Source organism: Photorhabdus sp. RM323S (assembly GCF_042879375.1).
Taxonomy (GTDB): domain Bacteria; phylum Pseudomonadota; class Gammaproteobacteria; order Enterobacterales; family Enterobacteriaceae; genus Photorhabdus; species Photorhabdus tasmaniensis.
The window spans coordinates 1-57,671 of the sequence record NZ_JBHFKZ010000016.1; the positions used below are offsets into that span (position 1 = coordinate 1).

A 57,671-nucleotide genomic window follows, 5' to 3' on the forward strand; every position below is an offset into this window, starting at 1 on the left:
CTAAGATTATCCATCTGCTATCGGTTTGGTTAATACCCTACGAATGGGAGAATAGAAAAGGGAAGAAAGAAAGCACTTATTTTCTTTGAATAACGAAATTTTATTCTGGTCAAAATGAGGATTTTTTGTGGGATATAACAAATAACGATAAGAAATTTAATGGATTAGAATTAACCACATAACACCATTTACTTCTACAAAGCTGTAATTATCAATCTCAGTAAAAACCAATAAGCAACAGCTCAAGCTTATCAGTATAAAAATGAACATTTATATAATAATTAATTATCTGGGATACGTAATGGAAAAGAATCGCTGGCCTAACCCAGCGATTAATTAGCAGAAAAATAGAATTAACGAAATATCTCAAACAACGACATGCCTTTCATATCTGTAAATGTCTTATATGATGCCTGAAGTGTAGCTTGTTGCTGATAATAATTAGAAATCGTCGAGTTCCATTCCACATCGAGCAGCTCACTCAAACGGCTTTTATTTGCCAGGCTACGTTCTGCGCCCAAGCTGTCTAGTTCTCCAATTTCTCTCAGTTGTAAACCCAATACTGATTCCACAGAAGAGATATTATTCAACGCATTACGGGCACCACGGCTTGCCTTATTCAGCAATTCTAATGCATCATCACGGGTTTCTTGATCTGTCCCCTGAAGTGGCGTTCTCAATGACTGAATCGCCAGGTTTATGGTTTTGAATATATCAGATTCACTAGGGCTACCATCCGGCTCTTTTACCGGGTTACTGGTAGAAGAAAGAAATACTTGTTCCCCAGTATGCCCGATAATCATAGAACGGTTGCTATCCACTTTTTGAGTCACTTCCTCATAGCCACCGTTGTAACTGACGACACCACTTTTACTCTCATCAAAAGGTTTCACATCCGTTTTATAGCCGGAAAAAATATAGCGGCCATTACCATCAGTCGAATTACCCAGATTAACCAGCTGTTCTTTAAAACCTTCCAATTGAATAGCCAGTGAGTTGCGGTCTTCATCACTCAAGATACCGTTTACTGTGGCGACAAGGCTTTCATGCACATTTTGTACGACACCAACGGCTTTGGATACGACGCTTAATTGCATAGAAATCGCGTTCTTGGCAAATGAACGGGCGGTCATATATTGCTGATTCTGAGATTCGGCCTGAGCAACCATGATCCCTTGAGATGCCGCCATAGGATCATCAGATGGATTTATCACTCTTTGACCACTGGATAATTGCGCTCCCTGCTGCATCCATTTTGACTGGGCCAAAGTGATACCAATCATTTTCTGTTCATACAATATATTGGTACTTACACGCATGATATCTTTCCTTTCAAGTATTCAGCTAAACGCCCAGGAGGATATCCGGGTATCCTCAGACTATTTTTAATCCACGTTTATCAGCGACGGAGATCTAAAATGGCATTAAACAGTGTTGTAGCTGTCTGGATCACTTGTGCGTTAGCCAGATAATATTGCTGCAAACTCTGCAACGCACCGTACTCTTCATCTATGTTGACACCAGAAACAGATTGCTGTTCTTCATAAAGCTGCTTAGTAATATTGTTCTGAGTTTCTAAATCAACATTGGCAGTGCTGGTCTGGTTACCAATAGTACTGACCATAGAAGCATAAGCACCGGAAAATGAGGCTTTACCATCGACCAATTTTTTGCTTTGCAATTCAGCGAGTTTTTTTACATTGACGTTATCACTTGGCCCGGAGTCTTTAGTGCCGGCGGCAGCAAATTGAGACGCATCAACATTAACTTCCATGCCGCCAATAGCACCGCTGACAGCTCTTAAGGTATATTGGTCATTCTCTATTGCGTTCGTTGAATTAATCTCAACTTTTAGTCCATCAAATTCCAGTGTATTACCCGTCACTTTGGCAGAAATATCCACCTTATCAGAGGCTCGTTGGATTTTCCAATTAGCGCCATCATAGCTAATGTGATAATCACTGGCTTTTACCTCTGAAGTATTTGAATATTCCACTTTGAAATCGGCAGAACCTTTATTTTTGCTGTTGGAAATAACATCCGGGTTATTAAAGGTGAAGAAATCTTTACCCGGTTCACCTTTCAAATCAAAACCAGAACGATGAACCTGATTAAATTGATCGCCTAATACCAATGCTAATTGGTTTAGTTGATTACGGGAATTATCCAGGACTTCACTACGTGCCCGGAATATGCCACCCAATTTACCTTGATTAATGAATTTTTCATTAATTTCAACAACGTCACCAAAACCACGCTCATAACCCAACGTGATACGGCTACTATTTGTATTAGATGAAACAGCATCTACCTTATATGCTGTTGTTCCCTGAACCAGTGTCAACCCACCCGCAAAAGTCACATTATAAGAATCACCATCTTGCTGAGTAACACTCACGCCGACCAGCTTATTCAGATCATTGACCAATTCATCCCGCTGATCCAGTAATGCATTTGGTTCAGCACTACTACCTCCCTTCATTCGGGTAATTTCACCATTCAGTTTGGCAATTTGCTGGGCAACGTCATTGATGGAATCAACAGTGCTAGTGATCCCCTTATTGATATTATTTTCCATATTACGCAGGAAGGTATCTGCACTTTTCAACTGGTTTACCAGCCCCTTCGCCGTACCAATGGTTGTCGTTCTAGCTGCATCGTCTTCAGCATTACTGATAACATTGCGTAAACTGGTAAAAAAGTCATCAATGGTGTTTGAAAGATTATTCGCCTTATCTGCCAGCAAATTATCAATCTTGGAAATTTGCTGAGAATAAGCGATCAATCCACTTTGTTTTTCCTGAGCAGCAGAAAGCTGATTATTAATGAATTCATTATATTGACGGTTAATACTGGTAACAGTAACACCATTTCCCATAAAGCCAATGGATGTCATCGTACCACCATTTTGATTTATCACTGTTGATTGCCGGTTATAACCGGAAACACGGGATTTTGTGAGGTTATTACTCACTGTTCCCAGAGCAATCTGAGCCGCCTGAAGGCCACTCATCGCGGTGTTAATAAGACTGTTGGACATAAATAGATCCTTTTGCGTTTTCGTTATATCTCCGCTGGTGGCGGCAAACAACCCTTCAGATAGGTAAAAACAGCGTCTGAACTGTTATAATTTATCGGCTAACCGCAATAAAACTTGAGCAAAATGTGGATCAGAACAGTTCACTCAAATCGTGGGTATACGCTTTTACCGCCTGCTCTCCAGCGCCTTTCAGCTGTTGAATAACAGAGACCAGTTTTTTCGCATAGCCGGGATCGGTTGCATAACCCGCCTGTTGCAGAGAATAAGCCCCCTGCTCCGGCGTAACCGAACTGGCAACGCTGGCGTAACGGGGGCTTTCTGTCAGTAACTTGACGTAATCTGTAATCGCTTCCACGTAAGAACCATAAACACGGAAGTTATCCTTCATTTTTTGTGGTTCGCCGTTAATATATTCGGTGGTCAGGATATTGGTTACCGGCCCTTTCCAGCTTTTACCCGCTTTAATACCAAACAGATTATGGCTTGGCTTACCATCGGCAGTCATGATTTCTCTTTGCCCCCAACCAGACTCCAGCGCGGCCTGAGCGATAATCAGCAAATGAGGAATACCACTGCGTTGGCTAGCGATTTGCGCGGGAACAGAGAGCGTAGAAACAAAGTTGGTACTGTTCAGGGGGAGTGGCTTAGGTGCAGCCGCAGGTTTCGGCACCGTCCGGCGGATAAATTGCTCAAGCGCCTGTCTTGGCAATGTTTGCAAAATTTCGTTATCCAGTGTCATGGGCACTTTCCCAGCCATTTCACTCGGCGCGATATTGGCGTTAGAAAGCTGCTTTAGCATCATATCAGCAAAACCCAGCCCCTTCTGCGACATATTCTGAGCAATTTGCTGATCGTACATCGAAGTATAAAGGCGTGTCTGTTCACTGTTTAGCATGCCATCTTTAGGCAGAGCCGAACGCATACTTTTCAGCATCATCTCAACAAAGATACCTTCCACTTGTTGGGCTACTTGTCGTAGCCCTTGTTGTGGATCTTTTGCCAGACTGGATTTCAGCGCATTAACCGACTGTACGTCATAAGCAGCACCGGACAGAATTGAAAAATCACTCATCAGATGATCTCCAGTTTCGCCCGCAGACAACCCGCACTTTCCATAGCCTGTAAGATTGACATCAAATCATTAGGTGTAGCCCCCAATGCATTCAGCGCTTGAACAACACTATTCAAACTCGCGCTAGCGTTAACCTTCTGCAACGCACCACCCTGTTCACGGACAGCCACACTGGGATTACGGGTGACAACGGTCGCTCCACCTGCAAATGGGGTATTTGGCTGATTAACAACAACCTGATTATCAACAGTGACAGAAAGATTTCCCTGAGCAACGGCACAACTATCCAGCATAACGTTACGATTCATCACCACCGAGCCGGTGCGGGAGTTAATAATCACTTTGGCGTCACCCACATCAACACGGATAGTCAGGTTCTGCACATGAGAAAGGAATTTAACCTGCTCGCTCTTATCCTTCGGCATACTTAATTGCACGGTGCGGGCATCCAATGGCGTTGCTGTCCCCGCTCCGCGCATACGATTGATCACGTCGCTGATTTGCTGTGCCAGGGAAAAATCTTCGTTATTTAACTGAAGATTAAGTATGCCACTCTCACCAAACTGTGTCGGCAATTCACGCTCAATAACTGCTCCGTTACTAATCCGTCCCCCCGCCAGCTGATTCACTTTAACACTGCTGCCACCAGAACTGGCACCCGCGCCACCAACCAGAATATTGCCCTGAGCCAGAGCGTATATCTGATTATCAATGCCTTTTAGTGGTGTCATCAGCAAAGTACCGCCACGTAAGCTTTTGGCATTGCCCAGAGAAGAAACCACCACATCAATATTCTGTCCGGTACGGCCAAATGGCGGCAATTTTGCCGTTACCATCACAGCCGCTACGTTTTTCAACTGCATATTGGTTCCCGGAGGAACCGTAATCCCCAACTGGGATAACATATTGCTTAAACTCTGGGTGGTAAATGGCGTCTGGGTGGTCTGGTCACCGGTCCCATCCAATCCAACGACCAATCCATAACCAATCAACGCATTTTCACGCACCCCTTGAACCGTCGTCAGATCACGGATACGTTCCGCCGATGCTGGAGTTGTCATCAGCGTCAGCAATACAAGAAGAAGGCTGACAGCAAATTGTTTTATCATAACCATCCCCTTTTAAAACGGTGAGACATTCAAGAAGAAACGCTGTAACCAGCCCATGTTCTGCGCTTCATTGATATAACCATTCCCCACATATTCAATGCGGGCATCAGCGACCTGGTTAGAGCTGACGGTATTATTGGCATTGATAGTCCGGGGGTTAATCACCCCGGAGAAACGGATAAACTCCGTTCCCTGATTGATGGCAATCTGCTTTTCACCAACAACATGTAAGTTGCCGTTTGCCAGTAACTGATCAACCGTCACGGTAATCGTCCCTCTGAATGTGTTGTTGGCATTAGCGCCCCCTTTTCCGCCGAAAGTATTCTCACCTTCCATATCCAGATCGGTTTTATCTCCACCCATTAACCCTTTCAGGAAACGGGGAGTCAATGCGGCGGAAAAAGTCGTTTTCCCGTTACGGCTGGCATTGGCAGAAGAGCTTTTACTGGCGCTGACATTTTCCTGCAAGGTAATCGTCAGGGTATCGCCAATATTTCGTGGGCGGCGATCTTCAAATAACGGCTGATAACCATAATAAACAGGCTGCACTACCTGAAAAATGGCACCATTCGGTACTGGCGCGGTTGCCGCGGAAGGTGCCGCGGTTGTGGCTCCCGCAATCAGAGGTTTTTGCGGGATATAGGCACAGCCCGTGAGTGACAATACCGCCAGTGCTATACTGCAACGCCATTTGTTTGCCGCATTTTTCCGTAAATTGCGGGACTGACAAACAGTGCTGATCTCGGCAACAGCCATTGTATCCATCTTCGATACTCTTAATTTATCTCTGAATAACGGGGAAACAGCGTTCCCCCGTAATTTTGATTGATGATTAGGTTATAACTGAGTCAGTTTTTGCAGCATCTGATCAGAAGTCGACACAGCCTTACTGTTTATGTCATAAGCCCGCTGCGTCTGGATCATGTTGACCAATTCTTCAGCTACATTGACGTTAGATGTTTCCACATATCCCTGATAGAGCAACCCGGCGCCATTGATTCCCGGCGTGTTTTCAGCCGGCACCCCAGAGCTATTTGTCTCCAGATAAAGGTTTTCACCGATACTTTCCAACCCGCTGTCATTGATAAAGGTTGTCAGGGTAAGTTGCCCAACCTGCTGAGGAGCAGATTGGCCCTGCACTTTTACACTGACCAAACCATCACGGCTAATGCCCATTTCTGTGGCGTTATCAGGGATTACGATTGCCGGAGAAATTTGAAAACCACCAACAGTTGTCAGTTGTCCATTCTGATCTATCTGAAATGAGCCATCACGAGTGTAAGCCGTGGTGCCATCGGGTAACTGAACCTGAAAGAATCCCTGCCCTTTAATCGCAACATGTCTGCTGTTATTGGTCTGGGATAAATTCCCCTGGCTGTGCAGACGTTCTGTCGATACTGGACGAACCCCAGTACCTATCTGTAAACCAGAAGGTAAACGGGTTTGTTCCGATGACATAGCCCCCGGTTGGCGAATGTTCTGATAAAGCAGATCTTCAAAAACAGCGCGCTGACGTTTAAAACCATTAGTGCTGACGTTCGCCAGGTTATTGGCAATCACATCCATATTAGTTTGCTGGGCATCCAGCCCAGTTTTAGCAATCCACAATGATCGGATCATCAGTTTTATCCCTCTGTATCTAAATCAACTCATTGATAAGAGCTGATTGGCACGTTGTGCATTTTCATCTGAGCTATGGATAACTTTCATCTGCATTTCAAAGCGACGAGCATTGGTAATCATACTTACCATGCTTTCCACTGGGTTGACGTTACTTCCTTCAAGCACACCAGGCATTAATTTCACCTCATCGCTGGCAGGCAAGACATCACCCTGTAACTCTTGTGCCTGTTCAGTCATGTGGAAAAGGCCATCGTCGCCACGGATCAGCTGACGCTCTTCAGGTTTCACCATTTTCACTCTGCCAAGCAGCCCTAGCTGAGTGGGAGGATCACCGGCAACCAACCCAGAGATAGAACCATCAGCCGCCAGTGTTAATTCAGTCTGTGGTGGAACCTCTATCGGGCCGTTATCACCCACCAGCAGGTTACCCTGAATGGTTAACTGACCTTCCGATGAAATTTGAATATTGCCGTTACGGGTATAAGCCTCAGAGCCATCTTCAAGCTGAACAGCCAGATAGCCCCCCTGCCCAATAGCCACATCAAGCGGACGGGCAGTATAGTTCATCGGCCCCTGACGATGGTCAGAGCCCGGTGTTGAAGCCACAACCAAAGTACGGGTGTTATAGGCAGCCCCTTCAACAGGAACCGCTCGCAATGCAGCCAGTTGTGCCTTAAAACCCGGCGTTGATGCATTTGCCAGATTATTTGCCGTCACCGCCTGATGTTCCAGGGTCTGACGAGCTCCGCCCATTGCGGTATAGATGACATGATCCATAATGCTATCCTGAAACTATCAGCGCAGGCTGACCAGCGTTTGCAGGATCTGATCCTGAGTTTTAATGGTCTGAGCATTGGATTGATAGTTGCGCTGAGTCACAATCATATTGACCAGTTCCTGACTCATATCAACGTTGGATGATTCCAATGTACCACTGTACAATTTACCAAAATTACCTGAGTCAGCAGTCCCCACCACCGGGCTGCCTGAAGTACCGGTTTCTGACCACACATTATTACCCTGCGCAGCCAGCCCTTCCGGGTTAGCAAAGTTAGTCAGTACAATCTGACCAAGCAACTGAGATTGCAGATTGGAATAGGTACCGATAACACGACCATCGTTCTCAATACGGTAGCCAGTAAACTGACCGGCTGTATAACCGTCCTGGGTTGGTTTGATTACGCTGTCAGCATTAATTTTTTGTTGCCGGCTATTGTTAAAATTAATCGTAATATCCGAAGCCAAAGAACCATTCAGTGAAGGAACGTTAAACGTGAACTGGTTATTATCACCAATGATTTTACCGTTACCATCAAATTTCAAAGTTCCGAGTGAAGCTTCTTTAGCACCGGCAACATCCCCATCCCGCGCATAGACTTGCCATTCGTTATCATTGGTTTTTACAAAGAAAACGCTGACACCATGCGGGTTGCCCAGACTGTCGAAAACAGTGATCGTGTTAGGGTAGTTATAAGAGTCTGGCTTGTCTGGGGAGAAAGCTTCCGTTGGTACTTTATGCATCGAATTGAGGTTCACTTGCATCGTCACCGCAGTAGTCGCTTTAGCCACCAACATATCCTGAGATACAGTAATCGCTACCGGGTTAGCGCCCTTTTGAACCTGTGGCGTCCCCCCATTGATACTCACTGCCGGATAGCCAGTCAGTTTCATACCTTGCATATTAACAATGTTACGGTTCTCGTCCATTTTGAACTGGCCGTTACGGGAATAGTAGATCCCGCCATTACTGTCTTGCATACGGAAGAAACCATTTTCCGTGATCGCGAGGTCAAGGGGCCGATTGGTGGTAGTCGTCGTACCATCTTTAAAGTTCTGATTAATACCCGACATTTTTACCCCTAGCCCCACCTGAGAACCGGCAAAGATGTCAGCAAAGGCAGCAGTGCTGGATTTAAAACCATATGTCGCTGCATTAGCGATATTGTTACCTATAACATCCAGATTAGCTGACGCTGCATTCAAACCACTCACTGCTTGTGAAAAAGACATATTACTTCTCCGTTAAAACTCTCGTTTGTTAAAGAATCTGACGCACCTTATCCATCGTGACGGTACCGGCCAGTCCTAAATCTAATTTAGCGCCGTCCTCTCCATGGGTAACGCCATTCACAACAGCGAACGCCAGTGGCTGAAACACTCTCTGCTCGCCTTTATAGCTGGCTGCAATAGTGATTTTATAAGCGCCATCCGCAGCCGTAGTGCTATCTTCTTTTGTGCCATTCCAGGTGAAGTTATGGACCCCCGCTTCCAGCGCACCAATATCAATTTGGCGTACAACAACCCCTTGTTTATCCGTAATGGTCACTTTCACATCATCCGCAGGCCTCTGCAACTCAATACCAAATGGTGTGGTACTGACGCCCTCTTCCTCACTGGAACCCACCAGAATGGTATCCCCAGGGATCATAACGCCCCGTCCAATCAGAGCCGATGCCTGCAAAGACTGGCTGCTATTAATCTGACCAACAATAGAGCCCAGTGTGGTATTGAGCTTTTCAATCCCTTGAACCGTGTTTATCTGCGCCAAATGGGCGGTCAGCTCATTGTTTTTCATCGGGTTGGTTGGGTCCTGATTTTTCATTTGCGTGATCAACAAGTTCATGAAGTTATCACTCAGCTCTTCGCTGTTCTTCTTCTTTGTCTTGCTGTTCGGTGCCATTTCCCCAACGATGGTGTTATCCATTGGTTCATTCATTGCACTGGCAATTCCCATGAGCCGCTCCTGTTACTGACCTAACGTTAATGTTTTTAGCATCATCGACTTAGTTGTATTCAGTACCTCAACGTTGGCCTGATAGCTGCGGGAAGCCGAAATGGTGTTGATCATTTCTCCGACTACATCAACGTTTGGCATACGCACATAGCCTTTTTCATCTGCCAATGGGTGACCTGGCTGATACTCAAGGCGGAAAGGGGTGGGATCATCAACAATTTCACTGACCCGGACACCGCCTGTTTCCTGCCCTACCGGAGCCGCGACACGAAAAACCACCTGTTTCGCCCGATATGGCTGGCCATCAGGCCCCGAAACGCTATCGGCATTCGCCATATTGCTGGCACTGACATTTAACCGTTGGGATTGCGCTGATAATGCCGAACCGGCAATATCAAAAACACTGAGTAAAGACATGGCCTTTATCCTTGCTGTAAAACTGACATCATGCTTTTGACCTGAGCACTGGTCGCCGTCAGTTCAGTCTGATATTTCAGGCTGTTATCCATAAAATTGCCGCGCTCTATATCCATATCCACCGTGTTGCCATCCAGTGCCGCCTGATAAGGCACCCGATACAGCAAATCCATCTCCATTCTCTTTTGAGGCTGAATAGGAATATGCCGATCCGATGTTAGCGTCAGCCCAATCCCGTTTCCGGTGACCCGACCGTGCGCAATGGTTTTTTTCAGTTGTGTGGCGAAATCAATATCCCGCGCCTGATATCCTGGAGTATCCGCATTGGCGATATTCGCGGACAATATTCCCTGCCGCCGTGATCGCAATGACAAAGCTTCCTGCTGAAAATGAAAGGCTGCATCTAATTTATCGAGCATATTCCTCCCTCTGATGTGACTTGGCTGTGTTGTGAACTTTAAATAGCACCGTTCGCGATCGCGAAGTTCGCAGTAAATAGAATAAACGCAGAAAGAAAAGCCTATCGAATGAATAGACGCTAATTGAATTGCTATTTATCCCATTAACCGACATTCAATGCAGGTACACTGTGCGCCACCCAACAGCCGCGGATTTATCTACTTTTTATTGACAGAATAATGAGAGCGAGAATGATGCAAGCTATAAAGATTATCGGGCTATTCACGTTTTTCTTTATGAATTCGATGGCATGGGGAAATAATCTGCCTCAGGCCATAACACATTATTTTCAGCAGATACACCGGGATAATCATCAAAAAGTTTCGGTTGAAATCAGAACGCCAGAACAACAATGGCCTCAGTGTAAATCACCGGAAATTCATCCCTCTGTTGGTGGTCAAAACTGGGGAAATATCTCTTTACCTATCGTATGCCATCAACAACGTAAATTTATTCAGGTCGCTGTCAGCGTTACAGGACATTATTGGGTTACCCGCCGCGCCCTTTCCCGTAATGATGTTTTATCCGAGAAAGATTTTCAGGTTAGAAGCGGATTACTGGAAAAACTACCGAACGATCTGATTGTTAACAAAAATGAAATAAAAAACAGTGTTGCTGTACGCAACATTCCGGCTGGGCAGGCCATCACCCGCAACATGTTGCGTCGCCCATGGGCTGTACGGGCAGGTCAGAATGTGGGGGTCATTGTACAGGGAAAGGGTTTTCAGATACGCAATGAAGGGAAAGCTATTAATAACGCTGCAACTTCTGATAAAGTCAGGGTTCGAATGAATTCAGGACACGTTATAACCGGCCAGGCATTAGAAAACGGCAGTGTAAAAATCATGTTATAAGTTGCTAAAGTTTTCTTTTACTGTGCCGATATAACCAGCAGAGCATGATTTGCAGGTATGCAAATGGCATGTAACCTGCTCCGATCCATAGGTGAACCTATGCCTGGCCATAAAGGATAATGATTATGAGTATCGAACGCACTCAACCCTTATTAGCTATCGCGGCTGTTCAACAGCGACCTACTAATGAAAGCGCCCAAGGCACCCGAAAAACCTCCGGCGTTACGTTAAAAAGCAGTGATGCACAAGTAAAACTAAGCGAAGCACAAACAAAACTGGTTCAGCCGAGCAGCCAGGATATCAACATCCAAAAGGTACAAAAGCTGAAAGAAGCGGTCGCTCAGGGAACCTTAAAAATGAACAGCGGTAAAATCGCAGATGCTCTGCTCAGAGAAGCTGCCGAAAACTTTCCGTATTATAAAAAGTAATTACACCCATTATGGAAGAACTTCAGAAATTACTCGAACAACAAGTTACCTATTTAACCTCGCTGACCCAAACAATAGCGGAAGAACAGCGTATTCTGTGCGAGGGTTTTATTGAAGCACGAGATTTACACCGGGTAACAGAACGAAAAAACTTTCTGTTATCCGCGCTTGGTCATTCAGAACAGCATCGTCTTAATTTAAGCAAAGAATTAAAGACCATCGCGCCTTACGATAAGCAGCCTATGCTCACCACATTGTGGCAACAGATCGGCAAAGCAGCTATCCAGGTTCGTGATTTAAATGCCCATAATGGTCTATTGTTAGCCCAGCATCTTGAGTTAAATAGTAAAGCTATCGCTTTTCTAAAAAGCCACCACAGCCCCTCTCTTTATGGTTCAGACGGCCAAGCTACCCGTCACTCCATGTTTTCCGGCCATAAAGTCCAAGTTTGATTCAGCGCATTACCGCCCATCGCGGTAGTGCCGTTTTTTATTGATTAGCAAAAATCACCATTTTTAAGTCAATGTAACAATTGCAAAACGATAATGTTTTGCGTGTTACGAAAATATATTGCAGAATAGGAATAAACAACAACGGGTATTGACAATACAATTTTTAATTACGCAACGTACGAGTTTCAACTTCAGGAACAATATTGATGCACAAGCAACTAAAAAAAAGAAAATCGAGCGGACAACAGATACCAAAAACGCCTCAGCAACAATTCAAAGCTTACTGGAAGTCCATCGAAAAATACCAATTGAAGATAGCCAAGCTACAACAGCAACAAGATGCGTTGTTCATGCGCTTTCAACAGGAGGTCTTACCGGTAGAGCATCAATATATACAGTCTAGATATGATAAAGCGGCACGGTTGCTTTCATTTGCCGATAAAAAATCGCTGGGGAAAAACCAACGGAGAGAATTATTTTTCTGGATAGAAGAAGAGCTTGCTGAGTTATGTACTTACCCCTTTAACGAAAACCTTGATCTCAATAAGTTGACCGATCACTTTTCCAATCTTCATGCGTTGAAAGAAGAGGAAACTCCAACACCAGAACAGATGGCTGATATCCGGCAGACTCTGGATGAATATTTTGATTTTAATGAAGAAATATCTGATGAAGAATTACTTGATATGATGAAAAATCCTGAAAAAATGCGGGCCACCATAGAACAGCATTTTCAACGGGAATCAGAACATTTCTACGATGAATATGATGCAGAAGATACCGATGATTTCAACCCTGCGGAAGAAGACCAGAGAAAACTGGATGATTTATTTAAATCGCAGGAAGTAAGCCAAATGTATAGAAAAATAGCCAAGGTATTACATCCGGATCGTGAACAGGATTTGGATGAGAAAAAGAAAAAAAACCAGTTGATGGTACAGTTATCAAAAGCCAAGAAAGATAATGATGTCTGGACAATAATAAACATGTACCACAAGTACATTGATCCAACTTTCAGTTTTAACAGCCGGGATATATCCGACATCAATAAGTTGCTAAAAGCACGTATAGATATACTAGCCGATGAGCTTAATCAGCTAAAAAAATCTGATTCGTTACCGGGCATGATTTGGCACACATTGGGAGGTAATACCTCGAAGATAATAGAGGATAACCTCCGTGAACACTGCAAAAAATTGCGGCAAAATATAGCAAACGAAACCCAACTACGCGAAAGCCTGCGTTCACTCACTGTACTAAAAAGCTACCTTGCGGAACGACGTGATACCTTTGAATTTGATCAGGATATTATCGACTATCTTTTCAAGCAACATTGAATCTACTGAGTCTGACGGAAATTTCAGTGGCTTACTCTTCTACCCCCATAAAGTTAATTTTGGGAGTCGTCCACAGGGTACAGGCCGCTGTCCCCATGGTGGCTCAGTAATTTTATAGATATTTTTACATGTCATTTCATCGGTGTTTTTATGAATTATCGTCTACGCTTTGAAAACAGATACTATTATAGTAGTTCAGTGATAATGATTCGTTAGAAACTATATAGTGTCATCTTAATTATATTATTAAAGCAGGTATATTCACATAAAAAGTGGATATCATGAATGACCTATTAAATCAGAGCACGCTATTAACATCATGAATTTGCCTGACAGGCATAAATATCCATTTGATAAAATGCTAGTTTCACAGCTGCAACAGCCTACGTCCGGGCGTAGGTGAAGTGCCGAGGATAATATTCAGTTTAGTCACTATGGTATTATTTAACATTTTCAAAAACATAAACTGCACCGGCTTTGGACGTAGAGTCGACGCTCTCTACCCATGCACCAACGGCCAAACTCGTCCCCGCCTTATTCAGGCCGACACCCCCCCCAAAACCATTTGGATTGCCTGAAGGATTCAAAATCTCAAGAGGTGTTTCCATATTCCACTCATCATTCAGACAGGTATACACATACATCCTGGAAGACGCCCCCACTACCAGACGATCTCCCGCATCATTCAGTTCCAGAGAGCGGCCAAAATATGTTACGCCACTTGCAGGAGCCGAAAACTTAATAGGATTTTCTTTATCCCATATCCCATTCCTGCGCGTATACAGATAAACCTTCCAATCAGCGGGTTTATCATACTTCTCCTCCATCTCCACCGCCAAGCGATCTCCCTCTGCATTCAGGCTAAAAGCATTGCCCACGGATAGATTATCTTCATGGGCATCGAACTTAATGGGGTTTTCTCCATCCCAGATCCCATTTGTGCGTGTATACACATAAAGCGAGGAACCGTTATCACGCGCCGCCAGGCAGTTTCCCGCGGCACTCAGGCGGACAATCCTACCAAACTGATAAGAATCCGAAGGGAGCGGAATCTGAATGGGGTTTTCTCTATCCCAGATCCCATTCTTGCGCATAAATATACGGAACGGAGAGAAGTATTGGCCCCCCGCCACCAGACAGTCTCCTACTGCGCTCAAGCTGACATTCATACCAAAGTATTCACTTGCGCTCGGAAACACAATGGGATTCTTTGTATCCCAGACGCCATTCGTGCGCATATACACACAAACCCTCCCTCGGTTAGCAGTCATCCACGGTACCGGACTTCCCAACGCCAGGCAATCTCCCGCCGCATCCAGGCTGACACTCCATGAAGCTCTATGATCTTCATCTTCATTAACCTCAAGCACAATAGGCTTACTTGTATTCCACTCACCACTCTTCCGGCGCGTATATACATAGACTCTATTAATCATCCCAACCGCTAAACAGTCTCCCACTGCGTTCAGGCTAACAGAAATGCCAAAGCTCTCATCCTTTTTGGGGAAGGGAGAAACAATACGCGTTATCATGGGACGTTTCAAACCCAACACCTGCGTGATTTCCATCCGCTCCCGCCGCGATAAACTGAAAAAATCTGCAAACTGAACCTGCCGATCGACATCAAATTTCAGATGCCCTCCCCCATCAAAAGAGAGTCCGCCTTCTGGCTTAAGTGACAGGGCCAAAGCCCCCTGTTCTGGATTTAACCCGCCAGAATGGTGAGTGTTGAGAGCCAATTTTCCTTTGCCATCTCGTTTCAACCCTGCGGTCTGGCCATCACCTTGAGCGCCATCAATGATTTCATATGCCTTATATGCCTCATCAATTAAGTGGGAAAATGCTTCCGGCATGAGTCGAACACCAAACTTAAAACTCGCTTTCAATGAGTCAACGGTATTAATTTCTTTATCAGTCATCATATTTCCTCAAAAGCCGTATTAGACAGTCACTGTCCTCTGTATGAGCATCATTTGACATTTTCAAAGATGTAGACTGCACCGGCTTCGGACGCAGAACCAACCTTGGCTGAAACTGCACCAACTGCCAAACTCGTCTCCCACCTATTCAAACTGACAGCTTTACCAAAACCATTTAAATTGTCTGAATTGCCTGAGGGGTCCAAAATCTCGATAGGTGTATCCATATTCCACTTATTATTTAGACAGGTATACACATACACTCTGGAAGCCGCCCCCACTACCAGACGGTTTCCCACATCATTCAGTTTGATAGCGCTGCCAAAATACGTTACATCACTTGCAGGAGCCGAAAACTTAATGGGACTTTCTGTATCCCAGATCCCATTCTTGCGCGTATATAGATAAACCTTCCCCGCAGTGGGGACATCATAATCTACCCCCACCGCCAGACGATCTCCCTCTGCATTTAGGCTAAAAATCCGATTAAAACTGGATGAACGATCTTTAGCAGCCATGAACTTAATGGGGTTTTCTGTATCCCAAATCCCATTCGTGCGTGTATACACATAAACCACGTTTATTGGATCATGAGAATAATCAACACCATATCCCGCCAGGCAATTTCCCGAGGCACTCAGACAAACCTTTATAAACGATTTAATCAACTTAAAGGGGTTTTCTGTATCCCAAATCCCATTCGTGCGTGTATATATGTAGGACCAAGAGTCGCCCGCCACCGCCAGACAGTCTCCTGTGGCGCTCAAGCTGACATTGTGACCACCAGCGTATCCACGTTGATCTTCCAGCGGAAACACAATGGGATTTTTGGTATCCCAGACGCCATTTGTGCGCGTATACACACAAGCCTTCACTTTTTTAACACCAATGTAGTATTCCTCCAAGTATCCCACCGCCAGGCAATCTCCTACCGCATTCAAACTGACATCCCAAGAACTACGAGATTGATCTTTATCATCCTCAAACACAGCCGGAGCGCTTATATTCCACTCACCCTTCCGGCCCGTATACACACAGACTTTATTATCCATCCCAACCGCTAAGCAGTCTCCCGCCGCGTTCAGGCTTACAGAAGTGCCAAAATGTTCATTCGCTTTAGGGGAAGGAGAAACCATACGCGCCATCATGGCACGTTTAAAACCCAACAACTGCGTGATCTCCATCCGCTCCCGCCGCGATAAACTGAAGAAATCCGCAAACTGAACCTGACGCTCGGCAGCCAATTTCAGACGCTTTCCTCCATCAAAAGAGAACCCACCTTCTGGATTCAGTGATAGTGCCAAAGCTCCCTGATCAAGGTTCAACCCGCCAGAATGGTGAGCGTTGAGGGCCAGTTTTCCTTTGTCATCTCGTTCCAGCCCTGCGGTCGGACCATCCCCCTTACCGCCATCAATGATTTCATATGCCTTATATGCCTCATCAATCAAATGGGAAAATGCTTCAGGCGCAGGCGGAACACCGGACTTAAAACTCGCTTTTAATGAGTCAGCAGTACTAATTTCTTTATCAGTCATAATATGTCCTCAAAAGCCGTATTAGACAGTCACTGTCATCGGTTTCTGTTCAGGGAAATTTAACCCCTCCACCCAATTATTGAGAATGCGTACTGCCAGCATTCAATAACAACCCGGCAATTTGTTTCCTCGTCTCCTCAGGAAGCAATTTAAAAGCTTGTGCCGAAACCGCTACAGTACCATCCACCGACAGCACCCCGGATTTATCCAACATCAATCCCCCGCCGAGCTGTAGCTTTAACGCAAGCCCCTCCGGTGCCAACGCAATGCCATCACCAGTCTTAACCACCAAACGGTTGTCGATAACCTGCAACCCAACTCCCGGATGATAAGCCTGATCACCCTCCTGCCAACCAAAAAGCTGTCGCCACAACGTGGCCCAATCAATTAGTGAATAAAATGCCGCCTCAGTCGGGATCTTGCCAGGGGCGAAGTGGGCACTAAGCCGGCTGACCGTTTCATCTGTTATCTCTTTCGCCATCGTTTTTTCCTCATTTAGCTAGTCGTAAAGGTAAACTTTCCCTTCTCCACTCTTCCAGCCACTGGCACCAATCGCCAACGTATTGCCATCACCACTAAAGCAAACACTGGCACCAAATTTATGGTTTGATTCTCCATCCACTGCCAGTAATTTGCCCTGCATAATCCATTGTTCATCCTGATAACTAAACCACCATCCTGCACCGGTTTGCACACCTGTGTTATCTTTACCAACAGGTGTTGACACCACCAGCACCTGACCGTCGCCACTCAAAGACAGCTCGCTGCCAAACCTTTCCCCGACAGTCACCGCTTCTCTCAGTATCCCCATTTCTTGCCATGCATTACTGTAACGCTGGTACAAATAGACCGCACCAACATTGCTTTTCTCTCCCGGGCACCCCACCGCCAAAATATCTCCGCTATCGTTCAGGCTGAGACTGGCGCCAAAGCTATCACTGCTGTTGAGTGAAGGAAAATTCAGCGAACTGAGTGGCGGTCGCGGCTGCCAATATTCCCCGTGACGATGAAATAGCGTCACTTCACCGTTATTACCATTACGCCCGGTTGCCGCCACTGCCAAGGTTGAACCATCCGCACTCAAACTAAGTTTGCCGCCAAACATATCGCCCTGTGACGGAGAAGATAAGGTCAGACGCTCACCAAGCTGTGACCATTTCTTCCCGTCATACTGATAAAGATACACTGCGCCGCAGTTAGTCAATGAACCCGATCTCCAGCCATAAGAACCTACCGCTAATAGTGTGCCATCAGCGCTCAAGCCCACAGCGCAACCGAAATGCTGCTGAACATTCGCCTCACTAAGCCAAAGTTTGGCAGATTTCTCCCACGCGCCATTTGCCAATCTGCGATAAACGAACACTGAACCATGCCCACCATCACTGTTTCGGTTATCAATACCCACCGCGAGAACATTACCATTTCGATTCAGACTTAACGCTCTGCCGCTATAACCACTAACGTAATCAGCGAATTGCTGCCGCCAACCGTTATCGGTATAAGAAAATAGATATACAGGTTCCTTTCCTTCCGCCCCACTAAGCGCGATAGTTTTCCCATCACCGCTAACACTGACAACAGCGCCAAGGTTTTTATTGTTACCGTTGACCGGCAAGTCAAACGCGGGCAACTGCACCTTACTAGCTGCCATCTCCCCAGCATGAATCAGCCAGCGGTAAAGTTCTCTTTGTTGTTCCTGCGTAAAACTCTCAAACAATTCCAGAGACAATTTAAACTCGGGGCGTAATCCCAATTCGCCATTAATAAACTGTAAGCCGCTGCTCTTATCAATATTGACAGCAATTTCACGGTTTTCCCCGATATGTACCCCTTCACCGGGATTCACTAAAAGTAAATTCACTTCATCCAGATCTCGGTTCAATCCTGCCCCTGGATTATTGTCGGGCTGATCAGCGTCCAGCCCGGCTAAACGCCGACCTTCCGCCGCTATTTGCACCAATTGAGTATAATTTTCACTTTTCGGCAGGGAATATAATTTAAACCAGGATTTAACCTCCTCTTTATTCAACAGATTATTCTTGCTGGATGTCGATGTCTTGTTGTGAGCCATTTAATACCTCCAATGCAGAATGACAGATAAGTTAACGTTGTCACACGCCGTTCTATTCTTTTACTTTCGGGATAAACAATATTCTGGCTTTATCCCTCTCTTGATATTTCTCTTCATTCTAATTGGCCGCTTTATCGTTAAATTTTGCCGAATCGTCCGGCATGGCGATATGTTTAACCCCCGAACCGGGCATTCCTTCTCTGGGTACAAACAGCACCTCTGCGGCTTTTAGCTGCTCGTAGTCTTTCTTACTCCAGAAGAGTTCTCCATCGGCAAACTTCGCCAAATCATCGGGTGTGGCAACATGTTTAATTCCCACACCACGTATTTTTTCTGCGGGTATAAACAACACCCTCACAGCGTCCATCTGTTCGTAGGTCTTCTCATTCCAGTAGTATTCTTCATCGACAAACTTCGCCAAATTATCGGGAGTAGCGATATGTTTAATACTCAGACCAGGTAGCGCTTCTCCTGCTGGCGTAAACAATACCTCTGCAATTTTCATCTGCTCATAGGTTTCTTTATTCCAGAAGAGGGCTTGATCGGCAAACTTCACCAAATCATCGGGTGTGGCAACATGTATCACGACAATATCTTCTTCCTGATGTAGCGGCGATTCAATGGACATAATGTTTTCCTCATCAGAAACCCATTCTTAGTTACCCTGCGATTTGAAACGATTTAACTTCGCTTATTACCTCAGGTACGCTACCGCCCTCGAAAAATATGTTCCCGATAACACTTATTTAATATTTAACTTGACTCTGTCACTGGTTTTTCGTAAGGCACAACCTGATATAATTAAGCATTGTGGAAAAGTGAATTTTTGCCAGTTATTTGATAAAAAATTAATTACTTTTTTTTCAAAAAATTTCACATGAAAAAATATCGATTAAATAATATTTTTCTCATCATTATTATCGCAACAACCATAAATTTAATTAATTTTAAATCAAATTATTAAAAATTTATTGAAAAGACACCAAAGAATTGAAAACACACTAAAATAGCATTCATTTAACATAATCATTTTATTTTTATAAAATAAAAATATTTCATTTTAATCATTAAGGAAAACCGCGCATATATTTAAATAATATCAAAATAATAATTACCCACATTAAATAATTAAGAATTTGAAAATGATAAAACAACAGATAATAAAAACTGTTTTTTGTCTGTCAGCACGGTTTTAAAATCTGGGAAAAAGGACATACGCATCAGGTAAAAACTTTAATCAATAAAAATAACGGGCGGATTCGACTAATAAAAAACAAATGTTAAAAGCGATAAAAACAATCGTTAAAACTTTATACCGATTAAATCCAGAAGTCAGGGCAGGTCTAAAAATGTGAGATCTCTCCCTGCCCTCCATCAAGGTCAATAAGGCCTTAATTACCTTAAAAAAACCGTAAATGAGTCAAATAAAATTAACATTCGACTCATTTAGTGAGTAGAATAGAAGTCTTATTTGACTCACAGGTGAAATCAATGTGGATATGGGAACAACATAATTGGCCTGAATTCCATTGGAATGCCGACGTTACTGCACCATTACTACGAAACGTGCATTTCAACCAAGGATTGTTGTTAGGCAAATCTGAGTATGAAGACACCAAACAAGCAACGCTTGATAGCCTGCTATCCAGCATAATCTATTCCAGCGAAATTGAAGGTGAGAGATTAAACGCGGCTTCTGTACGCTCATCATTGGCGAACAGGTTGGGCATCACAGAAGAAAAACCTTATCCAACAACAGAAAGAACTGACGGCATTACCGAGGTCGCCCTTGATGTGATAGAAAACAGTGAATCCGATCTGACCCTTGAGCGTATCCTCAGGTGGCATCAGTTGATGTTCCCCGCAGGATATACCCTGTTCAATCCGATACAGGGAGGTCAGTTACGCGAAGGGGGGATAGAAGTGGTATCCGGTCGTCTGGATAAACCGACTGTTCACCTTGAAGCGCCACCACCGGAAAGAGTTGTCGCCGAAGTACTTCAATTTATAAAATGGTTCAATCAATCCCGAACAGATGCCAGTCTCGATCCCATCATTAGGGCGGCAATTGCTCATTTATGGTTTGTGACAATCCACCCCTTAGAAGACGGAAACGGCCGCGTTACCCGATTTTTAACAGACCTTGCACTTGCTCAAGCCGAAAACCGCTCAATCCGTTTCTACGCAATGTCAGTCAGTATTTGTGAGTATCGTAAGATGTATTACGAAACCCTTGAAAGCACTCAGAGAGGCAGTTTGGATATTACCGCCTGGATAGTTTGGTTTTTGAAAATACTGAATGAAACCTTAGCAAACAAACTGAAAGAAATTAATCGGGTTGTATTAAAAGCTAAGTTTTGGCAGCAGATAGATCAGCCCCAATTGACTAAAGAACAGGCAAAAGTATTAAACCGTATGCTGGACGGTGATTTTGAGCAGGGTATTAACAACAGCCAATATCAAAAAGTGGCGAAGGTAAGTCGCCCCACGGCAACAAGACATTTAGCACATTTGGTTGAGCTAGGCTGTTTAAAAAGCACCGGCGCTGGCGGTCGTAGCACCCGTTACATTCTCAATTACATTTGAATTTATCCGGGATGATGGGATTAATAATATGGAGCATGAGAGTTACCGCACGTTTTGTTTAAGATTTCGACATCTATATCAAAACCGGTAACTCTCAATCTTTCAAATTCCTGTATCAGATCAAGTCGCGCCGAATACATATTAAACTAACTTAATCGATTATTTTCCAAATATCTTGGTCTTGGCCGGTATTGCATTTGAGAATTTTGTACCACTCCAGTCTATCTGATTAGGGGGTATACCGAACTTTTTCCATGTCAAATTAACGGGTACTCCAAGTATGCATGCAGCAATAAATCGATGCTGACCATCCAATATGTGGGTAAGCCCTGTCTGGTTATTACGCCAAACAACGATTGAGATTGGATTTCCCTTGGTTTTGAAGCTTTCTATTTTTTCATCGACAACTTTTTGAAAAACTTCTGCCTGAGCGGGTAGTGGTGCTGAATTTCCAATATCATTTCGTCCTACAGGGCTGCCTTTTAATATTGATGTGTCATATGCGTTCTCATTCCCTTTTAGTTGAGGTCCGTTTTCTGTTTTTCCTGATGTTACGGATTTTAACATATTTTTATACATATTTAACTCTCATCCTTTTGAATTGTTTAGAGCGGCAAATATTACTGAATTTTATTTTTTCGTCACCAAATTTGGTGTGTTATTTTTTATCTTTCCTTTATCATTCTTTTATTCAATATTCGACTATTTAGCCCGTTCTTTATTATTCTTACTCAGTATAACTTGATCTATTTTTGAACTATTTCGAAAATTTTTTAATAGCAGCTACGGATATAATATTATCATTCACGAATTTCAAATAAAAATCATATCGTAAATAAATAACATATAGATCAATCCATTTATGTTTAAATTTATATCAAGATGAAAAAATCAATATAAATATATGATTAAACAAACAATTATCTTAAACTCAAATTAATTTATTAGAATTCTATTCCGCTATAATAACACCTATACCATTTATCTCAACAATTGCACTATGGATTGATTTGTTAATATTTTACAAAGAGCATCTAATGTCTTGGATTCTTCTGTTACCCAACTCATACAGCACCAATAAATATTTATATAATCAATATGTTATATCAGATCCTTGGACTTGTGTGTAATCTTAAAGAGATTAATATCAACGATGACTTCACATATACTATATGGCGCACTTAAATATGATATTCATTGAGGCCGATATTTTACTGAGGACTATAAGGCGTTATTAAGTGACGATGCATATCGTGATTTTCAGTAATATTTTGCAGATAATCCTATTGATATAGATGTTATTTTATAAAAAATACACAAAGGACGATCTGGGTGAATCAGAGAGGAAAATCCTGAGAGACTTAAATGAGGTTTACTTCATAAACTACGATTTTTATTTTTAACCAACCTGCTCCGGCAGGTTTTTTATGACTAAAAACGACTATTACTGTCGAGAGATGATTATAGCAGGCCATTTTGGAATAAAATGGTCTGCTATTTTATTGATATATCTATCCGTTACCACCAATGGTCGCTGTCATTCGAATTTGACGGTTATCGCTGATTTCAAGATTAGATAAAACCACTAATTGCGGTAAAGTTCTACGCAAGAAACGCGATAATAGTGGGCGTAATGCGTGATTAACCAGCAGCACCGGAGGAGCACCCAACATTTCCTGACGTTGCAGTGCTTCCGTTGCCTGCCCTTGCAGGTTATCCGCCAATCCCGGCTCCAAACCACCACCGTTTTGCAACGCCTGAATTAATAAGCGTTCAAGACCGGCATCTAAGCCGATAACCTGAATTTCCTGCGCTCCCGGGAACCACTGTTGAGCAATCGCCCGGCCAAGCGCGATTCTGACCACAGATGTCAGCTCATAAGGATCAGTTTGTCCCGGAGCATGTTCAGCCAGTGTCTCAATAATTGTCCGCATATCCCGGATCGGCACTTGTTCGGACAACAGGTTTTGCAGAACCTTATGCAAGGTTGTCAAATTGACAATATCGGGAATAAAGTCTTCGGTCAGTTTAGGCATCTCCTGACTGACGCGTTCAAACAGTTGTTGAGCTTCCTGACGGCCAAATAACTCATTAGCATATTGCGTCAACAGATGATTCATATGGGTAGCCACAACCGTACTGGCAGCAACCACGGTATAACCCTGAACCTGCGCCTGTTCTCTGAGGCTATCATCAATCCAAACCGCAGACAGTCCAAAAGCCGGATCTTTGGTGATATCACCTTGCAATTCCCCAACTGCACCGCCAGGGTTTATTGCCAGCCAGCGCCCCGGATGCGCTTCACCGCGACCAATTTCTACCCCTTTCATTAGAATACGATAGCCAGCCGGAGCCAGTTCAAGGTTGTCACGGATATGAACCACCGGGGGTAAATATCCCATCTCCTGAGCAAATTTCTTCCGAATACCACTGATTCGCCCCAGTAATTCGCCATTTTGACGGAAATCAACCATCGGGATCAGGCGATATCCCACTTCCATTCCCAGCGGATCTTCAAGCTGAACATCAGACCATGAAGCTTCTGATGCCTGCTGTTGCTCTTCCACTTTTGGTTTTTCCGCATTCATCACCGGGCCATCAGCACGGCGATAGAGATACCAGCCAAGACCTGCTAACGCCGCAGTGAACAGCAGGAAAACAAAATTGGGCATTCCCGGAACCATGCCCAATAATCCGAGAACCCCCGCACTCAACATCAACACACGGGGATTATCGAATAGTTGAGTCACCATCTGCTGACCAACATCCTGATCCGTCGCCACGCGGGTAACAATCACACCGGCCGCGGTCGAAATAATCAGGGCAGGTAACTGCGCCACCAGGCCATCACCAATGGTTAACAGGGTATAAACCTCCGCCGCATCCCCCAGACTCATGCCATGCTGGGCCACACCAACGATTAAGCCGCCGACGACGTTGATAACCAGGATCATTAATCCGGCAATCGCATCACCGCGCACAAACTTACTGGCGCCATCCATCGAACCATAGAAATCCGATTCCTGAGTCACTTCCGCACGGCGTTTCTTCGCTTCCTCTTCACCAATTAATCCGGCATTCAAGTCAGCGTCAATCGCCATCTGTTTACCTGGCATACCATCCAGCACAAAACGGGCGCCAACCTCAGCAATACGCCCTGCACCTTTGGTAATCACCATAAAGTTAATCAATACCAAGATAACAAATACCACAATACCGATAGCGAAATTACCGCCAACCAGAAAGTGACCAAATGCTTCTACAACGTGGCCCGCCGCCGCAGAGCCGGTATGCCCTTCCAATAAAATGATACGGGTTGAAGCCACGTTAAGAGACAAACGCAGTAAAGTTGAAAACAACAATATTGTCGGGAATGCAGCAAAATCCAGAGTACGCCGGGTAAACATCGCCACCAACAATACCATGATTGACAGTGCAATATTAAAAGTAAACAACAAATCCAGCATGAATGGCGGCAACGGCAATACCATCATTGACAAGATCATGAGGATCAATACCGGTCCGGCAAGAATTTGCCATTGCGAACCTTTCATATTGCCCGGTAAACGAAGTATAGAGGCCAGATTAGCCATGACGATTATTTTCTCCAGCGAAATCCAGTGCTGGCGGCACTGGCAGATTTTCAGGTTTCTTCGGCTTCAAGCCGCCTTCTCGTTTCCAACGTTTCAATTGGTAGACCCAGGCAAGCACTTCCGCTACCGCCGCATAAAGTGTCGCGGGGATATGTCCCCCAACTTCACTATGGCGATAAAGCGCCCTGGCAAGTGGCGGTGCCTCAAGTAATGGAATGCGGTTTTCTGTACCCATTTCTTTAATCCGCAATGCAATGATCCCCGCCCCTTTCGCCAATACCCTTGGCGCACTCATCGCTTTGTCGTCATATTTCAGGGCGACAGCATAGTGAGTTGGGTTAGTGACAATCACATCCGCTTTCGGTACATCCGCCATCATACGCTGACGGGCAGCTGCCCGTTGTTGTTGACGGATACGCGCCTTAACATGTGGATCCCCTTCTTGTTCTTTAAATTCATCCTTTATTTCCTGTCGGGTCATTCTCAGTTTTTTCAGATTGCTGTATATCTGGTAAACGACATCGAAAGCCACCATCGGTATCAACATGAAAACCACCACATAACCGGCAAATACCAACATTTGCATTGCATCATCCAGCGCCAACAGAGGTGGTTGCGCGATCAGCCGTAACATGGCAGGCCAGTTCATCCAAAGAAATAAAGCAGCGCCAATTCCGACAAATCCTGCTTTAAGTAACGCTTTAAATAATTCAGCTAACGCATTCATTGAAAAAATACGTTTCAGACCCGAAATAGGATTCAATTTTTTCGCATCAAATTTGATGGATTTTGTACTGAATACTAATCCACCCAATAGCGCCGGAGCACTTAACGCAACGAACACTAATCCGGCAAAAACCGGCAACAAAGCCCAAACAGCTTGCCGGAGCAACCTGCCAATCTGCTGAACCATCTGCTTATCATTGCTGACCATGCTGTGATCGAAGTTAAAACCTTCAAACACCATCAGCGACAATTCATGAGTCATTGATTGACCACTCATCCAAAGCAAACTCAGGCCACTGGTCAGCATCAATATGGAACTCAGCTCTCTGGAGCGAGCTATCTGCCCCTCTTTCCGGGCTTTTTCCCGTTTATGGGGCGTGGGTTCTTCTGTTTTCTCAAGATCGCTATCTTCAGCCACGGCTTTCCTTGTCAGCGTCTAAAACGTTGTCGGTCAGAAAATATGGAATTAAATAACTGCTAGCATGACAAAAGAGAAAAAATTCGATGGCTGGAACAATGAGAAATTTGGCGGGGTATTTGTGGGATCAAGACAAATGACAAGACTGGTTCAAAGCAATGACGACCTAATTTGGATAAAATATTTCGTATTAAAGTATTAAATGCCTGGTGCAAAACACGCGCTGATAATTCCCCTTCCACCAGCATTAACTCTGTTTGCTGCTCGATATCCCAGTTCCCTTCCATTTTTTCAAAATCCTCATCACGTCCTTCTCCATCCAAGATCCGGCGATAAGCACTTTACAGAGTTGAAATACCTAAAATATCGGCACCATTGCCTAGAAAAGAGGCTAATCCCTGCGATAAATAACCTACGTCACAAAACCGCTGCACCGTAACTTCTGAAGGTGAATAGCGGCCAGCTAAAATGGACGCCAACCAGGATTTACCAATACCATTACGTCCAACAAGCGCCTGTTGTCCAATTGTCAAATTAATATCTATGCCGGAAAATAACGGCTTCGGCTCGCCGTCAAATTGGCATGCAATATTTTTAGCTTCAATCAGAGTTGCCATGTTTCACCCGTAAAAAAACCGCAAAGTCGCCACGTTTTGTTATTTTTATTGCTGGATAAAGGGGGTATGTGGTAAGGCAAGGGCAAAAATGGCGCATCGGTGAGCGATCACATGGGGCTAATGAGGAAAATGGTCACAACATTTTTCATCATGAAAAAAACAAACCCCGTTCTTTTCAACGAGGTTTGTCAGCGGTCTGAGAAGCTGATTCAGCTCCTTTTTTACTACGATATTATTGTGGATTGCAGCCAGCTTTTTTCGTTGCCGCATACCCCACATATTTACGGTAAGGATCGAGATTCCATTTATCTTTTTTACTAGCAATATCCACGTGGCAGTCGAACTGATTACGCATACCTTTCGTATTGTACCAGTATCTGCTCTTCCCGAACTTATGCTTCAGTTCCTCAAATGCCTTTTCCTTTGCCTTTGCCTTACCGGTTTCACTGAAGCGAATATTGCGACTACATTTGGTTGGCACAACCGCCAGTGTCATTTTACCAAAGCGCGGTACCCACTCGCCCGATTTAATATACGGCCCATGGCGGCAGTCACGGTGCCCATAGTCAGCGCTCGCAGGGAAAACAGCCATGCCGAAGAATAACACCAACAATACAAACCCTATTCTTTTCATAATCACCTCCTTAACGGCCCATAAATAGTGGCCAATGTGCTTGCCCAGTTATGATACTGCAAAATATTTTTTGCGACAAACAATTCTCAGAGTATAAAGTGGCAAATCAGGAACCTGATGTTTAAAAAGTGTACTTAGCGTAGGGTATTTTCCGTTTTCCAAGCAGACCCCATACCCATATAGTGCGTAAAGTGATTTATCTGGCGACTCAAGCAGCCTCGAAAAAATGGAGTATACAGACCCACAACTGGCGGCTGGCTATGAGCCATTTTATTATTGAGTTCGGTGATCGTCTGGACGGTCATTTATAATGCGGTGGTAATTACACAAAATAATGTACAGGCTCTTAATAAAACCTGCCCACCATAAAACTATCAACGGAAAATAAAAAACAAAAATTGGCTTTATTAAAGCTTATAAATAACAATTCACAATAATGAATCAATTCGAAAAATACCTTACGCAGCAATGCTTTGGGAAGATTTTTAGTAGAATCACAAACTGATGAAACCTACTAAGCCATTAAATTTTACCTATATATTTATTAATCAAACGGTCAGGCTGTATCACTATTATGAATAGCTTATTTATACCCCCAAAAAAAAAAGATAAACAACAATATGAATAGGTTAATCAAGCAATATATTTCCAAAAAGGAACCTATTTTAATAACATTTTCAACCGGGGAATAAACTTTTTTATAAACCAATTAAATAATCGATCATAAAAAATCAACATAATAAAATCCGCAAATAAATAATTTAGCATAATACGAACCGGGTTACTTGCCGCGTGTAGCGGCTAAGTTGTCATAGTCCAGTAATGCGACAGAGCCGCCCAAAGGTGGCCCTGCCGAGTTCAAGCTGTACAACCTTAAGCGAATATCCACTGGCAACCATCGACCTGGCCGGTACCTGCGGCCAGAAACGTGTACATAACACCGTCAGCGCTGCAAACCATGATGCTGGAACAGCACCCTTGCTGACGACTGGATAACCGGGTAGTTAATGCAATCGTCTCAGTCGTTCGCACCGATTTCCTTTTCGATTTCAGCCACCCGTTCCTTAAGCTTTTGGGAACGGTTCTGGAAATTCTTGATAGCAACCAAATACTGGTTGGTGCCAATGTAGAGGTCGCCATCCCTATTGAAGTAAATGCCGCCGTATTCATGACAATAGTTCACACCTCTGCCAAGGGGAATCTGCCAAATCACCCGGCCATCGAAGGAGTCGATCGCGCTGATGTAGTACATTCCGCCTTTTGACGCTGAAATTTCATCAGACCAGCTACAGGTATGCGCGAAGATGATACCGCTTCCGCGACAGAGCATGTTCATTGCATAAAAGTGAACGTCCGGCAAAGACCATATCTTTTTATCAGGCTGTTCGGCAGTTTCAGGGTTGATGCGGATCATCTCCATGCCGGGAGCATTTGGAACCAGTTGTGAGAACGGCCACGTCGGATAGTGGCCGAAGTTATTTTCAACCACGAAGGTATCACCAACACCAATCAGTGAGGCTTCATCGGCGCTCTTCATCTCCAAAAAGCAAGGGGTCTCGGAGATGACACTTCCGTCCGCACGGTTACAGACCAGCACGTTCAGGCGGGGGTCGGCATTGTCAGTGATCCCTACCAGTTCAGTCCCGTCCTGCGTTTTGGTGAGCGTCGGCGTGGTTCCCGAACCGATATTCTTCTGACCCGGCTTCAAGTATCCGGCATTCTTGTAGGGCGTCTTCCAGCGAACGGTGACATCATTCCCCTCCAGACTGAACGCCCAGAGATATCCTTCCGTACAGGCGTCCTCGCTGTCGAGACCATTGGTGACGATGTAAGCTCCATTCTCATCAACAGCGAACGTATTGTTGTTCCACTGTTTTTCCAGCTTATTCGCACCAATCAGCGTCGTGCTCCCATCGTCCTCAATTTGCACAACCGCCATCCATGCCGGGGCGCTGAGTGTGCTATCCGGGTAGTTCTGATAGTCGTACTCACCGGCAAGCAGGCACCAGTAGAGATTCGGACGACTCTCATCCCAAACCGGAAGCGACGAGTAGAGAGAGTTACCCTCTCTTGAACCAGTGACCAGCTTGACAATATTGGCGCTCCGCCAGTTCGGTGCGAGCGGATAAATCTCGCTTTCTATCAGCTGCACATTTGCTGTCGGATAGCTGACGATTCGGTTGTTCTGTACAACAATCGTGTTGTCGTGGTTGTCCATGTAGAAATAGCCGCCACCGAAGGTATTGCCGGAATACTTGCCCGCGGGCGTGGCCGAAATGATGTTGCAGTTCTCATCAAACACCACCACCCAGAACTGGGATGAAGCATAGTCGAACGAGACACCCACCATTTGATTATTGCTATTACAAACCATGTTCGGCGTGTACCCGAAAGGATTGTACTGCTCGATAAGCAGAAGATTGCCGTCAACGGGGCCGTTGAGCGACACAGACTCGGAACACCAGCTGTCCTGGTGCGGGCTTCCAAAGTCGTTCGGAGCCATGCTCGGGTGTTGAGGGATACTGACACCGGCAAAACGGTTCAGCGTGCTCTGTGCTGCGGGAACGTGTTGCAGTTCTTCCTTTCGCATGGGAACTATATGATCAAACGGATTCATAGTTGGGCCTATATTTGTGTTGAATTGCGAATTTCCAATCCCGACCATTCAGGATCGGAGTGTTGAACCTCGAGTCATGCTTCACAGTAAGGCACACGAATTTTTTTCTTATGGGGTATGCCGCCTCTGGCACTCTCTCCCAATTAATACTTCGATCATCTTATTATTGTGACCAATCTTAAACATAGTTCTAATCCTACCTTTTTAAGAATTAAGTTTATCGCGTAGCTTATGGGAAGCAACATAATAGACACAGGATCAAACAAATCTTAGTATAGTTTTAGAGCAACACAACGCTAAACAACCCATAAATACCCAATGTAGTTATTTATCTATTTTTTTTTGCAGTTAGCTTGGGAAAATTATTATGTAAAACGAGGGTACCTTAAATACGCCAGTTTAAACTTGCTTTCCACTACCTTAATCCATGAAATAGTATTCATTTTTATAATTTTATTTAAATTACCTTTATTTTTCATGTCTTTAATGTAATTTCATGCGAAAACCAATTTCGTTATTTTTCCAAATTATTTTCATCCTCTATTAATGCTTAAATACCTGTCTAATCGTTATAATCTTTCTGATTGATTAATCTGTCAGACTTTTTATCATCGTTAATGCAATTAAGACGTTATTAAACATGAGAGAAAGTCAATCAACCGACAATACGTTATTTAAAATTTTCGATGAAGAGAAAACATTTCTCATTCTTTAAATGGGTTAATTTATAGAGTGATAAATTCCCTGTTTTACAACAGGGAATTTAATACGAAAAAGAGAGGCCCCAACTACGGTTTTTCAACCACAGATTCGTTGTTAGGTAACCAGTAACGCCGATGTTCAAAAGCATATTTGGGCAGTCGAATGCGTAACGGCTTCTGCCCGGAAGGCCAACAAGTACGCCAATCTATATCCTGACCTTGTAACCATAAGAATCGAGAATCGTCCTCTGCCATATGAAGCCATTGATCTTCTTTGGTTGCAGCAGACGAAGCAAAATCACGTAGTTGGTTCAGGAGATCCTGCCGTGATGTTGCAACAAACAATGCCCGCTGGGGGAGCGCCGCCCTGCCAAACTGTAATGTCCAACTAACCGCTTGCAGATCGATGTTTTCATCGCTCTCAATAAAATCTCCCAGCATAACCACCATTTTTTGCAACGAGGCCTGGCTATTGGCCGCGATAGGATAATAATATCTCTCCGAACTGGCTTTAATCTGTTGCTGAACTTTGGTCGGCGCCTCCTCCAAAATAACATGAGCGTTACTTCCACCCAATCCGAAAGAGCTGAGTCCAGCGAAACGTTTTTGCCCTGCATCCACCTGCCAGGCGTTTTCCTCTGTAGCCAGTTGTAAACGCGTGTCAGCGCTATCAATTTCAGGGTTCAGACGCTGAAATGCTGCGCAAGGTACAATGGATTTATGCTGCAACATCAATAAAACTTTAACGATACCCGCTAACCCCGCAGCACCCTCTAAATGCCCAATATTGGCTTTTACTGAGCCAATATAGCAAGGCTGCAACATTTTTCCTGACTGACCATGGTTAAAGACTTCATTAAGTGCATTAAATTCAATTGGATCGCCCAGTGACGTTCCCGTACCGTGTGCTTCTAAATAACTGATTTGCTCCGCAGAGACTCCAGCCTGTTGCAAGCAATCATTGACTAATGCAATCTGCTGCTCAGGGTTAGGTGAAGTCAGTGAGTTAGCCCGCCCGCCATGATTTACCGCCGATGCCCGAACGTATCCATAAATAGGATCCTGATCCGCCAATGCCTGTTTTTGCGTTTTCAAAAACAGGCACACCGCGCCTTCACCACGGACAAAGCCATTCGCATCCGCGTCAAAAACTCGGCAACAACCATCCTTAGATAACATTCCCGCCCGGTAATAAGCGGCCATGTTAAATGTGTTGCTCAACAAATTAATACTGCCAACTATCGCCTGCTGGCATTCCCCAGAACGCAATGAATTTACCGCCTGAGTCAACGCCGTTAATCCGCTTGAACACGCGGTATCAATTTGCAAGCTAGGACCAACAAAGTTGTAATAAAATGACAACCTGTTTGCCAACAGGCAATTCAGTGTTCCCGTCGTTGCATAAGCATTTGCCATTGCCATATCAGCCGCGACAAGTTCACGATAATCATTGCTGCACGAGCCAATAAAAACACCGGTTTTTGATCCCGAATAACTCAGCGGATTAGTACCGCTATCTTCTATCGCTTGCCAAGTCAGCTCCAATAGCATTCTCTGCTGCGGATCCATCATAGCGGCCACTCGCGGAGAAATACCAAAGAATGGCGCATCAAAACCATCAATATTATTCAGCAACCCAGCTTTTAATGCTTTTTTAGGCAGCGGAATAATGTAAGGTTTTCCAGACGCAAGCCGCTGCTCCGGGATCTCTTCTATCACACTGCGTCCAGATCTGATGATCTCCCACATTTGCTCCGGGGAATCTTCCGCGCCAGGTAGTCGGAAGGCCATGCCCACAATAGCAATAGGCATCTGTTTCGTATCACCTGAACCGCTTACTGATGGAGTCATGGAGCTTAAATGCTCCAGCAAGGCGGATTTAGCTATCCGCTGTTCCTCCGGGCTTAGTGAATGATATATGTGATACAGATTATCCATGCTTACCTCCCTCTATGAGGCGCTGCAATCCTAATGCTGCTTCACCATCAAGACAACGCACCGCATTAATAAAGTCATCTAAAGAATGTTTCTTCTCGGCCACTTCAGTTCTGGAAATGTCAAGATACTCAATCAACCGATGCGGTGAGCTATAACGCCAGAACAGCGTGGGCGATAATTTCCGGCGAAAACGCACTGACATCAGCTCCGCAAGTTTTACCGCTTTCAGTGAATCAATGCCCAAATCAGCCCAGGTGCGTTGCATCATTGATTCAGTAAAATCCTCGTCCCAATTCAGGAAGTCAGCCAAGAGTGTGCGTAACTGCCCAGCAACCGGTTTACCGGATTGACCTTCCATCTGATGTGCGACAGATTGCGGCCCAGACAGAACGCGAACTTCAGCAGCAATCTCTGTAAGAAATTCAGCCGCTTCTACCCCATTTAGCAAATAGTGATTGAATGCCAGAACGAGGTTCATTTCTTTGTTGTGCGGAGCACCGATGAACAATGTTGACTGAGATGGCGGCACGATAAGCGGTACAGCCGAGGTAGCACCATCGCTGCCGGTATACGAGATCATCATAGGAACATCTATATCGACAGGCACTCTTTCAGCATCGGGATCAAGTACGCTATTCAGATGTTGCCTGAACTCGAAAAAGCCCATGATCTGTGTTCCCGCCACTTTTAATGAACTCAAGTCACCTTTTTCATCCAGAAAAGCAATACCCAGATTGATATCGGTATAAGTATGATAACGTTCCTGATCCAGCGGCCTTGAGCGCAGCATCGGGAATTTTTTCAGTGCCTGAGAAACTGCGTAAGTGATTACCTGAAACGGTGTTATCCACTCTTGCTGCCCGGAGTTTTCAGTTAGATGACGAATGGCATTGTCAACCAGCTCAATCGACAGTGGTTTAGCTGCCCAACAAGGTTGTACCATACCGCTATTCAGCCGTAACGCACGATTAAGGCGCTGCTGATCTTTTGACAGAAAACCAATATTGTCATCTTCGGAATGGTCATTTTCCGGCGATTTGACTTCGCTGTGCCTCAGGTAGTCATCAATGTGGCTGGGCAATAATGTCCCGTATTTTTCCACCAGTTGGCTCAGAATGTGAGGCTCAATTTGGTGTTCTTGTGCATACAGACGGGTTTTAGGCGGAATACGCGCAGGAGGAGCAGATACTTCCGGGGCAGCCTCCACTTTCTCCACGCTAACTGGCGGAGGCGTCAACTCTTCACTGACAGGGGAAGGCTCTACCAACTCACCGACAGCTCTGATGACCGCAATAGGCGATCCAACAGGGATAATATCATTTTCCGCAGCCAGCCATTTTTCCAAGATCCCCTCAACATCAGATTCAATGGTAAAAGCAGCCTTATCCGTCTCCATTTCATAAACAGGTTCATCACGCTTAACATGATCTCCCACCTGCTTAAGTAACTGGGTAATGACGACTTCAGTGGTTCCTTCTCCCATCGGGGGAATAAGCAACTGTGCCATAAGTTCTCCTTAGCTCATTACCGCATATACGGAGGCCAAAATGTCATCCGTGCCGGGCAAAACAGCTTTCTCTAAACAAGGATTAAAAGGAATATGAATATCTTCACGCGTCACCAGGCGCGGAGGTGCCAGTAAGGAGAAGAAATTGTCATTCTCATCCAAAAGGTCAGCAATAATGGATGCGCCGACACTGGCTGTCCGGGTATCTTCTTGTACAACGATAAGCCGCCCGGTTTTGCGCAAAGATTCCGCAATCCGTTGTTTATCCCAAGGTACCAGACTACGTAATTCAATCACTTCAATGTCAATATTGTTTTTTTCCGCCTGAAGCGCAGCCATAGTCGCCAGTTGAACGGTATTTCCCCAAGCAACCAGCGTAATATCCTTTCCTGCCCTGACGATATTTGCCTGGCCAAGAGGCACTGGATTCACCTGCCGGCGCTCATGACGCTCTCTCATCAGGTGTTTAGGGATCAGGATCAGACTCGGCATATCCAGACTTAACGCTGTACGGAACAACCCAATAGTGTCGGCGGGTGTCGTTGGAACAAGAACATTAATACCGGGAATATGCGCTAAGATACCGTCCGAGCTCTGGCTGTGCCATATACCGCCTCCTGGGAGATAAGCGCCATAAGGCGCATATATCACCACCGGACAGCGCCATTTCCCCACCGTTCTCCAACTTAAAGTGCCAAGTTGTGACTGTAACTGGTTGAGGCCCAACCCAACAAAATCGATAAATTGCAGTTCAACAATCGGACGCCAACCACAAGCGGACAACCCAACAGATGAGCCAATAATCGTGGCTTCAGAAAGGGGGGCATTAATAACACGATCAGGATAGCGGGTGGATAAACCGCGGGTGAAACCAAAAACACCACCTTTAGGATCCTGAATATCCTCACCAAATAGCAGCACATTCGGATGCTGACTCAACGCCTCATCCAAAACCTGATTGACAGCTTTAACCTGTGTCTCTTCGGCTTCCATCTCAACATGTACGACAGGAGCCCCCTGACGATTGCACAAATAGGTACTTACACTTTCAGGATCAGGCTCTTCCTCGTGATAAACACGCTCAAATATTTCCGCGACATCAGCTTTAATGCTCTCTTTTTGTTCAGCCAACGCCTGCTCACTAAGCGCCCCCTTTTCCTTTAAATAGGCGACATAATTTTCAATAGGATCTTGTAGTGCCTCCAGTTCATCCTGGGTACGGTACAGTTTGTGAGAATCTGAATTGGAATGAGAATCTAACCGATCCATACGACAAACCAATATGCAAGGAGTTCGCTCAAATCGCGCCTTATTGAATACCTCCTGTGCAACAGGAAACAGGGTTTCCGGCCTACGGGCATCAACCCGGCGAATCAAGCACTCGTTAAAAATTCCCAATCGATACGGTGCCATTGCCTCTGTCGATGTACTAATGCCTAATTTATTATCGGAAACCACAAAAACTACGGGCAAACGCCTTTCAACCGCAAAGCTGACCGCTTCATAAAATTCTCCCTGCCGAGTTGCTGCATCGCCGACACCACACACGACAAGCCCATTTTTATTATCCAACACACTTGCCCAGGCGGCTCCAGTTGCGGGAATACATTGGGTTCCAGTCAAGCTGACTACTGAAAAGATATTGTTCTCTTTGTCACAGAAATGGTTGGACATGGTCCGGCCGGCTGAATGAGAAGTGGCTTTTCCCATCAATTCTCTTGCCATTTCAACAGTAGACATACCACGCGCTAAGACTAATGCTCGATCACGATAGTAAGGAACCAGCATATCATCCTTTTGCATCAGCTGCGGCAGCACTGCCAGCCCTTCATGTCCAGCAGCCGACACATGGAACCAGGCACGGCCTTGTCGCGTTACTAACGCACTACGATTATCAATTTCCCGTGACAGCAGCATGTCATAAAGTAACTTTTGCTCATCCAAACAATTATCCATTGAAGGGCTGTGTTCCTTAAGAGGTACTTCATTGATCTGTACATCTATCACTCTCTTTTTCCTCACAAATAGTTAACGTGGTAGTTGTCGTTATTGCGTTTAGTGCCTAATTAAAGAAGCAAACTCGGGGTAGTCCCCTATCATAACTGCCTGAGAGACTGTAAGATCCCGATAAAGAAGTGAACACGGGTGATCCCACCACACGGATTGCGAAAGATGGCGATATGTGGTCACAATTTTTAATAAAATTTATACGCCTGACGTGGTGAGTAAGATTATCTCCATGACGGTGAATAGCTTTGACTGTCGCAGTGTTTCCCGAATTCTGAGCATTGTCCTGAACACAATGTAATACCATTTAAAAAACTCCAACCGATGAACAATAACCATTCGCTAAGAGCGGAGCCAATAAACACCAGCATTTCCATGATTACGTTACGATTAAAAAAACAGGTTTTTACCTATATCTTTGAATCCTGCAATGATTAAGATACTGGAACCATTACTTTGCTAAATCATTTTAATCATCAAATCATTCCGACAAGCTCTTCGTTAAGGTATTCTTATATTTAACCAAAACATAGATCCAATAATAGCACCCATTATATCAATCGAACTTAAGACTTTATGCTCACATCAAAATTCATTATATTTTGTGATGAATGTCAATAATGACCTCACTGTATCGAATAATACATCACGTTGAAATTATAAAATCACACCGCATTAATCGTGATATTTTACAAAAAGTTAGTTTATTATCTCTTACGTTTTATCATAAAAGAATCTGTCGTAATAGAGGGAGTGATCACAAAAAGGCACTGATGTCATTTAACAATTTGATTTAGTTAAATTTATGATATCTGATGTAGTGGGTGCCATCATGCAATGAATGGCATATCAACATATAAAAATGTATTTCGCAACCATTTGAATATACTATCAATCATTTAAATAGCAAATAATAAAACAAAATATAATTTCAAATGGTTTTATTTAAATAAATTTATATTTTCAACAGATATAGATTACTTCTATAATAATAGAATCAAATACATCCTACTTTATCCCTATGTTAACAAGTTATATTGCCGCGCCAAATACACTTGATTAATATCTTAAAGCCCTTTAGGATTTTCGACTTATGGCGATTTTTACTAATAAGTAATTGATTACCATCAGCTAACTTAACTCAATTATCTTTTAGCCTAAAAACCGGTTTAACGATGTTATAGAGAATAATGACTAAATATCCCAAAGGATAGAGTATCATGAAGAACCTTCATTATCTGATTGTCACACCAGGATTAATCTTTTCAGCCTCTGCCTTTACCTCACCCGCCACCAGCATCGAAGCACGTCTTGACGCACTGGAGCAACGGCTGCAACAGGCAGAACAACGCGCCACCCAAGCCGAAGCACGAGCCACAGCCGCCGAGCAACGCGCACAACTTCTGGAGAAACACACCAGCGAAACCGCTCAAGGCATTGTACAGGTAGCACAACAACCCACTCGCTCACTAGAAAATAACGCTTCATCAACCCGTAATTTACAACTGAACAACTTCGGTGATCTCAAACTGTATGGCGATGTAGAATTCAATCTCGACAGCACCAGCCGAAGCGGTCAGCTTACTTCATTGAAAACCAATGAAAACAAAAACTGGAAACCCGGCGACAAAGAACGTTGGAATATTAATGGCCGCATATTAATTGGACTAGACGGTTACCGTCGCAACCAGAACGGCGACTTCGCCGGTTTCAGTGTGCAACCATTAGCAGACATGACCGGCAAAATGAATCTTGACGACGCTGCTTTCTTCTTCGGCAATGAGAAAAACTGGCAGGCCAAAATTGGGCGTTTCGAAGCCTACGATATGTTTCCACTCAACCAGGACACCTTTATTCAGTACTCCGGCAATACGGCCAACGATTTGTATGCCGATGGTTTCGGTTATATCTATATGTTGAAAGAAGGACGTGGCCGCAGTAACAATGGCGGCAACCTGATGTTAAGCAAACACATCGGCAACTGGTATTTCGAACTCAACACACTGCTCGAAGATGGTACTTCGCTATTCCAGGATAATACCTACCATGGTAATACACTGGATAATAAGAAAAATGTTGCTTATCTACGGCCCGTAGCCGCTTGGAAAAAAGATCAGTTCAGTGCAGCAATAGCGATGGAAAGTAATGTGGTCAACAACGCTTACGGCTATCAGAATGCCCAAGGGCAATGGATTGATCAATCCAGACGCAATGGCTACGGCATGACGCTGAGTTGGAACGGTCTGGTGGCCAATCCCGATGATGGCATTGTCGCTAACCTGAACACCGCCTATCTGGATGCTTCAGGTGAACAAAACTTCACCGCCGGAATCAATGTCACATGGCACCGCTTCGAACTGGGCTATATCTATGCCCACAACAATATCAAAGAATTCAACACTGACGATATAACGGCACATATCAACCATCCTTTCAGTGAGCCGGGCAAATACGACATCCGCACCATCCATATGTCATATCTGATCCCTGACATCATGAATATGCAGAATTTTAATCTCTATCTTGGCGCTTATGTCTCTATGCTGGAGGCCGATGCTGACAACAAAATCGCCAACAGTAACAACGATCAGCGCTACGGTGCACGCGCCAGATTCAAATATCTTTTCTGATGCGGGTTAATTGATTCTCGCCGTTATTCACCCACAGCGATATTTTTGCTTATTAAAGGACTTTACAGGAAGCCTTTAATCCTGAGTGGCAGGCTCACCCTGCCACTTTTATTCAGAAACCTAAGCTATCCAGTAGATCATCAACCTGGGCCTGATTAGCGATAACACCCACGCCATTTTGATTCACCTGCGGACCATTTAACAAGCTATCAGCCTCTTTTTTCGATTTCGCTACTTGATCTGCGGGTATGTTTTCCATCAATACCATTACTAGCTGTTTTTCTATTTCCTGAATAACATCCATCATCCGCTTGATAACCTGACCGGTAAGATCCTGAAAGTCCTGTGCCATCATGATCTCCAGCAATTTAGCGTTAGTGAAAGCAGTGTGCTCAGGTACAGTATTAAGGTAATTCCGGGTATCCGTAACCAATGAGCGAGCCACAGGTAATTCAACTGGATTTTCAAACCACTCATCCCAACGTTTGGTCAGTGAAATTGCCGACGATTCCAACTCATTCTGACGAGGTTGCGCCGCCTCAACACAGTTAAGCGCCCTTTCGGCTGCCTGCGCGGTCATCTGCACAACATAGTCCAGACGTTCTCTTGCATCAGGTATTGCCTCAGCCGCCTGAGCGATCGTTTGATCCAATCCCAGTTCACGTAAACTATCACGCAGCATACGCGTAAGCTGACCAATCCGGCTGATAATTTCACTGGTGCTAATGGTCTCACCTCTGGGCATGACTGGATTTACACTCATTATGTCTCCTTAGAGGCCCAATTTTTCAAATATTTTATTGAGCTTCTCTTCCAGAGTAGCTGCGGTAAAAGGTTTAACAACATAACCACTCGCCCCAGCCTGCGCGGCGGCAATGATATTTTCCTTCTTCGCTTCCGCTGTCACCATCAAAACGGGTATCTTAGCCAATTGCGCATCTTCACGAATAACTTTTAACAACTCCAGACCATCCATATTAGGCATATTCCAGTCAGAGATAATAAAGTCAAATTGAGATGAGCGAATCTTAGTCAGGGCTTCCGTCCCATCCTGAGCTTCTTCTACATTATTAAAACCCAATTCTTTTAAAAGGTTACGAACAATGCGACGCATGGTTGAAAAATCATCAACCACCAGAAATTTAAGATCCTTATTCGCCATAAAAACTCCTTGAAATTATTTACCAGTCAGCACAGAGCCGCTTAAAAAAATTAAATTTATCCGCCAGCCGTTAAATACGGACAGACTGCCCCGAGCTTATTTTTGCCAGCATTCTCTTGCTCATTTTGAGGATATCCATGACTTCATCCACCGCCCCCATTTGTATTGCAGCTCTTGGCATACCAAACACCACGCAACTCGCCTCATCCTGTGCCAATGTGTACGCTCCAGCTTGCTTCATCTCCAGCAAACCCGCCGCCCCGTCGCTGCCCATTCCTGTCAGTAATACACCAACAGCATTTCTTCCAGCAAATTTAGCTACTGACCGGAACAACACATCCACAGACGGACGATGGCGATTAACAGCTGGTACATCGGTTATCAGAACCTGATAATCAGCACCATTACGGCACAATTCCATATGGCGATCACCTGGAGCAATGTATGCGTGCCCTGGCAAAATCCGTTCACCGTTTTCGGCCTCTTTTACTGTAATTTGGCTAAGTTTATTCAGTCGTTCAGCAAAAGAACGGGTAAAACCCGGAGGCATATGTTGCGTAATCAGTAGTGCCGGGCTGGTTACCGGCAACGGTTGCAACAAATTCTTTATCGCTTCCGTTCCGCCAGTAGATGCACCTACTGCAATCAGTTTTTCGCTGGATAACAGAGGTTTAAAACTTAAAGGAGCAGAGTTTACCAATGTGGTTGTTTGCACCGATAATTTAGCCTGTGCCGCCGTCCGCACTTTCTCCGCAATAAGCTCACTGTAAGCCAGCATTCCTTCACGAATACCTAATTGAGGTTTGGTGACAAAATCAACGGCCCCAAGCTCCAATGCCCTTAATGTGATTTCAGAGCCTTTGGCAGTCAGAGAAGAAACCATAACCACAGGCATTGGCCGTAAACGCATTAATTTTTCCAAAAAATCAATGCCATCCATACGTGGCATTTCAACATCCAGTGTGAGTACTTGTGGATTATGTTTTTTAATCAGATCGCGTGCCACCAGTGGATCGGGGGCGCAAGCCACGACCTCCATATCCGAGTGGCTATTGATAATCTCTCGCATAATTTGGCGCATAAGCGCTGAATCATCGACACAAAGGACAGTTATCTTATTCATAACCTCTCCTTGCCCGACCTACACCGTAAACGGTCTGTCCTTGCAAGTAGAATTCCTGGCTTATTTGAGTGACATTTTCGGAATGCCCGGCAAAGAGCAACCCATCGGGTTTTAACAAAGTAATAAAATGGCGCAGTATCCGTTCCTGCGTATTTTTATCAAAATAAATCATTACGTTACGGCAAAAGATAGCATCAAATTTACCCTCAAGCGGCCAATTGGGGTCTAACAGGTTTAAATGCTGGAATGTCACCATGTCAGCAAGTTGTGGCCGGACACGGGCGTAACCTTCATAAGATCCCACACCTTTAAAAAAGTAACGTTTTCTCTGCTGGTCTGTCAGTTGGCGCAACTCATCCAGCCGATAAACACCTTTACGTGCCTTTTCCAGTACATTGGTATCAATATCACTGGCAATAATTTTTACCCGCTGAAAACGATGCCCCAATACATCACTCAGCGTCATTGCAATTGAATACGGCTCTTCCCCTGTAGATGCTGCCGCACTCCACACCCGGTACGAACTATCATTCTTACTTGCATGTTTAGCTAACAAAGGGAAATGATGCGCTTCCCTGAAAAAAGCCGTCAGGTTAGTCGTCAACGCATTGATAAATTCCTGCCACTCCTCACTATCAGTATTGTTCTCAAGAATGAACAGGTATTGCCCAAAATCACGTATTCCAAGCACTCGTAAACGCCGAATTAAACGGTTGTAGACCATCTCCCGTTTATGAGCAGCAAGCACAATGCCAGCACGTTGATATATAAACTGGCAGATGCGCTCAAAATGCGCATCTGACAGGGTATAACGCTGAATCATGTAATTCAGTGGCGAAGACGGCAAACTGGCCGCTGAAACAATTAAATTTGATTTCATCTGGCCTCAGCGAGTCTGACTGACCGCGCCTCCGCTATCCGCAGACCTCAGCGTAAGTAAAAGTTCATTCTCAAGTTTATTTCCTGAATTATCCGGTAATTCAAACTGTGCTACTGTCTTAACCAGAATATCGGCCTGATCTTCAAGTGCCGCCGCTGCCGCAGCTGACTGCTCAACCAATGCCGCGTTCTGCTGAGTAACTTGATCCATCTGTGTAACCGCTTGTGCCACCTGATGAATACCTCGACTTTGTTCATCGGATGCCGCAGCAATTTCGGCCATCAAATCTGTGACCCGGTTTACTGAGGCGACCAATTCATTCATGGTCTTCCCTGCATCACTGACCAATGCAGAACCTTGACTTACCCGCTGAACGGATTCACTAATTAATGTTTTAATCTCTTTTGCCGCTTCGGCGCTTCGTTGAGCGAGATCCCTGACTTCACCCGCAACAACAGAGAAACCACGGCCTTGCTCACCTGCCCGTGCAGCTTCTACTGCCGCATTGAGTGCCAGGATGTTAGTCTGAAATGCAATGCCATCAATAACGCTGATAATTGCACTGATCTTCTGTGAACTATTGGCAATTGCATCCATCGTTTCCACAACGTTCGTTGTCAGTTCACCACCTTTAGAGGCTGTTTTTGATGCAGATACGGCTAATTCACTGGCCTGACGGGCATTTTCAGCATTCTGTTTTACCGTTGCCGTCAGTTGTTCCATACTTGCGGCGGTTTCTTCCAGTGATGCCGCCTGCTCTTCCGTGCGGGAAGAGAGATCGGTATTACCCTGAGTAATTTCCTGAATACCGCTATACATCAGGTTAGTATTCTCTTTCACCGAAGTAATGGAACTCACCAGTGAACGTTGCATCTCACGTAATTTGAAGAATACTTCACCAATTTCATCATGGGTGAAAACAGAAACCTCTTTATTCAGTTTTCCTTCTGCAACATTCTGGAAGTGACTTCTCATATTAGCGAATGGTTTGAGCAGATTTCTTTTTAACCACCAATGGGCTGCCCAAGCAACTACCAGTACCATTAGGATCGCTCCTGCAAACATGGCAGTTGCAATTTGATAATAAAAGCGACCATCCTGAACGGCAGTCTTAATTTCTTCTCCGATATACTGCATATATTGGTTGAAATCAGATTCCAATTGCTGCTGATACTTTTCTGTTGGCTGGTTTAAAAATGCATCATAATTACCCTGTTCCAAGAAAGCAGAGAGTTCCCTGAGTGCATTGATATATTCCTTGTAACTGGTTTCCACGGATGCCAGCAATACACTGCTGCCATCCTCTTCATTTAATTTAGGCAACGCGATAAATTCCGCAAAATGCATCTCTGCCTTATCCAGCGTCTCCTTAACATTAGCAACCATACTGTCAATATGGGCTTCAGATTGTTGCAGCGTTTTTCCTACAGCGATTCTATTCAGTGTATTACGCGATTGCAGCAAAGCCGCCCAGCTCAATCCTAAAGTGTCTCTCTTCTGTGTTCCCAGATCAATCCGCTCAATATAAGTCTGGTCTGTGTGAATGATCCCAAGTGATAAACCACTTGAGATTATCTGCATTACACAAAACATCATCAGTAACAGATATAAACTGGTTGATATACGAAGCCTGCCTAACATGTAATCACCTCGGTTAACGGCTGCATATGCAGCCGTGGTTATCACTTAGTGTTTTAAAATGTTTCCCAATTAGATTGTTCTTCCATATTGCTGACTTTCTTCAACTCGGGGGGATTCGATTTAGCAGGAAGAGTCTTAACCGCAGGTAAATGCTCAGTTTTCGCTTCTGGTTGAGACTTATCGTCAAGATTTGGTAACTGAAACAGAGAAACAAGTTTTTTCAATCCAGCCGCTTGATCTTCCAGCGCAGCCGCAGCCGCAGCTGATTGTTCAACTAAAGAAGCATTTTGCTGTGTTACACGATCCATTTCGGAGATAGCCAGGCCAACCTGAGTTATCCCTTTGCTTTGTTCATCAGATGCAGATGCAATTTCACCCATAATGTCAGTTACCCGGGTGACTGAACTGACAATATCGTTCATTGTTTCACCGGCACTTTCAACCAGGACAGAACCGGTATCCGCGCGGCTAACTGAATCTTCTATTAATGCTTTGATCTCTTTTGCTGCCTCAGCACTACGCTGTGCAAGATTACGGACTTCTCCTGCCACAACAGCAAAACCACGCCCATGTTCACCGGCACGTGCAGCTTCTACCGCAGCATTAAGCGCCAGAATGTTAGTCTGAAACGCTATAGCATCAATAACACTGGTAATATCGGAAATCTTCTGAGAACTGCCGGCAATTTCATGCATCGTCTGTACAACATTCGCCACGACTTTCCCACCCTGGCGGGCAATTTCAGAGGCGCTGTCAGCCAGGTTACTTGCTTGACGGGCATTTTCAGCATTCTGTTTTACCGTTGCCGTCAATTGCTCCATACTCGCTGCGGTTTCTTCCAAAGAAGCCACCTGTTCTTCAGTACGCGAAGAGAGATCATTATTCCCGGCAGCAATTTCACTGGTTCCGTTATAAATATTTTCACTGCTGTGACGAACACTACTAACCGTATTGATAAACTCTTTCTGCATATATTTCAGGCCAGTCGCTAACATGCTCATCTCGTTCTTGCCCGAAACAGTGATATTTTGTGTCAAATCACCGGTAGAAAGTGACTTAATATTCTCCAATAATTTGTTTAATGGGTTCAGCAAACTGTGCTTGATACTAACCCAGCTAAAAATCATCGCTGAAACTAGGATCAGTATGATAATACCCAGCATAATCACTGCATTTCTGTAGGATACACTCGCATCAAATACAACATCAGAATAGAGATGATCGTTTTGAGTCAGATAAAAGTTATATTCTTCCTCAAAAGCACTCTGATATTTGCCCGTTGGCTGATTAAAGAATTCCACCGCTCGATCATGTTCAATCAGGACAATGAGTTCATGAAGTGCTGAAATATAAACATTATAAGCTTTTTTTAGACGATTAAGGCTTTCTGATTCATGAATAGGCAATTTAGCCGTCTGTTCATATTGTTCAAAACGCTGCTCTGCTATAGACAAGTTACTTCTGGCATCAGTCAGCAACTGTTCCATCGTGTAATAATTGTCAACGCCCTCATCCTTCATCATGTACCGAATGCCAGCACGGTTTAGATTGTTACGAGCCTGTAGCAAATTAACCCAGGTGTCATTCAAAAATGTCTGCTGCTCACGCATCTTATCCAATATTTCTAGGTTTTCTTTATTACCTTTCAACTCATGGAAGAAAAGTCCCCCAGATATAAATTGCAGAGCACCAAATAATATGATGACCGCCATCAGCCCGGTCACTATTTTCATTCGGTTAAACATGTTTTCCCTTTTTTACAATAGATCAGCATGGCTCAGTTATCGGCACAATGAAAAGAAACTTTACTGGTCAACTAAAAGAAATTTGAATATTTTTTCTGATTGGGATCAACAAGGAATAGACAAAAAATAGCTGCCATCTAGTCGTCATGGCAGCTATTCTTGATGACTATTTTTTATGGCGAGTTTTTATGGCTAGTTTTTAGCCACTGAATCTACCAGCTCCATCTCTTCACTATTAAGCAGCTTCTCAATATCCACCAGAATCAACATGCGATCATCAAGTGAACCCAAGCCCGTCAGATACTCAGTAGACAATGTCACTGCAAATTCCGGAGCCGGGCAGATTTGTTCAGCTTTGAGCGATAAAACATCTGAAACACCATCAACAACGATACCAACCACTCGGTTCAACAGATTCAGCACAATAACCACTGTATTATCATTGTAGGTAACAGTTTCCTGAGCGAACTTAATTCTCAAGTCAATAATAGGAACAATAACACCACGTAGATTGGTTATCCCTTTTATGAATGTGGGCGTATTTGCAATACGGGTGACCTGATCATAACCACGTATCTCCTGTACTTTAAGTATTTCGATACCATATTCTTCATCACCCAGGGTAAAAACCAGATATCCTTCCCCGGCAGTTTCTCCCGACAATTTATTAAAAGCTTCTATGGCCGACATAACCTTACCTTTTGCTGTGAGCTTGACGATTTTCTATGAGGATAAAGCCCCATTCAATACTTATTTCTTTCTAATAACTCAGATTTGCTCAGTGCCAGTTGGTCATGATTGAGCTGCTGCAATGCAGAAATATCAACAATCAGTGCCACACTTCCATCGCCCATAATTGTGGCAGCGGATATTCCCGGTACTTTACGGTAGTTACTTTCGATATTTTTCACAACCACCTGGTGCTGCCCAACTAACTGATCAACCAGCAAAGCATAACGACGACCAGCACTCTGTACAATCACAATAATCCCTTTCGTCGGATCTGTTTTCGCCTCAGAAATATCAAAAACCCGATATAACTTAATCAGTGGTAAATATTCTCCTCTGACATGCAGTAATTTTTCATCGCCAGCCAATGGATAAATATCCTCTTCCTGCGGCTGAAGGGAGCTGACTACCGCGCTCAGTGGTAAAATAAACACTTCGTCATTCACTTTCACTGACATACCATCGAGGATTGCCAACGTCAGAGGTAACAAAATTCGTGTCACTGTCCCTTTACCTGCCTGGAAGTTAATCTGGATTTGTCCTCCCATCTCCTGAATATTTCGCTTGACCACATCCATGCCTACACCACGGCCAGACACATCTGTCACCACTTCAGCAGTGGAAAAACCAGGGGCGAAAATCAACATAGCAACCTCTTCGTTACTCATGTTTTCACTGACTGATAACCCTTGTGATATCGCTTTAGCCAGAATTTTTTCACGATTCAGCCCAGCGCCATCATCGACAACTTCAATGCAAATATTCCCGCCCTGATGTTCAGCAGAAAGTGTCAGGTTACCCGTTTCAGGCTTACCCGCAGCCAGTCGAACTTCCGGTTCTTCAATACCATGATCAAGGCTGTTACGGACCAGATGGGTCAGCGGATCAATAATGCGCTCAATTAAACTCTTATCCAGTTCAGTGGAACTGCCAACCAAAGTCAGATCCACTTTTTTATTCAGTTTGCCAGCAAGATCCCTGACTAAACGTGGATAACGGCTGAACACATATTCCATTGGCATCATACGAATAGACATCACAGACTCTTGCAAATCTCTGGAATTCCGTTGTAACTGAACCATGCAATTCAGTAAATCGCCATATGAATTAGGTTCAAGATCGTTACAATGCTGTGCCAGCATAGACTGTGTAATAACCAATTCACCCACCAAGTTGATCAGCTGATCAACCTTTTCAACCGCAACCCGAATGCTGGAAGATTCTGCACGCTGACGTGGCGATCCAGCCGGTGGCATAGGTGCAGGACGCCCAGCCGGCGGTATGGCTCTTTTTTCCGGCACCGCCACTTTGACGGCTTTATCTGCATCCCGGTTTTTAACTTCATCTTTTGGTTCGATTACCGGCAAAAAAGTGATCTGTTCTGGCTCAATCACAAAACAGAGCACAGCGGTAATGTCATCTTCTGTGGCTGATGTTACCAATGAGGCTTCCACACTATCCCGGGTCTGTTCAGCATCATAAACCTCCCCCAGATTAGCCAGTTCATCCAGCATCAAAGAAACTTCGCGCTCTTTCAGACCAGACAGATGAACCCGAACTCTGCCTTGCTGGTTTTTAGTCACAACAGGTTCCGGTTTTAATTCTGGTTCGGATTCAGACAATCCTGATGCTACCTCAGCGATGACAGGCTCAACCTCACCTTCATTTTCTTTCTGTACTTCCAATGCAAGCTGGCGCAAAGTCTCACCGATGTAGATAAACGCACTTTCATCCGGCTCCTGAGAACTTTTATAGGCATCCAACTGTTGTTGCATAATATCTTTCGCTTCTAAAAACAGGTTGATAATGTCAGTCGTCAGACTCATTTCATCTCGTCTGGCGCTGTCGAGCAAATTTTCCAGAACATGCGTAGTTTGCTGTAGTTTGATAAAACCAAAAGTCGCAGCCCCCCCTTTTATTGAGTGGGCACTGCGAAAAATAGCATTCAACTGTTCCTGATCTGGTGCATCGGGATCAAGCTGCAATAGATGCTGCTCCATATCCTCCAGCAATTCGTCTGCTTCATCAAAAAAAGTCTGATAAAACGCGGTAATATCCATCGTTACTTTGTCACCTTAGTCGGTACCACGATTAGGCTCAGTACTCAGTGATTCTGATTGAGCCGATATTGTGATTTCATTGGATTGTTGTGTTGGCTCACTTTCAGCCGAATCCTTTCTAATCACCTCGTGAATTTCCTGACTATCGTTAATAATCAAGGAATTGCTACCGGTGTTTTGCTGTTCAATCCGCTCTTCCGCTTGCTTATTGAGCACTAAAATACTGATGCGACGGTTAACCGGTGAACTGGCATCTTCCTGCTTCAGGCGGACCGTTGAAGCCATACCGACAACCCGCAATATCTTGCCTTCATCCAACCCGCCTATCAGCAGCTCTCTCCTTGACGCATTAGCCCGATCTGCGGATAGCTCCCAGTTACTGTAACCACGATCACCATTGGCATATTTCAAGTCATCAGTATGACCGGACAGGCTGATTTTATTTGGAATACCGTTCAGGATTGGTGCAATAGCCCGCAAGATATCACTCATGTAGCTTTCGACTTTTGCACTGCCAATCATAAACATTGGCCGATTTTCCCGGTCAATAATCTGGATACGTAACCCTTCATCCATCATGTCAATCAACAGATGTGGACGTAATGCTTTAAGGCGGGGATCAGTAATAATCAACTGATCGAGTTGCTCACGCAACCTGTTTAACCTGCGGGATTCATCATTATCTTCAACGACTTCAACCTGACGCAAAATATCGCCTTCCTGATAAAGTATATCCTGCCCTCCCCCAGGAATAGGATTAGAGCTATCACTGCTGCGTTCCCCTTTATTTATTGCAACTTGTAACGGGGTGCGGAAGTATTCTGCAATTCTGGTCAACTCCTGTGGGCTGGAAATTGCCAGCAGCCACATAACCAGAAAAAATGCCATCATGGCAGTCATAAAGTCAGCATAGGCAATTTTCCATGAACCTCCATGATGTCCTATGTCATTTCTTTTACGTCTTTTTACCCTAATGACCGAGACGTTACGCTCCTTCATACTTGTTCTTCAGTTTCTTGCTGAACAGGCGCTTTCACCCGACGAACATGTTCTTCCAGCTCAGTGAAAGAAGGACGATCCGTGAGGTACAATGTCTTACGGCCAAATTCAACAGCAATTTGCGGGGCATAGCCGTTCAGGCTAGATAGCAATGTCACTTTAATGCATTGCATCATTTTAATATGTTCACCACTGCGCTGACGTAGCAAAGTTGCCAATGGCGAGACAAAACCATAGGCCAATAAAATACCGAGGAATGTCCCAACCATAGCATGAGCAATCAGCACGCCAAGCTCTCCTGCCGGACGATCTGCCGAACCCAAAGCGTTAACAACCCCCATGACAGCAGCAACAATACCAAAAGCAGGAAGTGAATCGCCAATCATCGTCAGACTGGTCGCCGGGATCTCGCTTTCCTGCTCATAAGTTTCAATTTCTTCATCCATCAAAGCTTCAATTTCGTGAGGATTCATATTGCCACTCACAATCAACCGCATGTAATCGGTGACAAAATCCATCAAATGTTTATCCTTAAGCAAACGTGGATATTGGGTGAAAATATCACTCTGCTGCGGATTTTCAATATCCCGCTCTAATGCTAAAACACCATGCATACGGGATTTTGCTAATAATCGGAAAAGCAGAGCCATCAGATCCATATACATCGTTTTGTTATAGTTAGATCTGCGCATTAGCTTTGGCAAAACACGCAATGTTGCCTTAATCGCTTTTCCGTTGTTACCAACAATAAAAGCGCCGATGCCAGCACCAGTGATAATTAAAAATTCAGCGGGTTGATAAAGTGCGCCCAAATGACCACCTACAATCAGGTAACCACCGATTACCGCACCAAAAACTACGATATATCCTAAAAGTACTAACACGCGATATCCTTTAGCTAAGTTGGTGAGCGGATGGGAAGTTGAACAGTCTGAATCCAGAATGGTTGTAGTTTCAACACAGGCTACAAGAAAAAAAGTGCAAATCCGTAACCTGTAGGAATGATTTTCCCATTTAAATTCACATTGCGCGCTGAGCAAGTCCATCCAGCAGTTGTGAATTACTATCGGCAGACTGAGAGGAAAGTTTACGTTTTTTTACTGCGCGTGATGGCGGTTGGCAAAGACTACAAACAAAGCTATTCACAGGTTGATGAGCATGAGTAATAAAAGTTCCTCCACAAGTACGGCACTGTGAAGGTTGCAACATGCCACTGTCTACAAAACGTACCAGAGTCCAAGCGCGAGTCAACGCCAGAATAGGAGCATCCCCTTCAACAGGAGGGCATTGTTCAAGATAGAGCCGATAAGCTTTAACAACCGCCTCCACACCATAGCAATAACCGCTTTTAAGTAAGAAACGATAGGCATTATAAAACATTGATGAATGAATATTTTGTTCCCAAGTCATAAACCAATCTGTTGAAAAAGGCAGCATCCCCTTAGGCGGAGGGCTTCCCCTCAATTCTTTATAAAGCTTAATTAGTCGCCCTCTGCTTAATTGCGTTTCACTTTCAAGCATTTGTAATCGTGCGCCCAAAGTGATGAGTTCCATCGCAAGATGTATATCCTTAGCTTCTTGAACTATACTTTTCTCGGCCATCTCTTATGCTCTTTTTTTCACTGATGTATCGTCTTTCGAAGATAACTGCTGAAACAAATGAGTAGATAACAAAATGCCTGTGTGTATTTGTTGTAAATCATCTACTCGAGATTCCTTGGTAAGCTGCTGAATAGTTTCACTGTCTTCGAACCGGAAATTACAGACTAATTGATTAGTCTCGGCAAGCTTTATCAACTGAGGTAATGTCAATTCAGACAACGTATCAGCCATAGAATCGCTAATACCTAAACGGAACATCGCTGATGCTTTTTCATGGTTAATTAACCGCTGAGCTAAAAGCAGATACGATAAATTTATGTCATAAATATGTTTGAGCAATTCAACCGTACTCATTTGTCTATCCCGTCCGATTACATTAAAAAATCAGTTAAGTGTTCGAAAAACCACTCGTGACAAAATTCCTAAAATAGCTTAGGGATTAATAATCTCTTACATAACTAAAATATACAAGCTTAGTCATAGCAGTAACCATCCTTTGTATTACTTTTGATTCTTCCAACTTCAAAAATATTACAGTAGTGAGCTGCAAAAGTATTATCGCGTTACCTGATATAACATTTTTACTGTCGATTAAGAATATTCTTAATGCAGAACAACTTTACTCCTGAATCATCAACTTATACAACGGAAAGAGAATGCAATTTTAAATACTATGTGACATAACTCACAAAAATAAAGGCTTTTAATATGCATTTAATCGATAAATTGATCATTATTCACTCAAACAATTAAATAAAATCCAAATTCCCAATCTTAATAAGTTAAATTATCTAAATAAAAATATTAGGTATATTTTTTGATTTTATACGATCTATTAAACTTATAAACTCAAAATAACAACGAAAAAACCCTCCCTTAGTCAAATAATTATAACAAAATCAGTTTTATCACTGAGTAATAGGTATAAACAATCATCTTATTCTAAGATCTGACATTTCCATTTGTACGATAAAACAGATTGATTTTATGTAAAATTTGATTGCAAAAAAGATACTGGTATGATCACTTTTAGTTTAGATTTGTATTTTTTTTAACCGCAAGACTTAACTAAAAACACATACCACCACGCTCAAATAACACTAACCATACAAAAATAGTATAAAATACAGTAAGATAATGAATAAAAAAACAACTACAATAGCATTTTGCTGCTTAAATAACAGGCAATATACAGTATAAAGATAATGGAAAATGCAGACAATTTTGACTCCAAGCAATCAAATCAACGACAAAAATCATTAAAAAAATTTATCAAAAAATCATATTTCATAATATAATAAAACACAAAAACCTCCTGTTGATTACTTTATCTTTTTCACCTTTAGTTTTCATGTTTCAAATTATAAATTAATTAAATTTACACATAATCAATATACATTCTTTAAAAACATTAGGTATTTTAAATAAACATTAGGTTATTTATTAATCTAATATTCTACTTTAAAGATTTATAATAGATATAATTACAGATATAAAATCTTCAATCAACATAAATATATAACAAAATACCAATCACGAATATAATCACCACTTATTATATAATTCACAAATCAATATTTAGACAAATAACATACACTATTTCAGAGTTCATGCTCTTATAATACAAATTAAATAAAATTATTAAAATAACTTTTTATCATCATACATGATTTCATGTAAAATTTACAACCCTCATCCCAAAAACATTATTTTAATATGTAAAAAATACCAATAGGGCTGAAATTAATAGACATTCTAAATACCATTTATTTCAATGATAATCATAGATAAAAAAATCAAATCCATAAGGACAAAATAATTAATTAATAATTGTTGTAAAAACAACCAATGATGATAAGGTAGTAAAATAAAAATCAAGACAATATCCTACCAGGATAATATAATTAATAATCATTGATAATAAAAATATCATAATATTTTCATATCAAATATAAAGAAGATATTACTTTGATGAGTGATTTATTTCCCCATATAAATAGTAGTTATACTTTTTAAAATGACCATAACCATTCGCCAAGCATGGAAAATAATGCAACAATTGATTACAGTCTCATCTAACCACAGAAAACATTCTTAGGACAAAAACTCTAAACCCATTAGCTGATTAAATGAGAAAAGAATAAAATAGATATCGAGAATCATTATCAGTTATGCAATCAATAATACTGACCACACCGTTGTATCTTGGATAAAAGATATCCTCCATGAGAGCAAAATACAAACAAACCGCATCTGCCATTTAATACACTAATCTGGATGAAATAAAACCCAATGTACAACATTTTTTACTGAAAAAATATCTCATATCAACATATATGTCTATATAACAAAACAATTATGCCAATACAATAAAATATCCAATATTTTTAACCCCTCATTGATAAAGTTTTCTCAGAAACTCTCTATCCATTTTATCTCAATGTAAAGAAAGCTACGAAATATCACATATCAAATTTTGTACTAGTAAATGAATATTTTTCATCAGAAAAAATGAAATAAAAATGCTGACAATTAACATTGAAAAAACATTACTAAGGTCTGAACTTACCGTTATATTCAAGCACTTGATGATATTCCCTAGCGTCTATCTCCCTTAACTATCCTTTGTCTAATCCCCGCTGATTTTTCTCAAGTCGGGTAATATCTATCACTTTTTTTGTCTATCTGTACCTGTTGTAACATCAACATATCTCAATACCATGGCCTTATTAATGTCATTACCAGATAGGCCCTCCGTATACCGGTTCTTTTATAACATGGGATCTTTACAACGCCTCAGTTCACTAAATACCGCTCTTATTCCATTTCCCAGGATTCCAGCACCTACTTGCTCAGTTTGTTGGGTTATTAAAATAACATCGGAATCTAATCCTACATCATGACAAACCATGACAGTAATAACAGAATTATCTTCGGTAAGAACTTTTACTGTCCCTCCATACTCTCTTAATACAGAAATAACAAAGGTGACTCTCTTCTCTGCGGGAACAAAAAAAGTTAGTCATTCTTGTAATATTACGGCTCTTTCACCATCAAAAAGCAGTAAGAGTTTTTACTTTATCATTGAACAAATATCGAACTGCCGAATTAATACGCTGAAATTTTGCCTGATGGTAACCATTAGCTACTACTATTATTTTTTCACGGCATACTTCATCAAGCAGGATTATTATCTATTTTACTCTTATATAAGAACAAACTTAGATCATTTCTTCTACTTCACTTTTGCAAGTAAAATGATATTTCCACTGAAAGTTCTGAGCAGTAATAGGCAGCCGATGCCAAACAAAATAAAATGGTAACTCATCAATTTTTCTGTACCTGCGTATGATACCGGTATCAGCTTTACCCAACCAAACTTGATGTAAGAGTGACAATCATCAGCAACATCTCAATAATTAATTAGATTACAATAGTAAAAAATACTAAATCGAACCATCCACATTCTAATAAAACCATTAATAAATAATACCATAAAAAAACTATTATCCATATAAAGCAAATTTGTGACCAACCCATCATTGCCAGGTACAAGATATTTGATTGCCAGATCTTAAATAGGGATTTTCAAAACTACGACCTCATGCTGTCTCCCTTGGACTGATCACAGATTTACCAGATTTGTTTGTAATTTATCCTTTCCAAGACCACCAATATAATAAGCAAAAGCGCAATTGGTTAAATATAAACCACATTATTCGGAAAATAGTTTCTTAATTACGCGTTGCCTAGCTGAAAAAACATGCTATAGGCAACGCTCTATTGGTTTTACATGATGGAAGAGCCGTGACTCTTTATCGAACAAAATTATTATTGTTTTATACAAATAATTTTCAGATTTATAGTTCAGAAGCAATTTTCCAGTTTATTGAGCTAACGCTTCTTTCCAAACTCATACGACAAACAATCGCTTCTATCTCTTTTTGATCAGTGAGTGTTGCTAATACTTCAGCACACACTTCAAGTTTTCCAGGTTGGATCATATCAGTGAAACTCAGTGATTGTAGCCTCACGGCTACTCCATTAAGAGCCTGTAACACTAAAGTTCTTACTAAAACTCCATCATTACTGTCACACACTACGTGAATTTTATAACGCTGTGCCTGATCAGCGGCTAGATGTCTGGGTTGTAAATTAATGCGTTGAGCAGCTTCACGTAATAATATATTTGCGCAAAGAATAATCGCTGTCGCTATCGCAGCCAGCCAATACTGCCCAAGGCCACATAACACACCAATTCCCGCGGAACACCACAAAGTTGCTGCGGTATTTAATCCACGAATATTCATGCCCTCTCGCATAATGACACCGGCACCAAGGAAACCAATCCCTGAAACAACCTGCGCAGCAATACGACCAGCACTATCTGGTGAAGTTGTTATTGAACTGAGTATAAAAACAGCGGCACCAGTCGCAACTAATGCATTAGTTCTCAAACCCGCCATACGTTGACGCCATTGACGTTCAGCACCAATTAACGCACCAAAGCACATAGCTGATAACAGGTGAAAGACAAAAGGAGTTATTAACATGACATTCTCCATACAACTAAATGGATAAATAATCATGTGCATTTATTTTGCACACAGAAATTTGTGCCGAATGTTTAATTCAGCATTATTTTCTGTACATACCTGGAGGTAACAAAATGTAAATATATAACAGCATAATAGAAAACCCAATATACTATCCTCAGCGACTCCACTGAGTACCGGATAATACCGTCTTTGAGTAAGTACAGCTCAGATATTTTGAGTGGTACCGCCCGCCTTGTTCAGCAAGCAGCAAATCGAAAGGAAATGAACAGCTTGCCGTCTTATTTTTTATTTAACCAAAAACTTCGACTGTCCAATGAATCTAATCTCCTCAATAAAGTTTGCCCGGAGTATAATCAGGAATACTTAATAAGTAAAGAAAGATATTACTCTAACAAAGAAAAAGCCCGCCACTATATTGAGACAATGACGGACTTAAAAATCATTCAGGCAATCAGATAGCAGTTACGTTTGCTGCTGCTGGGCCTTTAGCACCATTTTCAATGGTGAATTCTACGTTCTGGCCTTCTGCCAAAGTTTTGAAACCGTTACCCTGAATGGCAGAGAAGTGAACGAATACGTCTTTGCTACCGTCAGCTGGGGTGATGAAACCGAAGCCTTTAGACTCGTTGAACCACTTCACTTGACCTTTCATTTTGTCAGACATTGTGACTTTCCTATATATCAAAAAAATTTTGCCAACATGGGCATGTACTGGCCAGTTATCAGCTATTACTTATGGAGGCACTAAGAAGGAAACGGTCAACAAAGGCTATCTGAGGATAACACTTACACATAACTCATTAACTCAAGATGTCGTACATAAAGTAGGTCTGTTTATCAGGCCGGCTGCATTAACTCATGATAGAAAAAGAATAGCAACCTTTTTATGCATTCATGTTTTAAAAAAAACGCCTTCGCTCATTATTAGAGCAATAATATAAAAAATAAAGTCATTAATTATAAATTTTTTTGATTTATTCAACCTTTATCTTAATGAAAGCACTAGGATTAATCTCAATCAATAACAGTTGATAGATTAAAATATAACAACTGATCTACGTCAGCTAGTCTCTCTCATGCTAGCCTTAAGGACCGATAATTATGAAAATATTTCACTTTCTCTTCATTTAATCAGGTCAACATATGAATATCATTAAGCAGATACTGATCCAGGATCTTGAACGAATCAACATTGAAGAACAGCGTGATGGCAAACTCCGTATTAACAGCCAGTTTATCAGCAACCATCCTTACCTTTGCCTGGCTATGCTCGTTTCCTACCTGACTCTCTCTGCACTTATCTGGTACGCCCCATATTTTGGTTTACTTTCACTGCTAGCCTTCACCGTACTTTTCATTATTATGGCGGCTGTTTTATTATTCGAAATTAAGCCCGTATATCGGTTTGATGATATCGGTGTGCTTGATCTACGAGTATGTTACAACGGCGAATGGTTCGTCAGCGAAAAAATCTCAGACCAAGCCATTAACGAACTCCATCTCCACCCTCATGTTCCGTTGGCAATAAAGGATGAAATCAAGCGTATTATAAAAATGAAAGGTGAAATACATTTTTATGATGTTTATATCATGGCATTCCCTGAGCAATCGCATACAGAGACATCATTGCCGATGATAAATAAAAGTACTCAGTTTCAGTAAAGTAGCATAGTTATAACACAATGTGTTCATATAGCGAACAAACAATAAAACAATAAGATTTTTTGCGTTGACAGCGTTTCAGTTCATCGCTAACATGCGCCCCGTTCTCAGGAACGATTCCTCCATAGTTCAGTCGGTAGAACGGCGGACTGTTAATCCGTATGTCACTGGTTCAAGTCCAGTTGGAGGAGCCAAATTTAAGTTCGGAGATGCTACAAAGAATTTCCGACACTATCAGATGCAAAGTCTGAGAAAAAAGCCCAATGTGAATTGGGCTTTTTTTATGTATACAACAACGCATTTAGGAATACCAACCTGATTAATCAAGAACGACTTTATAAACTCTCTCTTTAGATTTATGCAGTATGTTTACTTCACCAACAAATGATATTTCGTAATGAATCCTTACTTGACCATTACCTATATAATTGAAAAAATCAATACCACCCGGCTGGCCATCAACATTTCCTTTAGGATTAATTACA

At 43.1% G+C, this 57,671-nt stretch carries 50 protein-coding genes and 1 tRNA gene (1 of these 51 running past the window's edge); 9 read left to right on the top strand and 42 right to left on the bottom strand.

What is annotated here, in order from left to right; all coding sequences use genetic code 11:
• Positions 1 to 353: 353 nt before the first annotated feature.
• The 11 genes from flgL to flgB form a co-directional block, all read right to left on the bottom strand.
• Positions 354 to 1,319: a flagellar hook-associated protein FlgL gene (gene flgL / locus ACGF7G_RS09300; RefSeq protein ID WP_387464936.1), complete on the bottom strand. Its 966-nt coding sequence runs from the start codon at positions 1,317 to 1,319 to the stop codon at positions 354 to 356.
• A gap of 80 nt (positions 1,320 to 1,399) precedes the next feature.
• Positions 1,400 to 3,040, bottom strand: coding sequence for a flagellar hook-associated protein FlgK (gene flgK / locus ACGF7G_RS09305; protein WP_387464937.1), 1,641 nt, complete (start codon positions 3,038 to 3,040; stop codon positions 1,400 to 1,402).
• A 130-nt stretch (positions 3,041 to 3,170) separates the two neighbouring features.
• Positions 3,171 to 4,112 carry a flagellar assembly peptidoglycan hydrolase FlgJ gene (gene flgJ / locus ACGF7G_RS09310; protein ID WP_387464938.1) on the bottom strand — a complete coding sequence of 314 codons (942 nt, stop codon included), beginning with the start codon at positions 4,110 to 4,112 and terminating at the stop codon, positions 3,171 to 3,173.
• Positions 4,112 to 5,221, bottom strand: a complete 1,110-nt coding sequence (locus ACGF7G_RS09315) for a flagellar basal body P-ring protein FlgI (protein ID WP_387464939.1) — start codon at positions 5,219 to 5,221, stop codon at positions 4,112 to 4,114. Before ACGF7G_RS09315 ends, flgJ begins: the two co-directional genes overlap by 1 nt.
• A gap of 12 nt (positions 5,222 to 5,233) precedes the next feature.
• Positions 5,234 to 5,986 (bottom strand): flagellar basal body L-ring protein FlgH, encoded by a 753-nt coding sequence (locus ACGF7G_RS09320; protein WP_387464940.1) that lies wholly within the window; start codon positions 5,984 to 5,986, stop codon positions 5,234 to 5,236.
• Between the two features lie 72 nt (positions 5,987 to 6,058).
• On the bottom strand, positions 6,059 to 6,841 hold the full coding sequence (gene flgG / locus ACGF7G_RS09325; protein WP_387464941.1) for a flagellar basal-body rod protein FlgG: 783 nt from the start codon (positions 6,839 to 6,841) through the stop codon (positions 6,059 to 6,061).
• 24 nt (positions 6,842 to 6,865) lie between these two features.
• Positions 6,866 to 7,621, bottom strand: a complete 756-nt coding sequence (locus tag ACGF7G_RS09330; RefSeq protein ID WP_387464942.1) for a flagellar basal body rod protein FlgF — start codon at positions 7,619 to 7,621, stop codon at positions 6,866 to 6,868.
• An 18-nt stretch (positions 7,622 to 7,639) separates the two neighbouring features.
• On the bottom strand, positions 7,640 to 8,854 hold the full coding sequence (gene flgE, locus ACGF7G_RS09335; protein WP_387464943.1) for a flagellar hook protein FlgE: 1,215 nt from the start codon (positions 8,852 to 8,854) through the stop codon (positions 7,640 to 7,642).
• A 28-nt stretch (positions 8,855 to 8,882) separates the two neighbouring features.
• On the bottom strand, positions 8,883 to 9,578 hold the full coding sequence (gene flgD, locus ACGF7G_RS09340; RefSeq protein ID WP_387464944.1) for a flagellar hook assembly protein FlgD: 696 nt from the start codon (positions 9,576 to 9,578) through the stop codon (positions 8,883 to 8,885).
• A 12-nt stretch (positions 9,579 to 9,590) separates the two neighbouring features.
• Positions 9,591 to 9,995, bottom strand: coding sequence for a flagellar basal body rod protein FlgC (gene flgC, locus ACGF7G_RS09345; protein ID WP_133815894.1), 405 nt, complete (start codon positions 9,993 to 9,995; stop codon positions 9,591 to 9,593).
• 5 nt (positions 9,996 to 10,000) lie between these two features.
• Positions 10,001 to 10,414 (bottom strand): flagellar basal body rod protein FlgB, encoded by a 414-nt coding sequence (gene flgB / locus ACGF7G_RS09350; protein WP_387464945.1) that lies wholly within the window; start codon positions 10,412 to 10,414, stop codon positions 10,001 to 10,003.
• Positions 10,415 to 10,645: 231 nt separating this feature from the next.
• On the opposite strand from flgB, the gene flgA reads away from it, so the two are divergent.
• The 4 genes from flgA to ACGF7G_RS09370 all read left to right on the top strand — a co-directional run bounded on the left by flgA (position 10,646) and on the right by ACGF7G_RS09370 (position 13,525).
• Complete coding sequence (gene flgA, locus ACGF7G_RS09355) at positions 10,646 to 11,308, top strand: flagellar basal body P-ring formation chaperone FlgA (protein WP_242688626.1); 663 nt, start codon at positions 10,646 to 10,648, stop codon at positions 11,306 to 11,308.
• Positions 11,309 to 11,433: 125 nt separating this feature from the next.
• Positions 11,434 to 11,736, top strand: coding sequence for a flagellar biosynthesis anti-sigma factor FlgM (gene flgM / locus ACGF7G_RS09360; RefSeq protein ID WP_046976502.1), 303 nt, complete (start codon positions 11,434 to 11,436; stop codon positions 11,734 to 11,736).
• Between the two features lie 11 nt (positions 11,737 to 11,747).
• The gene (locus ACGF7G_RS09365) at positions 11,748 to 12,188 is read left to right on the top strand and encodes a flagella synthesis protein FlgN (RefSeq protein WP_387464948.1); all 441 of its coding nucleotides are present in this window, start codon (positions 11,748 to 11,750) and stop codon (positions 12,186 to 12,188) included.
• 206 nt (positions 12,189 to 12,394) lie between these two features.
• Entirely contained in the window at positions 12,395 to 13,525 is a 1,131-nt protein-coding gene (locus tag ACGF7G_RS09370) for a hypothetical protein (RefSeq protein WP_387464949.1), read from the top strand.
• A gap of 440 nt (positions 13,526 to 13,965) precedes the next feature.
• On the opposite strand, the gene ACGF7G_RS09375 is transcribed toward ACGF7G_RS09370, so the two are convergent.
• The 5 genes from ACGF7G_RS09375 to ACGF7G_RS09395 form a co-directional block, all read right to left on the bottom strand.
• Complete coding sequence (locus ACGF7G_RS09375; protein WP_387464950.1) at positions 13,966 to 15,447, bottom strand: hypothetical protein; 1,482 nt, start codon at positions 15,445 to 15,447, stop codon at positions 13,966 to 13,968.
• Between the two features lie 47 nt (positions 15,448 to 15,494).
• The gene (locus tag ACGF7G_RS09380; RefSeq protein WP_387465025.1) at positions 15,495 to 16,982 is read right to left on the bottom strand and encodes a hypothetical protein; all 1,488 of its coding nucleotides are present in this window, start codon (positions 16,980 to 16,982) and stop codon (positions 15,495 to 15,497) included.
• A gap of 73 nt (positions 16,983 to 17,055) precedes the next feature.
• On the bottom strand, positions 17,056 to 17,460 hold the full coding sequence (locus ACGF7G_RS09385) for a hypothetical protein (RefSeq protein WP_387464952.1): 405 nt from the start codon (positions 17,458 to 17,460) through the stop codon (positions 17,056 to 17,058).
• An 18-nt stretch (positions 17,461 to 17,478) separates the two neighbouring features.
• On the bottom strand, positions 17,479 to 19,050 hold the full coding sequence (locus tag ACGF7G_RS09390) for a hypothetical protein (RefSeq protein ID WP_387464953.1): 1,572 nt from the start codon (positions 19,048 to 19,050) through the stop codon (positions 17,479 to 17,481).
• 118 nt (positions 19,051 to 19,168) lie between these two features.
• Positions 19,169 to 19,678 carry a hypothetical protein gene (locus ACGF7G_RS09395; protein ID WP_387464954.1) on the bottom strand — a complete coding sequence of 170 codons (510 nt, stop codon included), beginning with the start codon at positions 19,676 to 19,678 and terminating at the stop codon, positions 19,169 to 19,171.
• Between the two features lie 863 nt (positions 19,679 to 20,541).
• Here ACGF7G_RS09395 and ACGF7G_RS09400 point away from each other — a divergent pair.
• Positions 20,542 to 21,636 carry a Fic family protein gene (locus ACGF7G_RS09400; RefSeq protein WP_387464955.1) on the top strand — a complete coding sequence of 365 codons (1,095 nt, stop codon included), beginning with the start codon at positions 20,542 to 20,544 and terminating at the stop codon, positions 21,634 to 21,636.
• Positions 21,637 to 21,795: 159 nt separating this feature from the next.
• Here the strand turns inward: ACGF7G_RS09400 and ACGF7G_RS09405 are convergent, their stop codons facing one another.
• The 11 genes from ACGF7G_RS09405 to ACGF7G_RS09455 all read right to left on the bottom strand — a co-directional run bounded on the left by ACGF7G_RS09405 (position 21,796) and on the right by ACGF7G_RS09455 (position 36,394).
• Entirely contained in the window at positions 21,796 to 22,215 is a 420-nt protein-coding gene (locus tag ACGF7G_RS09405; RefSeq protein ID WP_387464956.1) for a hypothetical protein, read from the bottom strand.
• Positions 22,216 to 23,147: 932 nt separating this feature from the next.
• On the bottom strand, positions 23,148 to 25,229 hold the full coding sequence (flhA, locus tag ACGF7G_RS09410; RefSeq protein ID WP_387464958.1) for a flagellar biosynthesis protein FlhA: 2,082 nt from the start codon (positions 25,227 to 25,229) through the stop codon (positions 23,148 to 23,150).
• Positions 25,222 to 26,373, bottom strand: a complete 1,152-nt coding sequence (gene flhB, locus ACGF7G_RS09415; protein ID WP_387464960.1) for a flagellar biosynthesis protein FlhB — start codon at positions 26,371 to 26,373, stop codon at positions 25,222 to 25,224. The genes flhA and flhB overlap by 8 nt, the downstream gene beginning before the upstream one ends.
• 59 nt (positions 26,374 to 26,432) lie before the next feature.
• A complete protein-coding gene (locus ACGF7G_RS09420; RefSeq protein ID WP_387464961.1) occupies positions 26,433 to 26,696 on the bottom strand; it encodes a hypothetical protein in 264 nt (87 codons plus the stop codon).
• An 18-nt stretch (positions 26,697 to 26,714) separates the two neighbouring features.
• Positions 26,715 to 26,990 (bottom strand): ATP-binding cassette domain-containing protein, encoded by a 276-nt coding sequence (locus ACGF7G_RS09425; protein WP_387464962.1) that lies wholly within the window; start codon positions 26,988 to 26,990, stop codon positions 26,715 to 26,717.
• 232 nt (positions 26,991 to 27,222) lie between these two features.
• On the bottom strand, positions 27,223 to 27,624 hold the full coding sequence (locus ACGF7G_RS09430; protein WP_387464964.1) for a DUF2599 domain-containing protein: 402 nt from the start codon (positions 27,622 to 27,624) through the stop codon (positions 27,223 to 27,225).
• Between the two features lie 873 nt (positions 27,625 to 28,497).
• Positions 28,498 to 28,656 carry a hypothetical protein gene (locus tag ACGF7G_RS09435; protein WP_387464965.1) on the bottom strand — a complete coding sequence of 53 codons (159 nt, stop codon included), beginning with the start codon at positions 28,654 to 28,656 and terminating at the stop codon, positions 28,498 to 28,500.
• The gene (locus tag ACGF7G_RS09440) at positions 28,643 to 30,241 is read right to left on the bottom strand and encodes a hypothetical protein (RefSeq protein WP_387464967.1); all 1,599 of its coding nucleotides are present in this window, start codon (positions 30,239 to 30,241) and stop codon (positions 28,643 to 28,645) included. The genes ACGF7G_RS09435 and ACGF7G_RS09440 overlap by 14 nt, the downstream gene beginning before the upstream one ends.
• A gap of 788 nt (positions 30,242 to 31,029) precedes the next feature.
• Positions 31,030 to 32,880, bottom strand: coding sequence for a beta-ketoacyl synthase N-terminal-like domain-containing protein (locus tag ACGF7G_RS09445; RefSeq protein ID WP_387464969.1), 1,851 nt, complete (start codon positions 32,878 to 32,880; stop codon positions 31,030 to 31,032).
• Positions 32,873 to 34,387 (bottom strand): biotin/lipoyl-containing protein, encoded by a 1,515-nt coding sequence (locus ACGF7G_RS09450; protein WP_387464971.1) that lies wholly within the window; start codon positions 34,385 to 34,387, stop codon positions 32,873 to 32,875. Before ACGF7G_RS09450 ends, ACGF7G_RS09445 begins: the two co-directional genes overlap by 8 nt.
• A gap of 9 nt (positions 34,388 to 34,396) precedes the next feature.
• Positions 34,397 to 36,394, bottom strand: a complete 1,998-nt coding sequence (locus ACGF7G_RS09455) for a dehydrogenase E1 component subunit alpha/beta (RefSeq protein WP_387464972.1) — start codon at positions 36,392 to 36,394, stop codon at positions 34,397 to 34,399.
• A 1,220-nt stretch (positions 36,395 to 37,614) separates the two neighbouring features.
• Here ACGF7G_RS09455 and ACGF7G_RS09460 point away from each other — a divergent pair.
• On the top strand, positions 37,615 to 39,024 hold the full coding sequence (locus ACGF7G_RS09460) for a carbohydrate porin (protein WP_387464974.1): 1,410 nt from the start codon (positions 37,615 to 37,617) through the stop codon (positions 39,022 to 39,024).
• A gap of 112 nt (positions 39,025 to 39,136) precedes the next feature.
• Here ACGF7G_RS09460 and cheZ read toward each other — a convergent pair whose 3' ends face one another.
• From cheZ to ACGF7G_RS09525, 13 genes are all read right to left on the bottom strand, one after another.
• Positions 39,137 to 39,787, bottom strand: a complete 651-nt coding sequence (cheZ, locus tag ACGF7G_RS09465; RefSeq protein WP_133815914.1) for a protein phosphatase CheZ — start codon at positions 39,785 to 39,787, stop codon at positions 39,137 to 39,139.
• 9 nt (positions 39,788 to 39,796) lie between these two features.
• Entirely contained in the window at positions 39,797 to 40,186 is a 390-nt protein-coding gene (gene cheY / locus ACGF7G_RS09470) for a chemotaxis response regulator CheY (RefSeq protein WP_036848977.1), read from the bottom strand.
• 70 nt (positions 40,187 to 40,256) lie between these two features.
• Positions 40,257 to 41,309 carry a chemotaxis response regulator protein-glutamate methylesterase gene (locus ACGF7G_RS09475; protein WP_133815916.1) on the bottom strand — a complete coding sequence of 351 codons (1,053 nt, stop codon included), beginning with the start codon at positions 41,307 to 41,309 and terminating at the stop codon, positions 40,257 to 40,259.
• The gene (gene cheR, locus ACGF7G_RS09480; RefSeq protein WP_133815917.1) at positions 41,302 to 42,189 is read right to left on the bottom strand and encodes a protein-glutamate O-methyltransferase CheR; all 888 of its coding nucleotides are present in this window, start codon (positions 42,187 to 42,189) and stop codon (positions 41,302 to 41,304) included. The genes ACGF7G_RS09475 and cheR overlap by 8 nt, the downstream gene beginning before the upstream one ends.
• 6 nt (positions 42,190 to 42,195) lie before the next feature.
• Positions 42,196 to 43,830 carry a methyl-accepting chemotaxis protein gene (locus ACGF7G_RS09485; RefSeq protein ID WP_387464978.1) on the bottom strand — a complete coding sequence of 545 codons (1,635 nt, stop codon included), beginning with the start codon at positions 43,828 to 43,830 and terminating at the stop codon, positions 42,196 to 42,198.
• Between the two features lie 53 nt (positions 43,831 to 43,883).
• A complete protein-coding gene (locus ACGF7G_RS09490) occupies positions 43,884 to 45,575 on the bottom strand; it encodes a methyl-accepting chemotaxis protein (RefSeq protein WP_387464980.1) in 1,692 nt (563 codons plus the stop codon).
• 192 nt (positions 45,576 to 45,767) lie between these two features.
• Positions 45,768 to 46,265, bottom strand: coding sequence for a chemotaxis protein CheW (cheW, locus tag ACGF7G_RS09495; protein WP_387464982.1), 498 nt, complete (start codon positions 46,263 to 46,265; stop codon positions 45,768 to 45,770).
• Positions 46,266 to 46,318: 53 nt separating this feature from the next.
• Complete coding sequence (gene cheA, locus ACGF7G_RS09500) at positions 46,319 to 48,364, bottom strand: chemotaxis protein CheA (protein WP_387464984.1); 2,046 nt, start codon at positions 48,362 to 48,364, stop codon at positions 46,319 to 46,321.
• Positions 48,365 to 48,379: 15 nt separating this feature from the next.
• On the bottom strand, positions 48,380 to 49,363 hold the full coding sequence (motB, locus tag ACGF7G_RS09505) for a flagellar motor protein MotB (protein ID WP_387464986.1): 984 nt from the start codon (positions 49,361 to 49,363) through the stop codon (positions 48,380 to 48,382).
• Positions 49,360 to 50,247: a flagellar motor stator protein MotA gene (motA, locus tag ACGF7G_RS09510; RefSeq protein WP_387464988.1), complete on the bottom strand. Its 888-nt coding sequence runs from the start codon at positions 50,245 to 50,247 to the stop codon at positions 49,360 to 49,362. Before motA ends, motB begins: the two co-directional genes overlap by 4 nt.
• A gap of 136 nt (positions 50,248 to 50,383) precedes the next feature.
• Positions 50,384 to 50,965 (bottom strand): flagellar transcriptional regulator FlhC, encoded by a 582-nt coding sequence (flhC, locus tag ACGF7G_RS09515; RefSeq protein ID WP_133815924.1) that lies wholly within the window; start codon positions 50,963 to 50,965, stop codon positions 50,384 to 50,386.
• A gap of 3 nt (positions 50,966 to 50,968) precedes the next feature.
• The gene (gene flhD, locus ACGF7G_RS09520; RefSeq protein ID WP_133815925.1) at positions 50,969 to 51,319 is read right to left on the bottom strand and encodes a flagellar transcriptional regulator FlhD; all 351 of its coding nucleotides are present in this window, start codon (positions 51,317 to 51,319) and stop codon (positions 50,969 to 50,971) included.
• Between the two features lie 3,506 nt (positions 51,320 to 54,825).
• Positions 54,826 to 55,518, bottom strand: coding sequence for an MgtC family protein (locus ACGF7G_RS09525; protein WP_387464991.1), 693 nt, complete (start codon positions 55,516 to 55,518; stop codon positions 54,826 to 54,828).
• Positions 55,519 to 55,713: 195 nt separating this feature from the next.
• Here ACGF7G_RS09525 and ACGF7G_RS09530 point away from each other — a divergent pair, with 195 nt between their 5' ends.
• Complete coding sequence (locus ACGF7G_RS09530) at positions 55,714 to 55,983, top strand: hypothetical protein (protein WP_387464993.1); 270 nt, start codon at positions 55,714 to 55,716, stop codon at positions 55,981 to 55,983.
• Here ACGF7G_RS09530 and cspE read toward each other — a convergent pair.
• Positions 55,976 to 56,188, bottom strand: coding sequence for a transcription antiterminator/RNA stability regulator CspE (gene cspE / locus ACGF7G_RS09535; RefSeq protein WP_010847246.1), 213 nt, complete (start codon positions 56,186 to 56,188; stop codon positions 55,976 to 55,978). The genes ACGF7G_RS09530 and cspE overlap by 8 nt on opposite strands.
• A gap of 479 nt (positions 56,189 to 56,667) precedes the next feature.
• On the opposite strand from cspE, the gene ACGF7G_RS09540 reads away from it, so the two are divergent.
• Positions 56,668 to 57,186, top strand: coding sequence for a YlaC family protein (locus ACGF7G_RS09540; protein WP_387464995.1), 519 nt, complete (start codon positions 56,668 to 56,670; stop codon positions 57,184 to 57,186).
• Between the two features lie 118 nt (positions 57,187 to 57,304).
• A tRNA-Asn gene (locus ACGF7G_RS09545) sits at positions 57,305 to 57,380 on the top strand.
• Between the two features lie 125 nt (positions 57,381 to 57,505).
• Here the strand turns inward: ACGF7G_RS09545 and ACGF7G_RS09550 are convergent.
• A protein-coding gene (locus ACGF7G_RS09550) for a hypothetical protein (protein ID WP_387464997.1) crosses the window boundary here: on the bottom strand, positions 57,506 to 57,671 show its final stretch. The gene runs 908 nt beyond the window's last position; only the last 166 of its 1,074 coding nucleotides appear in the window; its start codon lies beyond the right edge, outside the window; it ends in the stop codon at positions 57,506 to 57,508.

What these genes read in the sequence shown, in the direction of transcription:
- flgL (WP_387464936.1), bottom strand. Translation starts at nt 1,319, where the DNA reads ATGCGTGTAAGTACCAATATATTGTATGAACAGAAAATGATTGGTATC.
- flgK (WP_387464937.1), bottom strand. Translation starts at nt 3,040, where the DNA reads ATGTCCAACAGTCTTATTAACACCGCGATGAGTGGCCTTCAGGCGGCT.
- flgJ (WP_387464938.1), bottom strand. Translation starts at nt 4,112, where the DNA reads ATGAGTGATTTTTCAATTCTGTCCGGTGCTGCTTATGACGTACAGTCG.
- ACGF7G_RS09315 (WP_387464939.1), bottom strand. Translation starts at nt 5,221, where the DNA reads ATGATAAAACAATTTGCTGTCAGCCTTCTTCTTGTATTGCTGACGCTG.
- ACGF7G_RS09320 (WP_387464940.1), bottom strand. Translation starts at nt 5,986, where the DNA reads ATGGATACAATGGCTGTTGCCGAGATCAGCACTGTTTGTCAGTCCCGC.
- flgG (WP_387464941.1), bottom strand. Translation starts at nt 6,841, where the DNA reads ATGATCCGATCATTGTGGATTGCTAAAACTGGGCTGGATGCCCAGCAA.
- ACGF7G_RS09330 (WP_387464942.1), bottom strand. Translation starts at nt 7,621, where the DNA reads ATGGATCATGTCATCTATACCGCAATGGGCGGAGCTCGTCAGACCCTG.
- flgE (WP_387464943.1), bottom strand. Translation starts at nt 8,854, where the DNA reads ATGTCTTTTTCACAAGCAGTGAGTGGTTTGAATGCAGCGTCAGCTAAT.
- flgD (WP_387464944.1), bottom strand. Translation starts at nt 9,578, where the DNA reads ATGGGAATTGCCAGTGCAATGAATGAACCAATGGATAACACCATCGTT.
- flgC (WP_133815894.1), bottom strand. Translation starts at nt 9,995, where the DNA reads ATGTCTTTACTCAGTGTTTTTGATATTGCCGGTTCGGCATTATCAGCG.
- flgB (WP_387464945.1), bottom strand. Translation starts at nt 10,414, where the DNA reads ATGCTCGATAAATTAGATGCAGCCTTTCATTTTCAGCAGGAAGCTTTG.
- flgA (WP_242688626.1), top strand. Translation starts at nt 10,646, where the DNA reads ATGATGCAAGCTATAAAGATTATCGGGCTATTCACGTTTTTCTTTATG.
- flgM (WP_046976502.1), top strand. Translation starts at nt 11,434, where the DNA reads ATGAGTATCGAACGCACTCAACCCTTATTAGCTATCGCGGCTGTTCAA.
- ACGF7G_RS09365 (WP_387464948.1), top strand. Translation starts at nt 11,748, where the DNA reads ATGGAAGAACTTCAGAAATTACTCGAACAACAAGTTACCTATTTAACC.
- ACGF7G_RS09370 (WP_387464949.1), top strand. Translation starts at nt 12,395, where the DNA reads ATGCACAAGCAACTAAAAAAAAGAAAATCGAGCGGACAACAGATACCA.
- ACGF7G_RS09375 (WP_387464950.1), bottom strand. Translation starts at nt 15,447, where the DNA reads ATGATGACTGATAAAGAAATTAATACCGTTGACTCATTGAAAGCGAGT.
- ACGF7G_RS09385 (WP_387464952.1), bottom strand. Translation starts at nt 17,460, where the DNA reads ATGGCGAAAGAGATAACAGATGAAACGGTCAGCCGGCTTAGTGCCCAC.
- ACGF7G_RS09390 (WP_387464953.1), bottom strand. Translation starts at nt 19,050, where the DNA reads ATGGCTCACAACAAGACATCGACATCCAGCAAGAATAATCTGTTGAAT.
- ACGF7G_RS09395 (WP_387464954.1), bottom strand. Translation starts at nt 19,678, where the DNA reads ATGTCCATTGAATCGCCGCTACATCAGGAAGAAGATATTGTCGTGATA.
- ACGF7G_RS09400 (WP_387464955.1), top strand. Translation starts at nt 20,542, where the DNA reads ATGTGGATATGGGAACAACATAATTGGCCTGAATTCCATTGGAATGCC.
- ACGF7G_RS09405 (WP_387464956.1), bottom strand. Translation starts at nt 22,215, where the DNA reads ATGTATAAAAATATGTTAAAATCCGTAACATCAGGAAAAACAGAAAAC.
- flhA (WP_387464958.1), bottom strand. Translation starts at nt 25,229, where the DNA reads ATGGCTAATCTGGCCTCTATACTTCGTTTACCGGGCAATATGAAAGGT.
- ACGF7G_RS09425 (WP_387464962.1), bottom strand. Translation starts at nt 26,990, where the DNA reads ATGGCAACTCTGATTGAAGCTAAAAATATTGCATGCCAATTTGACGGC.
- ACGF7G_RS09430 (WP_387464964.1), bottom strand. Translation starts at nt 27,624, where the DNA reads ATGAAAAGAATAGGGTTTGTATTGTTGGTGTTATTCTTCGGCATGGCT.
- ACGF7G_RS09440 (WP_387464967.1), bottom strand. Translation starts at nt 30,241, where the DNA reads ATGAATCCGTTTGATCATATAGTTCCCATGCGAAAGGAAGAACTGCAA.
- ACGF7G_RS09445 (WP_387464969.1), bottom strand. Translation starts at nt 32,880, where the DNA reads ATGGATAATCTGTATCACATATATCATTCACTAAGCCCGGAGGAACAG.
- ACGF7G_RS09450 (WP_387464971.1), bottom strand. Translation starts at nt 34,387, where the DNA reads ATGGCACAGTTGCTTATTCCCCCGATGGGAGAAGGAACCACTGAAGTC.
- ACGF7G_RS09460 (WP_387464974.1), top strand. Translation starts at nt 37,615, where the DNA reads ATGAAGAACCTTCATTATCTGATTGTCACACCAGGATTAATCTTTTCA.
- cheZ (WP_133815914.1), bottom strand. Translation starts at nt 39,787, where the DNA reads ATGAGTGTAAATCCAGTCATGCCCAGAGGTGAGACCATTAGCACCAGT.
- cheY (WP_036848977.1), bottom strand. Translation starts at nt 40,186, where the DNA reads ATGGCGAATAAGGATCTTAAATTTCTGGTGGTTGATGATTTTTCAACC.
- ACGF7G_RS09475 (WP_133815916.1), bottom strand. Translation starts at nt 41,309, where the DNA reads ATGAATAAGATAACTGTCCTTTGTGTCGATGATTCAGCGCTTATGCGC.
- cheR (WP_133815917.1), bottom strand. Translation starts at nt 42,189, where the DNA reads ATGAAATCAAATTTAATTGTTTCAGCGGCCAGTTTGCCGTCTTCGCCA.
- ACGF7G_RS09485 (WP_387464978.1), bottom strand. Translation starts at nt 43,830, where the DNA reads ATGTTAGGCAGGCTTCGTATATCAACCAGTTTATATCTGTTACTGATG.
- ACGF7G_RS09490 (WP_387464980.1), bottom strand. Translation starts at nt 45,575, where the DNA reads ATGTTTAACCGAATGAAAATAGTGACCGGGCTGATGGCGGTCATCATA.
- cheW (WP_387464982.1), bottom strand. Translation starts at nt 46,265, where the DNA reads ATGTCGGCCATAGAAGCTTTTAATAAATTGTCGGGAGAAACTGCCGGG.
- cheA (WP_387464984.1), bottom strand. Translation starts at nt 48,364, where the DNA reads ATGGATATTACCGCGTTTTATCAGACTTTTTTTGATGAAGCAGACGAA.
- motB (WP_387464986.1), bottom strand. Translation starts at nt 49,363, where the DNA reads ATGAAGGAGCGTAACGTCTCGGTCATTAGGGTAAAAAGACGTAAAAGA.
- flhC (WP_133815924.1), bottom strand. Translation starts at nt 50,965, where the DNA reads ATGGCCGAGAAAAGTATAGTTCAAGAAGCTAAGGATATACATCTTGCG.
- flhD (WP_133815925.1), bottom strand. Translation starts at nt 51,319, where the DNA reads ATGAGTACGGTTGAATTGCTCAAACATATTTATGACATAAATTTATCG.
- ACGF7G_RS09525 (WP_387464991.1), bottom strand. Translation starts at nt 55,518, where the DNA reads ATGTTAATAACTCCTTTTGTCTTTCACCTGTTATCAGCTATGTGCTTT.
- cspE (WP_010847246.1), bottom strand. Translation starts at nt 56,188, where the DNA reads ATGTCTGACAAAATGAAAGGTCAAGTGAAGTGGTTCAACGAGTCTAAA.
- ACGF7G_RS09540 (WP_387464995.1), top strand. Translation starts at nt 56,668, where the DNA reads ATGAATATCATTAAGCAGATACTGATCCAGGATCTTGAACGAATCAAC.